At 36.8% G+C, this 57,671-nt stretch carries 52 protein-coding genes (1 of these 52 running past the window's edge); 16 read left to right on the forward strand and 36 right to left on the reverse strand.

What is annotated here, in order from left to right; genetic code table 11:
* Nucleotides 1–149: 149 nt before the first annotated feature.
* Nucleotides 150–1,985, reverse strand: a complete 1,836-nt coding sequence (locus tag Q0940_RS06975) for a DUF885 domain-containing protein (protein ID WP_299266141.1) — start codon at nt 1,983–1,985, stop codon at nt 150–152.
* 219 nt (nt 1,986–2,204) lie between these two features.
* Here Q0940_RS06975 and Q0940_RS06980 point away from each other — a divergent pair, with 219 nt between their 5' ends.
* Nucleotides 2,205–3,671 carry a DASS family sodium-coupled anion symporter gene (locus Q0940_RS06980; protein WP_299266143.1) on the forward strand — a complete coding sequence of 489 codons (1,467 nt, stop codon included), beginning with the start codon at nt 2,205–2,207 and terminating at the stop codon, nt 3,669–3,671.
* Between the two features lie 99 nt (nt 3,672–3,770).
* On the opposite strand, the gene Q0940_RS06985 is transcribed toward Q0940_RS06980, so the two are convergent.
* The 7 genes from Q0940_RS06985 to fldB all read right to left on the reverse strand — a co-directional run bounded on the left by Q0940_RS06985 (nt 3,771) and on the right by fldB (nt 13,741).
* On the reverse strand, nt 3,771–5,063 hold the full coding sequence (locus tag Q0940_RS06985) for an NAD(P)/FAD-dependent oxidoreductase (protein WP_299266146.1): 1,293 nt from the start codon (nt 5,061–5,063) through the stop codon (nt 3,771–3,773).
* A gap of 381 nt (nt 5,064–5,444) precedes the next feature.
* Entirely contained in the window at nt 5,445–7,454 is a 2,010-nt protein-coding gene (locus tag Q0940_RS06990; protein WP_299266150.1) for a TIGR03545 family protein, read from the reverse strand.
* A gap of 2 nt (nt 7,455–7,456) precedes the next feature.
* Complete coding sequence (locus Q0940_RS06995) at nt 7,457–7,963, reverse strand: TIGR03546 family protein (RefSeq protein ID WP_299266154.1); 507 nt, start codon at nt 7,961–7,963, stop codon at nt 7,457–7,459.
* A 180-nt stretch (nt 7,964–8,143) separates the two neighbouring features.
* Nucleotides 8,144–10,315 (reverse strand): tetratricopeptide repeat protein, encoded by a 2,172-nt coding sequence (locus tag Q0940_RS07000; protein ID WP_299266158.1) that lies wholly within the window; start codon nt 10,313–10,315, stop codon nt 8,144–8,146.
* A gap of 398 nt (nt 10,316–10,713) precedes the next feature.
* Nucleotides 10,714–12,438 carry a flotillin domain-containing protein gene (locus tag Q0940_RS07005; protein ID WP_299266161.1) on the reverse strand — a complete coding sequence of 575 codons (1,725 nt, stop codon included), beginning with the start codon at nt 12,436–12,438 and terminating at the stop codon, nt 10,714–10,716.
* Between the two features lie 61 nt (nt 12,439–12,499).
* Nucleotides 12,500–13,120, reverse strand: a complete 621-nt coding sequence (locus Q0940_RS07010) for an OB-fold-containig protein (RefSeq protein ID WP_299266164.1) — start codon at nt 13,118–13,120, stop codon at nt 12,500–12,502.
* A 93-nt stretch (nt 13,121–13,213) separates the two neighbouring features.
* On the reverse strand, nt 13,214–13,741 hold the full coding sequence (gene fldB / locus Q0940_RS07015; RefSeq protein WP_299266167.1) for a flavodoxin FldB: 528 nt from the start codon (nt 13,739–13,741) through the stop codon (nt 13,214–13,216).
* A 121-nt stretch (nt 13,742–13,862) separates the two neighbouring features.
* Here fldB and xerD point away from each other — a divergent pair, with 121 nt between their 5' ends.
* From xerD to recJ, 3 genes are all read left to right on the forward strand, one after another.
* Nucleotides 13,863–14,762: a site-specific tyrosine recombinase XerD gene (xerD, locus tag Q0940_RS07020; RefSeq protein WP_299266538.1), complete on the forward strand. Its 900-nt coding sequence runs from the start codon at nt 13,863–13,865 to the stop codon at nt 14,760–14,762.
* A 278-nt stretch (nt 14,763–15,040) separates the two neighbouring features.
* Nucleotides 15,041–15,757, forward strand: a complete 717-nt coding sequence (gene dsbC / locus Q0940_RS07025) for a bifunctional protein-disulfide isomerase/oxidoreductase DsbC (protein WP_299266170.1) — start codon at nt 15,041–15,043, stop codon at nt 15,755–15,757.
* Nucleotides 15,758–15,905: 148 nt separating this feature from the next.
* Nucleotides 15,906–17,642, forward strand: coding sequence for a single-stranded-DNA-specific exonuclease RecJ (gene recJ / locus Q0940_RS07030; RefSeq protein ID WP_299266173.1), 1,737 nt, complete (start codon nt 15,906–15,908; stop codon nt 17,640–17,642).
* A 25-nt stretch (nt 17,643–17,667) separates the two neighbouring features.
* Here the strand turns inward: recJ and Q0940_RS07035 are convergent, their stop codons facing one another.
* Together Q0940_RS07035 and Q0940_RS07040 are read right to left on the reverse strand one after the other, a co-directional pair.
* A complete protein-coding gene (locus Q0940_RS07035; protein ID WP_299266177.1) occupies nt 17,668–18,993 on the reverse strand; it encodes an ABC transporter permease in 1,326 nt (441 codons plus the stop codon).
* Between the two features lies 1 nt (nt 18,994).
* Nucleotides 18,995–19,738 (reverse strand): ABC transporter ATP-binding protein, encoded by a 744-nt coding sequence (locus Q0940_RS07040; protein WP_299266180.1) that lies wholly within the window; start codon nt 19,736–19,738, stop codon nt 18,995–18,997.
* Nucleotides 19,739–19,896: 158 nt separating this feature from the next.
* Between Q0940_RS07040 and Q0940_RS07045 the strand changes: the two genes are divergently transcribed.
* The 3 genes from Q0940_RS07045 (at nt 19,897) to Q0940_RS07055 (ending at nt 22,202) form a co-directional block, all read left to right on the forward strand.
* A complete protein-coding gene (locus Q0940_RS07045) occupies nt 19,897–20,946 on the forward strand; it encodes a patatin-like phospholipase family protein (protein ID WP_299266181.1) in 1,050 nt (349 codons plus the stop codon).
* 104 nt (nt 20,947–21,050) lie between these two features.
* The gene (locus Q0940_RS07050; RefSeq protein ID WP_299266183.1) at nt 21,051–21,434 is read left to right on the forward strand and encodes a YkgJ family cysteine cluster protein; all 384 of its coding nucleotides are present in this window, start codon (nt 21,051–21,053) and stop codon (nt 21,432–21,434) included.
* Between the two features lie 42 nt (nt 21,435–21,476).
* Nucleotides 21,477–22,202 carry an SDR family oxidoreductase gene (locus tag Q0940_RS07055; RefSeq protein ID WP_299266185.1) on the forward strand — a complete coding sequence of 242 codons (726 nt, stop codon included), beginning with the start codon at nt 21,477–21,479 and terminating at the stop codon, nt 22,200–22,202.
* A 91-nt stretch (nt 22,203–22,293) separates the two neighbouring features.
* Here Q0940_RS07055 and Q0940_RS07060 read toward each other — a convergent pair whose 3' ends face one another.
* Nucleotides 22,294–24,468 carry a S46 family peptidase gene (locus Q0940_RS07060; RefSeq protein WP_299266188.1) on the reverse strand — a complete coding sequence of 725 codons (2,175 nt, stop codon included), beginning with the start codon at nt 24,466–24,468 and terminating at the stop codon, nt 22,294–22,296.
* Nucleotides 24,469–24,736: 268 nt separating this feature from the next.
* Here Q0940_RS07060 and Q0940_RS07065 point away from each other — a divergent pair, with 268 nt between their 5' ends.
* Nucleotides 24,737–25,672, forward strand: coding sequence for an amidohydrolase family protein (locus tag Q0940_RS07065; RefSeq protein ID WP_299266192.1), 936 nt, complete (start codon nt 24,737–24,739; stop codon nt 25,670–25,672).
* Between the two features lie 69 nt (nt 25,673–25,741).
* Here the strand turns inward: Q0940_RS07065 and Q0940_RS07070 are convergent, their stop codons facing one another.
* The 3 genes from Q0940_RS07070 to Q0940_RS07080 all read right to left on the reverse strand — a co-directional run bounded on the left by Q0940_RS07070 (nt 25,742) and on the right by Q0940_RS07080 (nt 28,563).
* Entirely contained in the window at nt 25,742–26,917 is a 1,176-nt protein-coding gene (locus tag Q0940_RS07070) for a mandelate racemase/muconate lactonizing enzyme family protein (protein ID WP_299266195.1), read from the reverse strand.
* Nucleotides 26,918–26,991: 74 nt separating this feature from the next.
* Nucleotides 26,992–27,762, reverse strand: a complete 771-nt coding sequence (locus tag Q0940_RS07075) for a class II aldolase/adducin family protein (protein ID WP_299266197.1) — start codon at nt 27,760–27,762, stop codon at nt 26,992–26,994.
* Nucleotides 27,763–27,957: 195 nt separating this feature from the next.
* Nucleotides 27,958–28,563, reverse strand: a complete 606-nt coding sequence (locus tag Q0940_RS07080) for a malate synthase (RefSeq protein WP_299266200.1) — start codon at nt 28,561–28,563, stop codon at nt 27,958–27,960.
* A 118-nt stretch (nt 28,564–28,681) separates the two neighbouring features.
* On the opposite strand from Q0940_RS07080, the gene Q0940_RS07085 reads away from it, so the two are divergent.
* From Q0940_RS07085 to Q0940_RS07100, 4 genes are all read left to right on the forward strand, one after another.
* Nucleotides 28,682–30,196 (forward strand): DUF3612 domain-containing protein, encoded by a 1,515-nt coding sequence (locus tag Q0940_RS07085; RefSeq protein ID WP_299266203.1) that lies wholly within the window; start codon nt 28,682–28,684, stop codon nt 30,194–30,196.
* Between the two features lie 123 nt (nt 30,197–30,319).
* The gene (locus tag Q0940_RS07090) at nt 30,320–32,116 is read left to right on the forward strand and encodes a diguanylate cyclase (RefSeq protein WP_299266206.1); all 1,797 of its coding nucleotides are present in this window, start codon (nt 30,320–30,322) and stop codon (nt 32,114–32,116) included.
* A gap of 241 nt (nt 32,117–32,357) precedes the next feature.
* Complete coding sequence (locus Q0940_RS07095) at nt 32,358–32,756, forward strand: hypothetical protein (RefSeq protein ID WP_299266210.1); 399 nt, start codon at nt 32,358–32,360, stop codon at nt 32,754–32,756.
* Between the two features lie 8 nt (nt 32,757–32,764).
* A complete protein-coding gene (locus Q0940_RS07100; protein ID WP_299266213.1) occupies nt 32,765–33,034 on the forward strand; it encodes a hypothetical protein in 270 nt (89 codons plus the stop codon).
* Here Q0940_RS07100 and acpS read toward each other — a convergent pair.
* The 11 genes from acpS to rpoE form a co-directional block, all read right to left on the reverse strand.
* Entirely contained in the window at nt 33,031–33,405 is a 375-nt protein-coding gene (acpS, locus tag Q0940_RS07105; protein WP_299266215.1) for a holo-ACP synthase, read from the reverse strand. The genes Q0940_RS07100 and acpS overlap by 4 nt on opposite strands.
* Nucleotides 33,405–34,142, reverse strand: coding sequence for a pyridoxine 5'-phosphate synthase (gene pdxJ, locus Q0940_RS07110; protein WP_299266218.1), 738 nt, complete (start codon nt 34,140–34,142; stop codon nt 33,405–33,407). The genes acpS and pdxJ overlap by 1 nt, the downstream gene beginning before the upstream one ends.
* Before the next feature lie 117 nt (nt 34,143–34,259).
* A complete protein-coding gene (gene recO / locus Q0940_RS07115; RefSeq protein WP_299266221.1) occupies nt 34,260–35,015 on the reverse strand; it encodes a DNA repair protein RecO in 756 nt (251 codons plus the stop codon).
* A gap of 116 nt (nt 35,016–35,131) precedes the next feature.
* Nucleotides 35,132–36,058, reverse strand: a complete 927-nt coding sequence (gene era / locus Q0940_RS07120; RefSeq protein ID WP_299266540.1) for a GTPase Era — start codon at nt 36,056–36,058, stop codon at nt 35,132–35,134.
* Nucleotides 36,059–36,089: 31 nt separating this feature from the next.
* Nucleotides 36,090–36,773: a ribonuclease III gene (rnc, locus tag Q0940_RS07125; protein ID WP_299266543.1), complete on the reverse strand. Its 684-nt coding sequence runs from the start codon at nt 36,771–36,773 to the stop codon at nt 36,090–36,092.
* A 33-nt stretch (nt 36,774–36,806) separates the two neighbouring features.
* A complete protein-coding gene (gene lepB, locus Q0940_RS07130; RefSeq protein WP_299266226.1) occupies nt 36,807–37,721 on the reverse strand; it encodes a signal peptidase I in 915 nt (304 codons plus the stop codon).
* Nucleotides 37,722–37,736: 15 nt separating this feature from the next.
* Nucleotides 37,737–39,527: a translation elongation factor 4 gene (lepA, locus tag Q0940_RS07135; RefSeq protein WP_299266229.1), complete on the reverse strand. Its 1,791-nt coding sequence runs from the start codon at nt 39,525–39,527 to the stop codon at nt 37,737–37,739.
* 210 nt (nt 39,528–39,737) lie between these two features.
* Entirely contained in the window at nt 39,738–40,214 is a 477-nt protein-coding gene (locus Q0940_RS07140; RefSeq protein ID WP_299266231.1) for a SoxR reducing system RseC family protein, read from the reverse strand.
* Nucleotides 40,215–40,216: 2 nt separating this feature from the next.
* On the reverse strand, nt 40,217–41,302 hold the full coding sequence (locus Q0940_RS07145; RefSeq protein ID WP_299266234.1) for a MucB/RseB C-terminal domain-containing protein: 1,086 nt from the start codon (nt 41,300–41,302) through the stop codon (nt 40,217–40,219).
* A gap of 89 nt (nt 41,303–41,391) precedes the next feature.
* Nucleotides 41,392–42,036: an RseA family anti-sigma factor gene (locus tag Q0940_RS07150; RefSeq protein ID WP_299266237.1), complete on the reverse strand. Its 645-nt coding sequence runs from the start codon at nt 42,034–42,036 to the stop codon at nt 41,392–41,394.
* Nucleotides 42,037–42,126: 90 nt separating this feature from the next.
* Nucleotides 42,127–42,708: an RNA polymerase sigma factor RpoE gene (gene rpoE / locus Q0940_RS07155; protein WP_299266240.1), complete on the reverse strand. Its 582-nt coding sequence runs from the start codon at nt 42,706–42,708 to the stop codon at nt 42,127–42,129.
* Nucleotides 42,709–43,026: 318 nt separating this feature from the next.
* On the opposite strand from rpoE, the gene nadB reads away from it, so the two are divergent.
* Nucleotides 43,027–44,640 carry an L-aspartate oxidase gene (gene nadB / locus Q0940_RS07160; protein WP_299266244.1) on the forward strand — a complete coding sequence of 538 codons (1,614 nt, stop codon included), beginning with the start codon at nt 43,027–43,029 and terminating at the stop codon, nt 44,638–44,640.
* A 12-nt stretch (nt 44,641–44,652) separates the two neighbouring features.
* On the opposite strand, the gene Q0940_RS07165 is transcribed toward nadB, so the two are convergent.
* The 6 genes from Q0940_RS07165 to metA form a co-directional block, all read right to left on the reverse strand.
* The gene (locus Q0940_RS07165) at nt 44,653–45,105 is read right to left on the reverse strand and encodes a protein YgfX (RefSeq protein ID WP_299266247.1); all 453 of its coding nucleotides are present in this window, start codon (nt 45,103–45,105) and stop codon (nt 44,653–44,655) included.
* A 67-nt stretch (nt 45,106–45,172) separates the two neighbouring features.
* Nucleotides 45,173–45,760 carry a phospholipid scramblase-related protein gene (locus tag Q0940_RS07170; protein ID WP_299266249.1) on the reverse strand — a complete coding sequence of 196 codons (588 nt, stop codon included), beginning with the start codon at nt 45,758–45,760 and terminating at the stop codon, nt 45,173–45,175.
* A gap of 61 nt (nt 45,761–45,821) precedes the next feature.
* Complete coding sequence (locus tag Q0940_RS07175) at nt 45,822–46,433, reverse strand: DUF938 domain-containing protein (protein ID WP_299266252.1); 612 nt, start codon at nt 46,431–46,433, stop codon at nt 45,822–45,824.
* 123 nt (nt 46,434–46,556) lie between these two features.
* Entirely contained in the window at nt 46,557–49,178 is a 2,622-nt protein-coding gene (metH, locus tag Q0940_RS07180; RefSeq protein WP_299266255.1) for a methionine synthase, read from the reverse strand.
* A 66-nt stretch (nt 49,179–49,244) separates the two neighbouring features.
* Nucleotides 49,245–50,312 (reverse strand): homocysteine S-methyltransferase family protein, encoded by a 1,068-nt coding sequence (locus Q0940_RS07185; RefSeq protein ID WP_299266257.1) that lies wholly within the window; start codon nt 50,310–50,312, stop codon nt 49,245–49,247.
* A 24-nt stretch (nt 50,313–50,336) separates the two neighbouring features.
* On the reverse strand, nt 50,337–51,278 hold the full coding sequence (gene metA, locus Q0940_RS07190) for a homoserine O-succinyltransferase (RefSeq protein ID WP_299266259.1): 942 nt from the start codon (nt 51,276–51,278) through the stop codon (nt 50,337–50,339).
* 351 nt (nt 51,279–51,629) lie between these two features.
* Between metA and Q0940_RS07195 the strand changes: the two genes are divergently transcribed.
* Nucleotides 51,630–52,856, forward strand: a complete 1,227-nt coding sequence (locus Q0940_RS07195) for an HDOD domain-containing protein (RefSeq protein WP_299266261.1) — start codon at nt 51,630–51,632, stop codon at nt 52,854–52,856.
* Between the two features lie 65 nt (nt 52,857–52,921).
* On the opposite strand, the gene Q0940_RS07200 is transcribed toward Q0940_RS07195, so the two are convergent.
* Nucleotides 52,922–53,236: a helix-hairpin-helix domain-containing protein gene (locus Q0940_RS07200; RefSeq protein ID WP_299266263.1), complete on the reverse strand. Its 315-nt coding sequence runs from the start codon at nt 53,234–53,236 to the stop codon at nt 52,922–52,924.
* A 72-nt stretch (nt 53,237–53,308) separates the two neighbouring features.
* Entirely contained in the window at nt 53,309–54,181 is an 873-nt protein-coding gene (locus Q0940_RS07205) for a hydrogen peroxide-inducible genes activator (protein WP_299266268.1), read from the reverse strand.
* 188 nt (nt 54,182–54,369) lie between these two features.
* Between Q0940_RS07205 and Q0940_RS07210 the strand changes: the two genes are divergently transcribed.
* On the forward strand, nt 54,370–54,651 hold the full coding sequence (locus Q0940_RS07210) for a hypothetical protein (RefSeq protein ID WP_299266270.1): 282 nt from the start codon (nt 54,370–54,372) through the stop codon (nt 54,649–54,651).
* The gene (locus Q0940_RS07215) at nt 54,651–54,842 is read left to right on the forward strand and encodes a DUF2970 domain-containing protein (RefSeq protein WP_299266272.1); all 192 of its coding nucleotides are present in this window, start codon (nt 54,651–54,653) and stop codon (nt 54,840–54,842) included. Before Q0940_RS07210 ends, Q0940_RS07215 begins: the two co-directional genes overlap by 1 nt.
* Nucleotides 54,843–54,875: 33 nt before the next feature.
* On the opposite strand, the gene Q0940_RS07220 is transcribed toward Q0940_RS07215, so the two are convergent.
* The 3 genes in view from Q0940_RS07220 to aroB are tightly spaced (at most 11 nt apart) and all read right to left on the reverse strand, a layout consistent with a single transcriptional unit that may run on beyond the window.
* A complete protein-coding gene (locus tag Q0940_RS07220) occupies nt 54,876–55,712 on the reverse strand; it encodes a Dam family site-specific DNA-(adenine-N6)-methyltransferase (protein ID WP_299266275.1) in 837 nt (278 codons plus the stop codon).
* Nucleotides 55,713–55,723: 11 nt separating this feature from the next.
* Nucleotides 55,724–57,364, reverse strand: a complete 1,641-nt coding sequence (locus tag Q0940_RS07225; protein WP_299266278.1) for an AAA family ATPase — start codon at nt 57,362–57,364, stop codon at nt 55,724–55,726.
* On the reverse strand, nt 57,364–57,671 hold the 3' end of the coding sequence (gene aroB, locus Q0940_RS07230; RefSeq protein ID WP_299266281.1) for a 3-dehydroquinate synthase. The gene runs 757 nt beyond the window's last position; 308 of the gene's 1,065 nt are visible here — the last part of the coding sequence; its start codon lies beyond the right edge, outside the window; its stop codon occupies nt 57,364–57,366. The genes Q0940_RS07225 and aroB overlap by 1 nt, the downstream gene beginning before the upstream one ends.

Below are 57,671 nucleotides of genomic sequence, written 5' to 3' on the forward strand. Positions count from 1 at the left end.
GCTTAAGTTACAAACCATCCTTGAAGGCTATGAATTAGCAAAGTCTCTTGAATCTGACTTGTGATCAAGAGACAGCTATAAAGTGCCTTTTATTTAATCAATAATTTAAAAGTAAAATATCAGCTACTTCCACTATTACTTATTCGTCTTTATTTATGACTGTTAACATAATCATCAAACATAAGTTTTTTAATGATAGGCACAGGTGCACTGCCGTAACTTAAGAATTGATCATGGAATTCTTTTAAGTTAAATTTATCACCAGTCGCTTGTTTTAACTCTTCACGTAACTGATAAATTTCAGAGTAACCTGTGAAATAACTCGTTAACTGCACTTGCGATAACGTAGCTCTGCGCCATTTACCTGTCGCTTCAGACTTTTCTTGGAAAGCTTGATTTATCATCATGTCCAAGGCTTCAGCTTCTGTTAAACCATTAACTTGAATGCTGTAATCCAAAATAGCATTCATGATCACACGTAAGTTCCACTTGTAATACATTAACCAAAGCTCTGGTTCATTATCGCCGTAACCTTCCTCTAACATCATACGTTCAGTATAAACCGCCCAACCTTCAATCATAGCGCCGTTACCAAAAATAGACTTAACTAAGCTTTTTGATTTGTTGCTGTGCACTAGTTGAGTGTAATGCCCCGGTACTGCTTCGTGTATGTTAAGTACTTGTAACAACCAATGGTTGTATTCACGTAAGTAACTTTCTGCTTGCTCGTCATTAAAGTTATCCAGCGGCGTCACGTTGTAATATGTATTAGCTTCTGCATCATAAGGCCCTGGAGCATTAATAGAGGCACCAGCAAAACCACGTTGGTATTCTGGCGTTTCTCTTACCACTAATGGCTTGTCTTTATCCATAGTGATTAAGTCATGTTTTAACACAAAGGCTTCTAACTCTGGAATTTGCTCACGAATACTACTGACAAAATCATCACGTTTAACGTGCTTAACCGAAATATGATCAATCACCTTCTTGATCATCACTAACTTATCTTGTGGTTTTTCAATACCATCAAAATACTTAGGCCATAGCTTATCCGCAATTTTAATCATCTCTTGATGAACGCGTTTTTTCTCGCTCACTGCTTTGGCAAATAATTCATCCGCCGTATAACCAGAGAAAATATCGAGTTTAAATTTTTGTTTATATAAGTCTTTACCAATGCGGAAGTCTTTTGCGGTTGTGCTTTGTTCTAACTCAACGGCTTTGGCTTCTAACCACGTGATATAACCGTTAATAGCTTTGTTTGTTTCAGCCAAACGCTGGGCAAATAGTTCTTTATCTTGAGCTGATAAACTAGAGCTTTTTACTTTTTCCGCAATAGAGGTTTTAAACAATCCAGCTGTACCAGCACTTTGCTGTAATGCTAGTTGAGTATGCGTTAACGTTGGATTAATTAAGTTTTGTTGCGCCGCTTTATAATATGCAGGAATGTTTTCCATACGTTTAATAATGGTTTGAAGACGCTCATTTAATGGTTTGTAATCTGTGTTTAAAATAACACCAAACACGCCCGCTACATTATAATTAGATGGATTCCACTGGCCGCTTTTTAATTCATTACTAGACCAAATACCGGACTCAAGCTGATTCTTTAAAATATAGAAATCACTGGCATTACTCGGACTTAATAATTCTGGGTTTATTGCATTTAACATTGCTAACTGCTGCTGATAAAAAGCTAAGTCTCGTTGTTTAGTTTCAGCATTTGGAATTGGCAATACATCATCGTATTTATAAAAACCAACATAAACCCCATAACCTGGATTTAACTGCCAAAACTGCTCAATAAACGATTCAGAGAATTGACTAAATGCTTTATTAGCAGTGCTAATATCTTCGGCGTTAGCACTGACTATTTCACTAGATGTTGAGTTATTGGAAGCTGGCTGACAAGCCGATAAAGTAGCAGCAACCAAAATACTTGCAGTAATCGCTAATGTTTTGGGAAATGAGGTGTTAAGTTTCATAACAGTTCCATATTGTATTGATATTAAGTGGCGTAACTCTAATAATAAACTTTATGGATTACTAGTAAAAACGACGGTTCACCTTTTTTGTGGGTTTTTAATAAGTAATGCATTACCACTTTTCATGATATAGATCATTTTCCACAACCTGTGACAGAGGTAATATACTACCAAAGATATCTTACTATTCAGTAAGATATATCATTTTAGGATTTTATAATGAAAGTTGCTGATATCCGCCTTATTCCGGGGCTTATTTCCATAATAACAATATTACTACTTTGGTTTGTTGTACCAGTTCCAGATGGCGTAACGGCAAATGCGTGGCATTTACTCGCTTTGTTTGTTGGTACTATTGTCGCCATTATTGGCAAAGTAATGCCAATTGGCGCAATCGCTATTTTAGCCATTACTTCTGTTGCCCTAACTGGCGTTACCAACGACAATCCTTCCATAGCAATAAAAGATGCTTTAAGCGGTTTTTCAAATTCACTTATTTGGCTGATTGGTATTGCCATTATTATATCAAGAGGGTTAGTTAAAACAGGTTTAGGCAATCGCATTGGTTATTACTTTATTTCTCTGTTTGGTAAAAGAACCATAGGGATTGGTTATTCATTAGCCCTTTCCGAATTAGTTATTGCACCAGTAACACCAAGTAATACCGCACGAGGCGGTGGTATAATCCACCCAATTATGAAGTCAATTGCCACTAGTTTTGGTTCTTCACCGGAACAAGGTACTTCACGTAAAATTGGTCATTACCTAGCTTTAGTTAACTACCATATTAATCCAATTACCTCTGCCATGTTTATCACGGCAACAGCTCCTAATCCATTAATTGTAAAACTAATTGCAGACGCCACAGGAGCAGATATAAGTATCACTTGGGGAACATGGGCACTTGCAGCCCTTCTACCTGGTTTATTATGTATCGCGTTAGTACCTTTAGTGGTTTATGCCATTTATCCGCCAGAAATTAAACGAACGCCTGATGCAAAAGTGTATGCACAATCCAAGCTAACAGAGATGGGTAAAATGTCTTACGGTGAGAAGGTAATGATAGGTGTATTTACTTTATTATTAACTTTGTGGGCTGGCGTGCCTGCCATGTTGTTTGGTGCTGATTATGCGGTAAATACAACCGCAGTTGCCTTTTTAGGTCTGTCTATTCTGCTGATAACTAACGTCTTAAGTTGGGAAGACGTACTTAAAGAAAAATCAGCTTGGGACACTGTAGTTTGGTTCTCTGCTTTAGTTATGATGGCAACTTACTTAAACAAACTCGGTTTGGTCGAATGGTTCTCAAATGTTGTGGGCAGTAACATTGAGCAACTCGGTTTTGGTTGGGGAGTATCAGTGGTTATCTTGGTTGGTGTGTACTTTTACGCACATTACTTTTTTGCCAGTACAACCGCACATATTACCGCTATGTTTGCTGCCTTTTTTGCAGCTGGTTTAGCTCTTGGTGCGCCACCTTTATACCTTGGGTTACTATTGGCTGGAGCTTCATCATTGATGATGTCATTAACCCATTACGCAACAGGCACATCACCAATCATCTTTGGTTCTGGTTATGTATCCATGAAGGACTGGTGGATTATGGGCTTAATTATGAGTGTTATTAACTTAAGTGTTTGGGGCATTGTAGGCGGGCTTTGGTGGAAATTCTTAGGGTATTGGTAGGATCATTTTTTAAAAATCAAGATCAGAGTAAATTTAATAACTGTATTTCTCGTTAATTTTACTCTGAGCTTTTTATACTTGATTAAAGCAAAGTCATATTTAATGAAGCTTCAATTTAGTTCCTACCAAGTTACTAACCTTTCTACTGAGCAATACCAACATGCCTTTAAACCAGCCATGAACCGCAAACTGATGCATATTGTATAAAGAGATATAAACCAACCTAGCTAATCGGCCCTCAATAAACATTGAACCATTAGATAAACTGCCCATTAACGACCCCACGGTGCTGTATTTACTTAAATGCACCAAAGAACCGTAATCTTTGTATTTGTAGGTTTTTAACGGTTTGCCTTTGAAGGTATTAATAAGATTGGTTGCCACTAGTGACGCCATTTGGTGAGCAGACTGCGCTCTTGGTGGTACCCAGCTGCCATCCTCTTGCTTAAAGCCGCAACAATCACCGAGTACATAAATAGTGTCATCTACTGTGCTCTTCAGCTCTGGTGTCACTAACACTTGTTGTGCTTTATTAGTTTCAAATATATTTAATTGCTTTAAGAAGTCAGGTGCCTTAACACCTGCTGCCCAGACCATTAAGTCGGCTTCTATTAGCTTGTCGTCACTGGTAACAAAACCTGACTTTTCTGCTTTTGCTACTCGGGTGGACTCTAATATTTTAATGCCTAACTTACTCAAAGCGCCACGAGCTGAGTTGGCAATTCGTTCAGGCAAGGCTGGTAATATTCGTTCACCCGCTTCAATAATTGAAATACTCAAACGCTCAGATGACATGTTTGGCATACCATACGAACGCGCTAAGTTGGCGATATGATGTAACTGAGCCGCTAACTCCGTGCCTGTTGCGCCACCACCGACAATAGACACTTTTAGTGTTTTGTGAACATCGGGAACTTGATTTAATTTGAGTAATTGATTTAACAGCGCTTTGTGGAATTTTTCAGCTTGTGCCAAAGAATCTAAAAAGTAGGCGTTCTCTCTAATACCTGGTGTATTAAAGTCATTACTTACACTGCCAATCGCTAATACTAAATAATCATATTCAAGATGACGTTCAGGTATTAACAAGTCGCCTTCACTGTCGTAAACCGCGTCTAATGTTATTGATTTTTTGGCAGCGTCAATATGACTCATTGAACCAAGTTGAAACTTATATTTGAAACGCGCTGCGTGAATTTGGTAATCAACCCCATCTGAATTTTTGTCGATGACACCTGCGGCTACCTCATGTAATAAAGGTTTCCATATATGTGTAATTTGGCGGTCTACTAAGGTAATTTCCGCCATTTTACGTTTGCCTAGAGTTTTGCTTAAACGACTAACTAGCTCTAAGCCTCCCGCACCTCCACCTACAATAATAATTTTTTGCATGATATGTCCTAAAGTTTAAATAAAAACAGGGAGCGTCCACGGCATGGCAGGATAAGGCACTAAGGATAGATATTTGTGCAAGTATAGTTAATGTTTTATTAAGGAAACAACTATCGATAGAAAACATAGTGGCCGTAGCTAATTAAGCAATGAAATAAGTATGACTTATTTCGCTAAAACTGGCTACTAAACCTAGCGTTATAAAGCTCTGTTTTTACTTTAATTTTACTCTTACCTGTCCCCATATATGTACAGGTTATTCAGTCATGTATATCTAGGTTTCAATGAAAAAAATAGTAAGCATAAAAAATACCGCTTAAAGCGGCATTTTCTAATTATCTTGGTACTCTCCAAAAATAGACAAAAGGTCCTTAAGAACATTTAGCCAAATAAACCTTTCAGTTTTGCTTTGGCTTTTTCTTCTAGTTCTTTTTTCTTTCTCTCTTCTTCGGCTTTTAACTTAGCTTTAGCTCTGGCTTTTTCAGCGTCAATTTTAGCTTTCTCTTCTGCTTCTTTAGCGTCTGCGTCAGCTTTCATTCTAGCCTTTTCTGCATCTACCTTAGCTTTGGCTCTGGCTTTTTCAGCGTCCGCTTCGGCTTTTAATTGAGCTTCGTAAGTTGAAATTTCTGACTTGGCTAATTTTTCTAACTCTTTGCTTTTTTCTTTTAAACTGCCTTCAGTTAAATTCAACTGCTTAAGTTGCTCGGTATAATCACCACCGTAAGCTAACAGTTGTTCATTAATTTTTTCTTTTAGATCATCTTCAAGCTCTGCTTGCTTTTGTTTTAAGCGTTTATTAAAGGCTGAATTTAATTGTTTGTCTAAGTCACTTCTTAAAGAAACATTTGGCGATTTAAGTTCACCGTTTGCACTGGTAGATACAGTAAATTGATTTACATTTTTAAGTGCGGCATTCATTTCTTTGGCGACAAATGTGGTGTCTTTGGTATCAAACTTAGCTTGTTTAAATAAGCCGTTACCAACTACGTCCATTTCACCTTTGGTAAATACAGCTTTTGCTGTGACTGACGCTTTACTGGATACCAGTTTCAAACCAACTAAACCCAATTTAACATTGGTCAATTGCCAACCTTGTAGGTTTAAATCAAACGAATCTTTTGATGGTGGTTTTCTGTGATCCATTACACCAGTAATTTTTAAGCTGTCCATATTTTTTAGGTTTTCACCCGTTGCTAATAAGCGCATTGGAGCGTTGATCACATCTTGCTGATTGGTAATATCTTGAACTTTAACAGCAACCTCGCCAACGGAACCTGTATCTTGTTCTAACTCAGGCAATTGCATGGTGAAGCTAAGCGTTTTAATCCAAAACTCCGGTAACGGGTTATCACTTTTAAAGTGGACTAAACGCCCTTCTAAACGTTTATCTTTCAGCTCTTGCATTTCAGCTTTGGCTTCGTCGTCTGACAATAATGGGCTGACTATTTCGTAATACTCTAGTGCGGTTTTAGCATAACCACCCACATCATCACCAAATAATAATGCGGCTAAATTAGTTGCGCCTGCGCCATCTAATTTGTATTTACCTTTTAAGTTAGCAAAATCTTGTGCTGGTGCGTCTTTTAGTTTTGACCATTTTTGGTTTAAGTCAGTCTTACTCTCTTTCACCGCTTTTGTCAGTTCAGCAATAGCTAACTTGTCTTGCTTAAATTTTGCGTTTAATGCATCAAATTCTTTTTTGCGTTGTTTAAAGTCTTCTAGGTTTTTGAATTTGCCTTTTAATATATTATTTAATTCAGTCTCATAATTTTTTAATGCATCTTCATTTGGTATATTTGCTAACGCAGTATCTATTGTTTGTTTATGCTGTTTGTAAGAATCTTCTAGGTCTTTACCGTATTGAGTAGTTAGTAAGTTTTCACGCGCTAATATCTCATCTGATGATGGTAAAATATCGCCTTCTGAGGCTTCTGCCGTTTCACTATCAGAATCGGAGTTATTAGAAGAACCTTCATCTGTAGAGGCGGTTTCTTCTTTTGACTCTTCCTCTTCTTGTTCCTCAACAACTAACTCACCAGAGAAGCTTCTTTGGGTTCCTAATGCAACGCCCGACAAAGTAACATCAGGAACAATGATATGTCCTAACAATAAAGGGAAAGCTTCCAGCGTGGCAACGGCAGTGTCAAAGCTAACTACATTTTCCATTGGGGCATTTTTATCTGCCACTTGTACACCCGTTACGGTTAATGACAATGGGTTAAATCCTAAGCTAATGTCTTCAACATTTACTTGTGCGCCAACAGCTTCACTGCCATATTTTTCAACCGCCATTTTCATTAAAGGACCAAGAGCTAATAACCAAAGGGCAGCAATTAAAGCAACCACAACAACAAAACCAGCTAAACCAGACCAACGTATCCATTTAATCATGATTATTCCCCTAACCTTTCGTAATACTTATAGAACTTACTGGCTTTAAGCATTTTGCTTATTTTCAGTTTTTCGAACCACTTCATTATTCTTACTCGGTAAGTAGACACAATAAAACGACTGATAATTAGCATTGGAATAAATAACAAAATAGAAATAACAACGCTGCCTAATAATAATGTGTGATTAAATTTAAATGCACGCCAAACATCACTTTGATAAAGCTCAGTCCACATTGATAGTAAGTCAGGGTTGTTAAGTAAGTATTCCCCTACTTTTATGGATAAAGGGTCAATCCCAAATGCAAGCAATGCAAATACCGCACTACCGAGAAAGAACGCGCCCAAGTTGACACGAATGGCAAACACAAAAAAGAAGATGATTAAGTTATGCAGACTAAAAAATGGTGTTAAACCAATAAATAAAGCAAAAGAAAAACCCAGAGCGATTTGACCGGGAGATGCATCGCCATTAAGCAATTTAAAAAACTTGCCTACAAAATTAAACATAAAAGTATCCTTAAGATTTGTTTATTATTCTATTAGTTTGCTGTGCCGTTTAGCCGCGCAATTTAGTAATGTGAAGAATAGCACTGTTTATAACGAACGCATTATTAATGCTAAGCGACGATTAAATATGAATGCACTAGTAAGATCAACCATTGAACACTTTGAATTACATAAAATCAATTACAAACTCTTTGTTTGCAAATTAAGCGTGTTTTCAATTTTCTTTAGCTCAGAAGTAGCTTCAGGACTTTCTGACTGTAAATAATGTAATTTCGCTCGTTTAATGTCTTGTGGCACCTTGCCTTTACCGTAGTGATATATGTTAGCTAAACGCAAACTAGCATCTTGCTTATACCGTTTAGAATTGGTGTCAGAGGGAAAGCCTAAAACAATAGTGAAGTACTTTATTGCCTGTTCATAATCCTGTTGTTCTTCATAAACAAGACCTACGTAATAGTTTGCTTTTGCGTCTTTATTAGTAATTTTATTATAGTAAACCAACGCTTTATCTAAGTTTTTAACAGGTCCATAACCATATTGGTACGCTATACCTAAATTAGAATACACACCATCATCACCATAACCGTATAAATTAGCTAGTCGCTCTAAATATATGATTGATTTTTTAATGTCTTTTGTTTCACCTGCTGAGTCAAAGTAAATACAATCTTCGCCACTACAAGAATAAGCAAGATAAAGTGTTTTGGTGGCTTCTTCATCGCCTAAATCGGATGCTTTTTTATGAAGTTCAAACCCTTTCTCAACATCTTGCAGATTTTTATTTATTTCAGGCGGGTCAATATAGAATTTGGCAATGTTGTTTAACGCTCTTATTTCGCCTCTATCAATCAACTGCTGATATATATTCATTGCAGTTTCTACGTCTTTTTCTGCGCTGGAATAAGACAGTTTTTTTCTAGCTAATTTATACATGCTTTTTACATCACCGGCATTCGCTGCCATTTCAAGGTATTTATAACCAGCTTGGTCTGCAGTATCCGCTTCATAACTAGACAATTGTCTTAGCGTTGGGATGTGTTGGTTTTTGTCGAGCTCTTGTAACAGCTTTTGCCGAAAGCTATCCGGCAACTCTTTTAGTAATTCAGGATCGTCCGTAAGATCCTCAATGATTTTTGTTTTTAATACTATATTATTGCTATCAAAAACAAATTTACGCCATTTATTTATTAATGCTGGCTGCTCAAAATCAGTTTCATCAATGTATGCCATTACCAATCTATACATTGCGGCTGAATTACCTTCCTCTGCTAATTTATTAAGCGCATCATAAGCTCTGAATTCCTGCCTATTGTCATAATAATATTTACTAAGCTCAGTGAGGGGCTGAATTAAATCTAATTCTAATATTTGAGCTTGAAGTGATAAGAACTTTTCTCTCTCATTATTTTTTTTGTAGAGTGTTAATAATTTTTCTGTCGCACCTTGCGTATTTAAAAGCATTTCTTTCTTCGATAATGCTTCTAGCTTTTGGTTATAAAGTTCACGGTCTGAAGAAAAGTAGAATGTATAATATTCTCTAGTTTTCTCTCTATAGCTTTTAGTTTCTCTATCATTGATATCAAACGATTTAGAATTGAATTTAAATGGATAACGGGGATATCTGTACTGCTTAGCATAAGCTAACGCTTCTGATTTTATATCTTCATTGCCTAACTTAATTATCTGCGTAAGTAATTCTTTAGCTTTGAATTTTTGTTTTTTACTTGTGTATATTTTAAACATCATCAACTGTAATTCATCCGACGATACAAGTTGTTCTGTTTTGACTTTATTATAAATATCTTCCGCGGCAAGAAATTCACTATAATCAAGGTTTATTTCAAATAAGGATAAATAGTCATTTTTATCTGCATTGAGTAGAATCTTACTTTCTACTGCTTTTCGTTTTTTATATTCATAAAATTGCAGGAAATAACCATATAAATTGATCAGCGCATTTTTATTACCGTCAAATTCCGGCGCAAATGATGCTGACTTTTCCAGTAAAGCTAGATACTTTTTTCGGCCATTGATAAACATGCTTTCGTATTTAACAAACAAAACTCTAAATGCTTCAATATCTTCTGGTGAATCACTTTTTAGTACTAAGTCGTACCATTTATGGAAATACTCTAATCCTTCTTTGGTCTCAGGAAATAAGTAGTCTTTATTCAAATCAAGCATGGCAGTAATATCACCTTGCTCAGCTTGAGCTATAAGCTCGGCTTTTTTAGCATATCTTGCTTGTGACTTAATTTGTAAGATTTGAGAGCTGTTATAAGAGCGATTTTCTGAACCAGCACAGCCAGTGAGGATAAAAACAAAAACGAGTAATGTAGTAATTAATTTCATTGTGACCTTTATAAGATGGGGCATAAATAAAACCTGTACTGCCAAGCAGTACAGGTTCATTTATTAGTTGGTTTTACATTCTCTTGAATTCAAATACTAGGGGCTATTTACCTTTCATTTTACGCAACGTTGAGTGGAAAATCATTCCCAATCGCGGCATAAACATCGAGGTTTAATGGATTAAATAAGTATGTTTATAACAAAGAGTGGGGATAATTTAACCTCAACCCGAAGGGCTGGGTCTATTTGTCACCCCAACTTCGTTCTTGTTATTTTAGCCAGACACTTAAATAGAACCACTATTTGCGAGTCTTCTGCCTCGCTGGATGCAACAAATAGCCGCCAGCGTTGCAAAAATGAAAGATAAATAGCCCCTAGGTGTATAACTTTATAATTTATTAATATTTAAAGTTTTCATTAGTTTCCGTTGAGGTTGTAACATCTAAATTTTCGACCGTTTTTGTAGTATCACTTGTTGGCTGTTCTTTCTCATTTTTTACTAATGAGGCTAAGGCACTACCAGAAACTACATCTTCTAATGAACCACCTAAACCTAGCTCATTTAATAAAGCTGAAACCACAGGTGCTTGTGCTTTATAACCTAATGCAGCATTTGTAAGTTGTGACATAGGATCTGCACTAGAGTTTCCTGTACCGTCTGAATTTCCAGTAGATGCACCACCATAACCTTGTAAGATTTTAATACCTTCAATATTTTTAAGTGGCTCAACTGCTTGAGCAACAACATTAGGTAATGCTTCTAGCATTGCTAATACACGACGAAGCTCTACTTGGCCTTCACTCAAGGCATTGTCTGCTTCATTAAGAATACGGCGACCTTCAGCATCAACTGAGTATTGTTTCTCGTCAGCTTCAGCTTTCATTATGATAGCGTCGGCATCCGCTCTAGCGACAATAAGCTTAGAGTCAGCATCATCCTGAGCTGCTTTTTTAGTAGCTTCTGCACCAACAATAATACCTACCGCTTCACGCTCAGCTACTTTACGTGCATCAATGACTTCAATTTGCTTTTGACGTTCAGCTTTAGCAACCGCACCTGCAGTAACTACACCTTCCTCTTTTATTACACGGTCTTGTTCAGCAGCGGCGGCTTTTGCACGAGCTGCTGACTCAGCTTCTGATTTTTCAGCAATGATAATTTGACGTTCTTGTTCAGCAACTTCAAGATCACGCTGTTGGTTAATTTGCATTTTATCGAGCGCTAATTTTTTCTCAATTTCCGCGGCTTCAACAGCACGATTTTTAGCAATTTCAGCTTGACGCTCTTTTTGCTCTTGCTCTTCGCGGCTAGCTGCGATTAATGCTTTTTGCTCGGCTTCTTTTACTTGAATTTCTTGTTGTTGTGCAATTTCAGCTTCACGTTTTTGTTGAGCAATAGCTAATGAATCTTTTGCGGCTTCAAGATTACGTTGTTCTATTGCAATGCGATTTTCTTGCTCAACTTCATTGGTTCGTTGTTTACGACCTTCAATTGTTTCTGCAAGTTTTGCACGACCTTGGGCGTCAAACGCATTGTTTTCATCAAAGTATTCAAGTTTGGTTTGGTCAAAGCTAGTAAGAGAAACAGATTCAAGTTCAAGTCCATTTTGTGCTAACTCGTCAGCAATGGCACTTTGTACTGCAAGGATAAAGTCTGGACGGTTTTTGTGAAGTTCATCCATCGACATAGAAGCGGCTGCTGAACGGAGTGCGCCAACAAACTTAGACTCCATTAATTCTTTTACTTTATTTGGGTCATCCAAACGGTCACCGAGTGCTTGCGCTGCTTTAGCAATAGAACCTGTGTCACTTGCCACACGAACATAAAAGTCTGCGCCAACATCTACACGCATACAATCTTCAGTGATCAGAGCTTCACCTTCTCTTTTCTCAACACGAATACGCAACGTACGCATGTTAACTCTCATTAATTCTTGGAAACCTGGGATCAACATGACACCACCGGTAGTAATAACCTTTTCACCACCTAAGCCAGTTTTTACCAATGCTGAGTCTTTTGTCGAACGCTTATACATTCTCGACAAGGTGAATCCAACGATGAAGATAACCAGTAAAAAGATACCGGCAATCGCTGCGTAAGCGATAACATTACTTAATTCCATTTTAATTACTCCGAGTTAGTTAATAACTTTATTTTTTATGTTTTAAAATATTAGAGACTGTTTAGCTTTCATAAGGCATAGCTAGCCAGATGGCGCTATTGTCTATTTTTTTGACTAGGATAACTTTGTGATGCTGACTAAGAACCACACCTTCATCCATAGATTGTATTCTGACGTTATGAGAGGTTTCATGCTCATCAAGCACAACCCCCATAGCAAATTTTGTATAGGTCGCATTACCAATAGTTATATCGGCAACTCTGCCTGCAAAGGTATCTGTACTAACCGCTGTGGTTTCAATTTTAGGAAACAGTTTGGCGAATAAATTACATAAAAAGCCATTTATAGTAAAAGAGGCAATACTGACAGGGATAATGCTGACCCAAATTGGCATGTAACCAACCAAAGAATATGATATTGCGTTGGCGCCGTAACCGATAAGAGTGAACAAGCCAAAAAAGAAGGTTAACCAAATAATTAGCGGTACTTTACCTAAGCCTAAAAGCGTTAAGTGACCACCTACATCCGTGTCGACATCAAAGTCTATCGCACTATCAAAAGCATGACTTAAACTCATACCAACTAATAACCCCAACACCTCAACAGTAAAAAGAATAATCAAAAAACAAAGTGCGAAAAAATATGGACCGTTAGTCGTATGAGTCAGAAATTCAATAAACATGCAGTTTCCTTACAGGATTGATTTATAAAAAGAATAAACGATGATCCTTATCGATTCAACTATATATACTTTGTTGTGGTTCAGCGGACTTTATTAATCTGCTAACTCAGTAAGTAGCTGTTCACACCAATCGGCAATGCGTTTTTCAGTTAAGTCGTATTGACCTTCATCATCTAGAGCCAATCCAACAAAATGAGACTTATCTGCCGTTAATGCCTTTGATGCAATAAATTCATAATCATCACCATTTGGCCAGTAACCTATTGGGTTTGCACCTTGATTAATACATACGTCGTGCAACATACCAAGTGCGTCTTGGAACCACTCTGCGTAACCTTCTTGGTCGCCAAGGCCAAATAATGCAAGGGTTTTACCTTTGAGGTCTAAACTTTCAACGTCTTGCCATTGGCTTTCCCAGTCTTCTTGTAACTCGCCAAAGTCCCAAGTTGAAATACCAAAAATTAAAACGTCAAAATCGGCAACATTGCTAAGTTCAGTATCTTTAATATTGAAAATTTCCACCACAGGAACGTCAAACAATTCATTTAATTTGGTTTGAATTTTTTCCGACGCTATTTCGGTATAACAAGTAGTTGAACCATAAAACAAGCCAATTTTCATAAAAATGCTCTTTGCAAAAAATAAAGATGACAGTATTAATTAAGTTAATACTAGGAAAACGGCCGCAAGTTTAGCAAAATGCTAAATACAAAAACATATTTACGGAACATTATATTTGGTGCTGGATTTACAACAACAAAACCAAGCTAATATTACTCTTTTTTTAGATCATCTTTGGTTAGAAAAAGGCTTAAGTGATAACACCTTGGCGGCTTATAAAAATGACCTGAGTCAGTTCAGTTTATATCTTGTTGAGGAAAATTTAACACTAAGTAATTGTAATGAAAGCGCGGTGGAAGGTTTTATCGCTAAGCGCATTGATAAAGGCATAAAACATCGTTCCAATGCGCGTTGCTTAAGTGCGATTAAGCGTTTGTTTAAATATTTGTTAGTTATAAAAGTACGTGATGATAATCCAACGTCATTAACTAAAGCGCCAAAGTTAGGGAAAAGTATTCCAAAAGTATTGTCGGAGCAAGATGTGATCGCCCTGCTTAATTGCCAAAACTTAGAAATTCCCATTGAGTTTAGAGACAGAGCTATGCTTGAACTTTTATACGCGACGGGTTTGCGAGTAACTGAGTTAATTAGTTTACGTTTGGATAATATCAGCCTAACGCAAAACATTGTGCGTGTTGTAGGTAAAGGCCAAAAAGAACGATTAGTGCCAATGGGGGAAATTGCCGCTGAATGGTTACAGAAATACATTAGTTTTGAGCGGCCACAATTATTAACTGGCGACTCAGATGTATTATTTCCATCACGGCGTGGCAATATGATGACTCGACAAGCATTTTGGCATCGTGTTAAATATTATGCCTCACTGGCTGGTATTAACGTTCATTTGTCCCCACATACATTACGTCATGCATTTGCAACACATTTGCTTAATCACGGTGCTGATTTAAGAGTGGTACAAATGTTATTGGGTCATAGCGACCTTTCAACTACTCAAATTTATACGCATGTAGCTAAAGAAAGATTAAAATCTTTACATATGGAGCATCACCCAAGAGGTTAATGCTTTTATTCCTCTGCGTATTTACGTACTATTTGGCTAACTGTTTACCCGTAGTGGTAAATCATTTATTACGTTCAGTTAATAATGAGATTTTTATTAGCAACTTTTAGCTAAAGAATGAAACTTAATTGACCTAATGCTGGTCTACTACTTTACACAGATCAATTTTACTTATGCATAATGATTGTAAATAACCAACTTATAATCAAGGTTTTACTAATAAACGTGCTTATCGTGCTTATATAATTAACATGCAAATACAAAAAACAGGAATGACTATGTCTTCAAAATTAACCACCTTTTTATCCGCTGTTAGCTTATTAGTTGTTTCTAACTTTGCTTTAGCAACTACTTCCGATGAAGAAGCTGCAATCAAAACAAAATTTGTTGGACTAGGTTTACAAGCTACTAGTATTAAAGACACACCAATGAAAGGCTTAAAAGAGGTTTCTACTGACCGTGGTATTTTTTATGTTTCAGCAGATGGTCAGTTTTTTATTGCCGGGCGTTTGTTTGACTTAAACAACAATATGAAAAACCTAACAGAAGTCGCTATGCAAGAATTACGTCTTGATGGTATTGCCAGTTTTAAAGACTCTATGATTGTTTATCCTGCCAAAAACGAAAAGCATAGAATTACTGTATTCACCGACACAACTTGTGGCTATTGCCGTAAGCTTCATGGTCAAATGAGTGAATACAATGATTTAGGTATTACTGTTCAATATTTAGCTTTCCCACGTGGTGGCATTAACAGCAAATCATTTTACGATATTCAATCAGTTTGGTGTGCACAAGACCAACAGAAAGCGATGACTGAATCTAAAAGTGGTAACAATGTTAAATCAGCACAATGTAGCGCGCCAATTGAAGCTCAGTATAAATTAGGCCAAGCATCTGGTGTAAATGGTACACCGGCAATTGTTCTTGACGATGGCTCTATGATCCCAGGTTATAAACCGCCAAGTGAATTACTGAATATACTAGCTCAGTAATATTAGCTCACTGCTCCAACTCGTAGCTTACATTAAACTTAAGTCCTCTTAGTTTACATGTAGGTTACGCGTATTTTATCTCAACCTTGTTAGCCATATTCTTCTGACTACACTTAACATTCAATACAAGTGATCTATATAACGTCCTATGCTCAATATTAAACGCCGCGATATCAATAACGACCTATCAGGTCTTGCCGAATTTCATCCAATTATTCAAAAAATATACGCTGGTCGTGGGATCACTAAGACAGAGCAAATTAAACGTTCTGCTGCTGACTTGTTACCTGTATTTACCATGAAAGGCATTCAAACTGCGGCTGAAGTATTAACCGATGTGTTAAACCAACAGCAACGAATTACTATTGTTGGTGACTTTGATGCAGACGGTGCAACCAGTACGGCATTAATGATATTAGGTTTAGCTAAACTAGGTTTTAAAAACGTTAACTTTAAAGTACCTAACCGTTTTGAATATGGTTACGGGTTAAGCGTTGAGCTAAGCCAAGAGATCATTAATCAAGGTACTGATGTCATTATCACAGTGGACAATGGTATCTCTTGTTTAGATGGAGTGGCGCTTGCCAAACAAGCTGGCATAAAAGTGATTGTTACTGACCATCATTTACCGGGAAAACAATTACCCAATGCCGATGCGATTATTAATCCTAATCAACCAGAATGTGAATTCGCCAGTAAAAATTTGGCCGGTGTTGGTGTGGCGTTTTATTTATTATTAGGTTTACGATCTCACCTTAGAGACATTAATTGGTTTGAGTTAAATAACCACCAGCAGCCTAATTTAGCTGAATTTTTAGATTTAGTGGCATTAGGCACGGTAGCCGACGTAGTGCCGCTAGATAGCAATAATCGTATTTTGGTTCACCAAGGTTTAGCCCGTATTAAAAAAGGCGTTTGTCGTTCTGGTATCAAAGCCATAATGCAATTAAGCAATAAAGATGCGAGTAAAGCTAAGGCCTCTGATTTCGGTTTTGTTATTGGTCCAAGATTAAATGCAGCAGGCCGTTTAGATGATATGGCCTTTGGTATTCGTTGTTTGCTAACGGACAATATGGGCGCAGCCTTAAACATGGCCGAGGATTTAAACTCGTTAAACAATGAAAGAAAAGAAATTGAGCAAGGTATGCGTATTGAAGCAGAAGCAGCAGTTAATACCATATCTATCACTAGCGGAAATTTGCCAAACGGTATTTGCGTATTTGAAGAAAACTGGCACCAAGGTGTTATTGGTATTGTAGCGGGACGAGTCAAAGATAAGTTCTATCGCCCTACTATCGCATTTGCTCAAGGTGATTGTGACGCTAATGGTGAGTATGAATTAAAAGGCTCAGCTCGTTCTATTCAAGGTGTGCATATCCGTGATGTATTAGATCAAGTGTCTACGCAAAACCCAGGTCTTATCCTCAAATTTGGTGGTCATGCAATGGCGGCCGGATTAAGTATTAAAGCTGGAAACTTAGAACGATTTAAACTCGCCTTTGATGCTGTAGTACTTTCTCATTTAAGTGAAGAAGCGTTAACTCAAGTTACTTTAACTGACGGTGCATTACCGAGTGAATGTTTAACTAAAGAGTTTAGCCAACAACTTGATTTAGCAGGCCCTTGGGGACAAGCATTTGCCGAGCCCACTTTTGACGATCAATTTGAGATCATCAGTCAGCGATTAGTTGGAGCTAAGCATTTAAAGCTAGTACTAACTAACAGTGACGGACTTGTTTTTGATGGCATTCATTTTAATGCAGACTTAAATGTTTGGCCTAATCCTAATATTAAACATACACATATTGTGTATCAGTTGGATATTAATGAGTTTAGAGGCGAGTCAAATTTACAGTTAATGATCAGAGACTTAATGCCAGTTTAAGTCTCTTCCATCACTTAGCACTTAATTACTTAACTAATAATCCTGTTTGCAATGCGTTTTTATAAGCACTTATCGCCGGTAATAGTCCCATAAATAAGCTCACCGCCAATACACTAAACACTATATATAATGTGTCTTGGCTTAAAAAGCTTACATCTATAAATATTCCGTAATAAGCTGATAGTATTGGTGCTGTTGCCAAGCTAACGCCCCACACCATCACCATTGCTAACACTAAACTTATCAGCGTTAGCACTAAAACTTCTAATTCAATTAAACAAAAAATAAATAACGGACTTGCACCTAATACTCTTAATATTGAAATCTCTCTGCTACGTTCACGCATAGAGGCTAATAGCATAGTGCTCATGCCCAATAAGGTAGCGAATAATACTAAGATAGAAATAAGCAGTAATACTTTTTCCATACTCGCCATCATTTGCCATAACTCAGTTAATGCCACACCCGGAATAATTGCCATTAATGCTTCATCTTTATAATCATTAACGGCTTTTTGTACATACAAACTAGCAAATTTAGCTTTAACACCAACGAGAACAGCGCTTACTTTTTCAATTTTTGCCTGCTGATGCTCTGCATGTTCCTCATGCTCGTCATGTTCGTCATGCTCGTCATGTCCTTCATGTCCTTCATGTCCTTCATGCTCGTCATGTTCTTCATGTTCTTCATGTTCTTCAGCGTGCGGAGCTACATGCATTACTTCAATACCAAACAAACTAATATGCAACGTTTGATCAATCGGTGTACCTGTAGCGGCTAAAATACCAGAGACGGTAAATCTAACATGGTCGTGATGGTGGAAACTTGTCACTCCTACACCATGAGACAAAACTAGTGAGTCGCCCAACTTATAACCTAGTTTCTTTGCAACATCAGATCCAAGAACAACCTCTTGCACATTGCCTGTGGCGTTAGAAAATACTTTACCTTGGCTCAATTTTAATGATTGTTTATTTCCATATTTAAATACATCAAAATACTCTTGAGTTGTGCCTAGTACAGAATAACCTTTGTGCGAATCGCCTAATGATATTGGTACCGCCCATTTGACATTTTTTTGAGTTTTAATCGTTTGATAAGAATCCCAGCTCACCGAATTACTGACATAACCGATTCTGAAAACTGATGCTAACAACAAGTTTAACTGGCCTGTTCTAGCGCCAACAATGAGGTCGACACCTGAAACAGTCCGGCCAAAACTGGTTTTAGCTTGGTTGGATATTTGTTTAACCGCTAACAATACAAACAAGCTAGTGGCCACAGATAAAACCGTTAACCAAGCTGTGGTTTTTCTATTAATTAGACTTTTAAGGGCTATCTTAATAAACATGTTATGACTCCCCTGATATTGACATATCGCTGTGTAACTCTGAGGTTAAAACATGCGCTTGGTTTAATACCGACATTTCCACTACAGATTCAAATTGCTCAGCTAAGGATTGGTCGTGACTGACAAATAACAAGGTACAATTGGTACTTTTAACTAATTCAAATAACAATGCTAAAAATGCAGATTTACTTTGCTGATCCAGTGCCGAGGTTGGTTCGTCCGCAATAAGTATTGCTGGTTCATTAACCATAGCTCGGACAATCGCCACTCTTTGTTGTTGACCAACACTGAGTTCACTTGCTTGTTTGGATAATATAGAAAGAGGTAAATTCAACTTAGCGATTAATAGCTCAATTCGATTTTGCAATGCCGTTTTGTCATTCGTTTTTTTAGCAAGGTGAGCCGCCAGTAAAATATTATCTAATACTGACAAGTAAGGAATTAAATTAAGCTGTTGAAATATAACACCAATATTTTTCGCTCTAAATGCATCAAGCTGCTTACCGGACATTTTTGTTAACGTTTGCCCCAGCATAATTAACTCACCACTGTCTGGGCTGTTAATACCTGATAATAAATTTAACAAGGTTGACTTACCAGAGCCCGACACACCAGAAATAAAAGTGTGCTGACCACGACTAACTTGCCACTTAGGTATGTTTAATACTAGATTTGGAACTTTTTTGTTCGAGACTTTGTCATAGCTAAATAGAATATTAGAAAACTTGATAATTGGATCTGACACGGAAACTCCTAACAAGGAAACTTAACCTAAACAATAGGTTGAATATAAACATAAAAAAAACTCATGGCTAATTTACAATGTTTTAAAGCAAAGCGCATTAGCTTATGGTTAAATAGGCTATTAAATGAAGTTAACAACTTTAACAAAAGGAATTGTCAGTGTTAGATATTTACGTTGGTAAAAAAGCCAGATCCATTATTGAACAACAAGGGTTACACCAACAAGCCTTTTCTATGTTCTTAGGCGCAAGCGGTGGCCCTAAATGGTTTGCGTTATTTGGTTTAGATAAATATCTTTTTGGTGAATTTTTTAAAGGCAGAAATCAACCATTAGAAATGCTTGGCTCTTCAGCTGGCGCATTTAGAATAGCCTGCTTTACTCAAGACGATCCTGTCACGGCTATATCAAAACTGGCTTATCAGTATTCTGAAAGTGATGTTCACACTAAAATGACCGCAGAAGATCTAACCAATATGGCTGAGGATATGCTAGAGCATGTTTTCACCGACAGCGGTATTGAGCATGTAGTCAACAATCCTATTTTTAAAGCTAATTTTATTGTGACTAAAGCAAACGGCTTAGTGTCATTTGAAAATAAACTCGTCCAAGGTTTTGGTTTACTCGAGTCTTATGTTTTAAATAGGCTAAACCGAGGTTACTTAAATCTACAATACGAACGTTTTATATTTCGTCATCAAGACTCTATATTAGAAATAAAAGACCCCTACGAAATAGATACTCAATATATCAATTTATCACCAGAGAATGTTAAAGACTCTTTATTAGCCTCGGGTTCTATTCCTTTAGTTATGGCTGGCATAAAAGATATAGCAGGAGCACCTAAAGGCATGTACCGTGATGGCGGCGTAATTGACTATCACTTTGATATTAGCTTTAACAAAAGTGGTCTTATTTTATACCCACACTTTAACAAAGCTCCTAAAGCTGGTTGGTTTGATAAAAAGTTATCACGTGCAGTTAGTGCAGATAATTATGATCGCACGGTAATGTTAGTGCCATCCGATGAATTTATTGCTCAATTACCTTTTGGTAAAATTCCAGATAGAACTGACTTTGAAACCATGGATTTAAAAACCCGTGTTAAATATTGGCATACGGTATTTGAAGAAACCGAAAAACTGGCTGATGAGTTTAAACGAGTAATAGATCAACAAGATTTGTCGGTGTTAAAACCCCTACCTTTCTAATTTAACTAGCTAGATTGTCAGTTGTGACTAATACTGTTTTTATTCGGCACGTTTGTTAGTAAAAAATTGTTACTACAGGTGCTATTAATACAGGTACTAAATCTATGAAAGACTGCAATCAATGTGGAAAATGCTGTATTAAGTATGGTCACGATGGCTTATCGGTTACCGATGAAGAAATTGAAATGTGGGAGCTGTTTAACCCAGAAATTAGCGAATATATCCTAAACGGTAAAACTTGGTTCCACCCCGACACCGGAAAACCTCTTGATATCTGCCCTTGGTTAACAAAATTAAAAGGCGAAGAAAAGTACATATGCGAGATATACTTTGACCGCCCAGACGACTGCAAGTATTACCCAACCTCTATTCCTGAAATGATCAGAGATGAATGCGAGATGATTGAAGCCCAAGACATCACCGATATGAAAAAAGCACAAACAAAACTAGACCAACTAATGGCAGACAGTCGCCCTGCTTTGCAATAAACTACTCCCATATACGTTGACCAATTTAAGAGTAAAATAACAATGAAACCCGTTTGCATCGTCACTGGAGGCAGTTCAGGTATTGGACTGAGCGTAGTTCAAACCTTTTTAGCTAATGACTATCAGGTATTTAACTTAGACCTAAGTCCGTCTAATGAGGGTGAATTTTGCAAGTGCGATATCCGAGATCATCAAGCCGTTTCGGATGTGATCAATGCGATATGTGAACAACATAAAGTTGATGTTTTGGTTACCAGTGCAGGCATCCACTTTTCTGGCAATATTGAGAACACTTCTGAGCAAGAGCTTGATAACGTATTAGCGATTAATGTTAAAGGCGTTTATTCCGCAGTCAAAGCCGTATTACCAAATATGAAACAGCACCAAGCAGGCTCTATTATTGTTATCTCTTCCGACCAAGCATTAATTGCCAAAACAAATTCATTTGCTTATAACTTAAGTAAGACCGCGATTGCTTCAATCGCAAAAACCACCGCTTTAGATTATGCCAAGTTTAATATTAGAGCTAACGCAGTTTGTCCCGGCACAATAGAAACACCTTTATATCACAAAGCCATCGACAGTTATTGCGAACGCTCTGGTGCTGATAAGCAACAAATACACGCTGAAGAAGCGGCATTGCAACCGTTAGGAAGATTAGGGCAACCAGAAGAAGTGGCTGAATTAGTTTTGTTCTTAGCCAGTGACAAAGCCAAGTTTATAACTGGCAGTTTGCAGGTGATTGACGGCGGTTACACAACGCAATAACCATGATATCGATTTAAGCCTTAAAATATAAAGTAAAATCCATAAAAAAAGCAGTGTTTTCACACTGCTTTTTCCGTTCTGACATTAACGTTTACTTAACAATTGTCATTTCATCAATGATATTATTCGCACCATCAATATATTCCATAACCCATAACATGTAAGGAACACTTACGTGGATTGAGCGGTTATATGTTGGATCATAATCCCAGTCACCAATGATAGACTCATAAACCCCATCAAAGATAAGCCCTACAAATTCACCGTTCGCATTTAACGTTGCTGAACCAGAGTTACCACCGGTAATATCTAACGTAGTCATATAGTTAACTGGAACACTTCCTAACGCTTCTTTTTTATATGGTCCGTATTTTTTATCTTTTATCGCCGTGCGAATATTTTCAAATAAATCAAACTCATCATCACCTGGAACATATTTAGCTAACATACCTTCAAGCGTAGTAAACGGTGTAGCCGTTAAACCATCTTGTGGAGAATACCCTTTAACGTTACCGTAAGTGATACGTAAAGAGCTGTTTGCATCAGCATAAACCGCTTCATTTCTGCTTTTCTTGAATGCGATCATCGCTTCCATGTATGCAGGACGAGCTTGTTGTAACTTACCGCCAATTTCCTTTTCTTTTTCTTCTTCAGCCATGTCGTTATCAAACTGTGAAACGGCATATTGGATGAATGGGTCGTTACTTGCCTTAAATTCAGCAACTGATTTTTCCATCCAAGCTAAACGCACATCCGTCTTATCAAGTTCAGTTTTAGCGTACATTGACTCAATTTGAGCAGCAACTTTATCTGTATCCAATCCATTTTGTAAATTGAAAAACTTATCAAAGGTAGCATTACGTTGATCAGCTGGTAACTGGGCATATTCTTTAACAAAATGCATAAACAATGCTTTTTCTACTGTTTCATCGTAACGTTTATTCACGATTGACATATATTGACCAAAACGTTTCATATCACGTTCTTGAAAACCTTGGCGACGTTCTACATTCGGCTTTTGCTTCTCATGTGCTAAACGATATAAACCTTTAGCAACACTCATCATAGAGCTACGACCTAAATAGCCCATTACTATGTCGCCATCTTGTGTTTTATTAGACTCAACAATAAGCGCAGCTAAATTGTTAATCGCTTCACCGTATTTAGCTTTGCGTTTTTTGTCGGCATTAATCCACTTTGTTAAATCAGCTGTTAGCTGCTTTTTACGTTCTAACATGTCGCCTTTGTTAAAGCTTTCAATCATAGAGCCGTAATTTTTAGCGTAGTTAGCCAAACCAGCAATAGTACTTTCGTATTTAATACGCGCTTCACTGCCGTCTTCTGAGTTAGCTTTGATCACATCAATAAACTCTTCACGTAAACGTTTTGATGTTGGGTAAACATTGGTGAATGTTGACTCCACTTCTACGTCCGTACGGTAACGATTTGTTCTACCTGGGTAACCAAGAACCATTACGTAATCGTCTTTCTCAACACCGTTAGCATTTACTTTTAAGAATGCTTTTGGTTTAAACGGGACGTTGTCCGTTGAGTAATCAGCAGGCTGACCGTCTTTATTTACATATGCACGGTAAAAAGACCAATCGCCAGTGTGACGTGGCCACATCCAGTTGTCGGTATCACCACCGAACTTACCAATATTAGAAGGTGGAGCGTAAACTAAACGAACATCACGAATAGCTAATTGCTTAATTAGGAAGTACTCAGCACCACCGTGAAAGCTATAAACATTACAACGGTAGTCTTGTGAAGATTCACACTCTGCTACTAATTCTTTTTCACGTTTATCAATCGCATTAAAGTAATCAACGCCTTCTGCGCCTTTAGGGATGGAACCTTTAATATCTTTGGTCACGTCTGTTAATGATTCTGTAACATAAACACGAGCACTTGGAGAAGCTTGCGGTTCTTTATCCATTGATTTAGCAACAAAGCCATTTACCAATAGGTTATTTTCTTCCGTTGAATTGTGCTGAATAGAGCCATAAGCACAATGATGGTTAGTGATAACTAACCCTTGTTCTGATAAGAATGATGCTGAACAACCACCAAGACTTACAATGGCATTCATTGGGAATTGATCTAAGTCTGCCATTTTTTCAGGGTCTAGCTTGAGACCTGCCGCTTTTAATTTGTCTTTAATTTGTGCCAACTGATGTGGTTGCCACATGCCTTCGTCTGCCAATGCAGCACCAAATAATAGGGATGACGCAATAACCCCTGTGGATAAAAGTTTCTTAATCATGTTGTTCCTTTGCTTATGTAATAGGCTTGTTATAAACCAGCTCTTTTTGTCTTTGTTATTATTACCATAAGTCGCTGTAAAATAATGTCTAATGAGATAAATTACAGATTGTTCAAGATGAGAGATTTGTCACTAAATGTAGACACATTGTGCTTAGCCGTTTACAAATCTAAAGTAAACTAATGGCAGACAGCAGCAACGCTTTGCAATAAGATGAAAATATATTAACCAACTCTTAAATAGCTTTTACATAACTGATTCAATAACTATGAAAATCCTTGATCCTCATTTGCATTTATTTGATTTACAACTTGGCCAGTACTCTTGGCTAAAGCCTGAAAATGCACCTTTTGGGCTGGATAAAGCAGTAATAAACAAAAGCTTTTCACAGCAAGATTTAGTTGTGTCTGAGGAACATGAAATTGCGGGTTTTGTACATATTGAAGCTGGTTTTAATAATGACACTCCAAAAGAAGAAGTTGATTGGTTAGAGTCAGTAGTAACAAAACCATTTAAAACCGTTGCCTTTATTGATGTGACTTTGCCTGTTATTAAATTTGAGCAAGCATTAAATGATTTAATGTCATGTCAATCTGTAGTTGGAGTTCGTCATATTTTGGACGATGATGCCTTTGAAGTTTTATCTTTAGGGCAGGTTAAATCTAACTTTGCTTATTTAGCAAAGCATAACTTAAGTTTTGATCTACAAATGCCAATAACCGACGTTTTGGCATTAAACCAACTTATCTCCATTTTAAAACATTGCCCGACATTAAAAATCATTTTAAACCACGCTGGTTGGCCGCCAATAGCTGACTCACCAGAGTTATTAGCAAAAAGTGATTGGTATGACGCATTAAAGCAATTAGCTGCTCTGCCACAATGTGCGGTTAAATGTTCTGGCTGGGAAATGATAGATAGAGAATACGATGATCTTTCTGTTTTGTCTGCTGTGTCTCCTGTGTCTCCTGTGTCTACCGAAACATACACTTGGCAATCACATGTACTGAACCTTTGTCTGGAAGCTTTTGGACAAGAACGTGTGATGCTAGCCAGTAATTTCCCTCTGTGTTTGTTCCATTCTAGTTATCAAGATTATTGGGACAATGTAATAAACATACTCAATAATATGCCATTAACAGAAACAAAAAAGCAGGCGCTTGTTTTTAACAATGCCTGCTCTTGGTACAACTTAACTATTTAATTACTAACGTAAATAAAGTTAACTGCCTTATTTAACTGCTCTTACTTTACTGCTTTTATTTAACTGCTCTTACTTTACAGTGACGTGCGGTGAACGTTTAACCACTTCATCATTTAATTCAATGCCAATTCCCGGAGTATCTGGCGCTTGAAAAAAGCCGTCTACTGGCTGTGGGTCTTGGATACACAGTTCACGGTTCCAAGACTTAGTTGCATAAGTATGATGCTCATGAATTAAGAAGTTTGGTATTGCGGTTTCTAAGTGTAATGATGCAGCTGTTGCCACAGGGCCACCACAAACGTGTGCTTGAATACGAATATCGTAAACGTCTGCGTAATCACATACTTTTTTAGCTTCAGTGAAACCACCACATAAACCAACATCTGGTTGTAAAACGTCAATGCTTTGGTCTTCAAAATACGGACGTACATCCCAGCGATGATATAAACGTTCGCCACCAGCAATTGGCACATTTACACGGTCAGATACTTTTTTATGTACTGCGGCATTTAAGTAATTCACTGGTTCTTCATACATCATGCAGCCAACTTCTTCGACAATTGCGCCCATTTGAATTGCTGATGCGGCTCCCATTAATGAGTGAGATTCAAAGATAATATCCACATCTTCACCAACGGCTCCTCTGATGGCGCGTAATCTGTCACCAAACAAACGCATTTGCGGTTTAGTAAATAATTTAGTGCGGTCGAAAGAAGAATCACCATTTTGGTCATAAACAATTGGATCAACTTTCACTGCGTCGTAACCTTCTGCTACCGCTTTTAATGCAGCTTCTGCGTACTCAGCAGGTTCAATTAGTTTCTTAATATTTACATCCCAATCAAACTGTAATTGGCTGGCATAAGTGCGTAACTTGTCGTTGGTTTTACCACCTAATAGCTGGTAAACCGGAACACCAAAGGCTTTACCTTTTATATCCCACAATGCAGTGTCGATTGCGCTCATTGCTGAGTACAATACTGGTCCACCGCCTAATCCCCAAAAGCTTTCACGTAACATGCGCGACCATAACAATTCAGTATTAAACGGATTAAAACCAATTAATACCGCTTCTGCGATTTCTTTGATCATAGCCGCTGCGGCACTGTGTCCCCAGTCATAAGCTAATCCTGCTTCACCAACACCACTAATACCCTCATCTGTATGAATGCGGATAAATATTGGTGTCCAAGCAGGACGTTCTGGGCAATGTATATCGAATATTTCTACGTGAGTAATTTTCATTGGGTACTCTTATTAATTTGAGTTCTTGTTCATTAGCAAACTGTTTCTAATAACTATTGCTAATAACTATTAAATTATTGGTCAAAATCTGGATAAGTACGTTTTACTTTGCGCATCATGGCAGGCCATGCTTTTTGTCCGCCAGTTAAACCAGAATGAACTATGTTTGCCTGTGCTTTAATGCCATCGATAATTGTTTGATCAACTAAGATAGGTTCCATGTTCATGGACTTAACTTGAATTTGCACCTGACAAGCACGGATTAAGTCATACATATGCATGAAAGCATCACCAATAGTTAATCCCATTGTTAACGCACCATGATTACGTAACAACATAAAGTTGCAGCTGCCTAAGTCATCTTGCAGTCGTTTTATCTCGTCTTCGTTTACCGCTAAGCCTTCGTAGTCGTGATAACTCATTGAAGCCAAAGCAAACATTGAATACTGACTAAGTGGCAACAGCCCTTCTTTAACACTGGCTACCGCAATGGTTTCATTTGTATGAACATGCAAAGCACATTGATCTTCATGACGCGCTATATGCACAGCACTATGAATAGTAAATCCAGCGGGATTAATTTTAAACGGTGTATCTGGATCTACAATATTGCCGTTAATATCAATTTTCACCAAATTGGATGCGGTGATCTCATCAAACGACAAACCAAAGGCATTAATAAGCAAATGTTCTGTACCAGGAATTCGAGCTGAAACATGAGTGTGAATTAAATCATCCCAACCATGAATAACAAACAGTCGATAACAAGCTGCAAGCTCAACTCGAGTTTGCCACTCTTGTGCTGAAACTTTATTTTTTACATTAACCGAGGGTAAATCAAACATGCCAAACCTTAAACAAGTTAATAATGTTAGAACTTTAACTGACAGATAGCATTCTATAAAGAAAGATTTTCACTATGTTATGGGAAAAGTAGTAGTTTGTTGAAATAGCAGCTTGCTGTATTTAAATAGCGAATGGAATTCCGGCCAAACAGTTAACTATTTGACCGGAAAAACTGAGGAATGATAAATAAAGAGTTACGCTATTTGATAATCTTTACCGTCTTTGTCTGTGAAAGCTTTTTCAACATCCACACAGCGGCATAATTGATTACCAGCAGAATCCATGACTAATTCATCATCACTGCGGATCATACTAAACCAGCGTTTACTGTTATTAAGATTGTCATCGTTCGCCGCAGCTGCAGTGCCAAATATTGCTTTTGTTGTTTCAAGTTGAATGTCATCAATTCCAGCGATATCTTTAATGCCACGAGAGCCATTTTTGTTAAATATTAATTCAACATGAAAACCATCATTTTTTAATACAATAGAAGTAGGCTCATTTTTATGACCACTTAACGCAACAAACTGGTTTGGTGTAACTAAACCACTTTTTCTTCCGTCTGGGAAAAAAGCCAATAAATGTTTGTAGTAAATAACGTAGCTACTCACGTCTTGATGTGAACCTTGCTCTAATGGGAATACTTTATCTAAAAAGCTTTTTGAGTAGCTCATTAACTCAGTCATACGTTTTTCATTTAACGTGTTTAAGATTGATACTTCTTCATTGATAAAGCTATCAAAACCTAAACTCTCCAACTGATTTTTGTGTGTCGTTTTCTCGTTAGTTGCCATATTCATATTTAATTCCTCAATCTCTGTTATTTATTATTTTGGTTTACCCTATTGCTTGATTGTTAGTCTAATTCAACCTAAACTAAAATTTCACAATAAAAATTTTACAGTGTAAATTTTACAAATGAAACCAAATAAAAGCTTATTGAGAAAGTCACATTTCCTTGGCACTAAGATTAGAAATTTACGAAAACGTAATAAACTAACCATAGAAGACTTGTCAGCCCGTTGTGTCAGAATAGATCCTGAGTACGCACCATCAGTGTCGTATCTATCTATGATTGAACGTGGAAAACGTGTGCCTAGTATTGATATGCTTGAAGTCGTCGCTGGCGTATTTCAAAAAAAGGTAGAATGGTTTTTAGATGATGAAGCCGATCACCAGGATATTATTCCAGACAAAGGCAGCCGTGGTGGTATCAAAGGCATGCCTTTAGAGCCTAGCTTTTTGTTTTCTAATGACATACTACAAATTGCGATACCCGAAATGCTGTCACAAACAGGTATTTCTGGGCGTCAATTTGCTCAGCTATTAATTAGGGCTCATCAAGAAAATAATCAAAATCACTTCCCCGACTTAGAACGTGCTGCTGAAGAAGTTGGATTAAAGCGTATGCCTTTGAGCATAGATGAACTCGTTGCTATCACTAAACAACTTGGTTTAGTGATCAAGTGGTTTGATAAACTTCCTGCAGAAGCGGTAGATGAGTTAGGAATTCACTCAAAAAATGTGGTCACCTCTTATTTTGAACTGCCTAACAAGCTGTTATTAAATCGAATATTAAAAAAATTTCCACTACGGCTTAAATACGAATTAGCCGTGCATATAGGCCACGCCGTATTACATAATACTGATGGTGTAAAAAGTGTCATGTCTGTAGGTGGACATCAATTAAATAACCAAGAACAAATTAATCATGTTTCATCGTCAACCGTTGATCCACAAGATATGCTGCACGCTTGGCGTGACTTTGAATCAAGCTTTTTTGCTGGTGCTTTGTTGTGCCCAAAAGTGCCGTTTAGACAGTTATTAGACCGGCATGGTTACGAAATATCTAGCCACAAAGTTGCCGAAGTATCTGCGTCTGTTGCTATGCGCCGTATGACAGCAGTGTCTCCGTATGCCCACTGGCATTATTTTGATGCTTACTCTCCAGGGAAATTAAAAGCGGTGTATCGAGGCAATGGTATTCCACTGCCTTGGGGCAACATGCGCACCGTTGTTGATCCTTGCCAACATTGGGCGGTATTTAGAATGATAAACGCTCCCACCAAAGGTACATCCTCTGCACAGCTTTCTATTATGAATGTGGGGAATGAGCAACGAATTTATTGCTGTGAGTCTATCAATGTAAAAGATTTGGCCGGCAACAGTCATGTTGTATGCGCAGGAATTGATTTAAATCCAGCCATTGAAGCTCAAGGTAAAGATGCTTTATCAATTGCTTATGATCTAAAACAGCTTTGCGTATCTAAAGGTGGCTCTGCTACACCATCTAAAGCAATTAAGAGTGATTTAATGAGTGTGGCTAAGATACTCAATATTAATTGGGTAGAACGCGGAATAGAAAGCGATGCTAAACTAATTTGCTCAAGAGGGAATGTTTGTCCACGAGATCCTAGCTGTTATGATAAATAACAATCCCAATAAACCACCAATTATTTCATTGTGTAAATAAATGTTACAGTTAAGCAATGGAATTAATTACGCTTTATTGCTATACCTTTATATGAACTTACTTTATAGGTATTAACTCCTCCAATGCATCGATTTATCTTTACGCTAATTACTATTCTTTATTTATCTGTGCAAACAGTTAGTGCAAAAGAAATCGAGCTTTCTACATTTGAAACCAGTCCTATTGGTTCATATTTAACTTATTTTCTAGAAAAGAGTGACCAAAGACTATCTCTAAAAGATGCACAGCTAGAGTTTGATTTAGGGTCGACTTTGACTCAAAGTGGTCAAACTATTTCTAAAGGATTTAATGTTGAAACTACTTGGTTTAAAACAAGCATCAATAATAGTAATGCTTTATCCAGCCATTATCGTCTTTCAATAGAAAGTCCTTGGTTAGATTATATTGACGTTTATTTTGTTAATCCCAATGGCGAGGTAGAACATATCATTGGTGGTGATCACTTACCTATTTCAGAGCAGCCTATTTTTAGTCGATTTTTTGCTACCGATATGCAATTTGAGCAAGGCGTAACTGATTTATATATTCGTATACAAACAGAAGCCATCATGCCAGTCCCGATTAAGTTATCAACTTTAGCCGATGCAATAACCAATGATGGCAACGACAAATTTGAATATGGATTTTTATATGGCATTTTAGTCGCACTTGCTTTGTATAATCTTGTGCTATTTTTCTCCATTAGGAAAAAGATATTCGGTTTGTATGTACTGTATATTTCAGGCTTTGTGTTAAATAGTATGTCTTACACGGGCTGGCTATTTACATTTTATACTCCACATCATGGTGTACATTTCCAAGATTATGTCGATGTGTCATTGATGATCACATACAGCATAATTGGTTTGCACTTTGGTAGAAGACTTTTAGACACACACTTATATGCACCAAATCTCAATAAAGCTATAGCTAATATTTCTAACGCAATCCCTTTTATTATTTTAGGTCTTTTTGTTATGGACCAATTACATTTAGCCACTATTGTTGCTTTCTTATTTAATACCAGTTTTGCTATTTTAACTATTACATTAGGCATTTTAGCCGTTAGAGCCAAAGCATCGGCAGCCAACCTCTATCTTATTTCGTCTGTTACAGCCGCTATATGTGTCAGTGTATCTACCGCAGCTGTAGCGGGATTACTTCCGTACAATAGCTTTACATTTAAAGCTATTGAGGTGGGAATGGCATTTGAAGGAATTATATTAGCGGTTGCATTAGCTACTCGATTTAGGGATGCGCAAAGAGATAAAGAACGTGCAGAAGAACACGCGAGAAAAGATGAGTTAACAGATATATTCAATCGCCGCGGTTTTAAATATGCTACAGCTCAATTATTCCCTCGATTTAGACAAACCAATGAAAACTTTGCACTGTTTCTATTAGATATTGATAAATTTAAATTAGTAAATGACAAATTTGGTCATGCTACTGGTGATTTAGTGATAATCCAAGTTACCCGCTTAATTGATAAAACAATACGCACGGAAGATATTGTGGCTCGATGGGGCGGTGAAGAATTTATCGTCTTACTCGCAATAAAAGATGAAACTGAAGCCTTACTGCTTGCTGAAAACCTTCGCTGTGAGATTGAAAACTTAGAAACGCAATACTTTGATGAAAATGTAAAAGTAACCGCAAGTATAGGCGTTTCTATAACAAACTTTACTGGTAATAATCAGTTACGTTCAGATACGGAGATTTTTGAAAAAGCAATATCTAATGCGGATAATGCGTTATACCAAGCAAAATCTAACGGCAGAAATACTGTATGTTTTTTTAATGCTCAGAATATTGAAGGTATTACAGTGGCTGATAAAAAGAAAAAGCATACGACAAGCCATTCTCAGGTCCTCACTTAATTATACAGAGATCATTAGATCTCCTTCCTACTGCACAGTTAATTTCTAACTCAATATACGTAATACCAATATTATAGAGTGTCGATTCTTATCTGCGCTCAAATTCTAATTTCAATTTCTTATTTGCATTCATACTTGTTAAATTTTTGTACAAGATAAACCTTGCAACAAATACAAATGATAACTATTATCATTTGTATTGAATTTATCCTAATAAATAATTTGAGCAAGAGACGCTAATATGAAACATCACTTTTTATGCCCTAATCACCGTAAAGAACTAACGAATAAACCAACAATGGCTCTTAGAAGTTGGGCAAATACCAATGAAGCAGGGATCACACTTGCAGGGGGAGGACATCACTATGATGCACTTCCTCACTTAGGTTGTGCATTTGAAGTTGCCGAGATTATTTTAACTGAAAATTTTGTAGAGCAGAGCAAAGCCATAACCTTATTAACTGAGTCGGCTTTAACTCTATCTTCTAGTTTAAAAGTACTTGGGTATGAAGAACAACGTACGTCCGTTCTGCAGCTAACATTAAATAGGTTAAATAAAGTGAATAACGTTCGGAGTTTATTTGTAGAAAACCTAGTTCGTTTAGAGTACGCATTAACAATGACAAACACTTTGCATTAGGAGTTCAAATGAATTGTGATGATTGTAAACTTCAATTCAAACATAAAGGTAATTGCGAAAATTTAGAAAATGAGGATGCTAGCGATACTGACACCTATTATTCGTTAACTATAAAGTCAGAAACATTAGCACGTTTAATACAAAGACAGCAGCTGAGTATTGCAGACTTACACTGTATGGACAGTAGCACTAAACAATTTATTCAAGGTGTATTACTGCAATGTATTTTATGTAAAACGGTACAAAGCCAGATGGCTAGAACAAACGTAAAAACTTAACTTAAAATCACTGTGGCTACTGCGTAATTTTTTTCATCACTAATGGACAATAATACACTTGTTACTAACATAGTATTGGCCAGTTCTAACGCTTTGCCTGCTAGTTCAAGTTTTGGCGCGCCTAGCTCATTATTACTAGTGATAAAGTCATGAAATGATATCCCACGTCCAATTCCGGTTCCCAACGCTTTAGCGGCTGCCTCTTTAGCTGCCCAACGTTTGGCAAGATATCGTTCAGGCTGTGAATGCTGGTGATAAATAGCCAACTCAGATATAGCTAATATACGCTTAGCAAAACGTTCAGAGCTGGCATTAACACTCTCAACTCTAGCTATTTCAACTATATCTGTGCCTAGACCGATAACCGACATTAAATACCTTGCCTAGCTTCGTTCATTAAGGTTTTCATATCACGTACTGCCGTTTCTAAACCGTCAATTGCGGCTCTGGCTATAATAGCGTGACCTATATTTAACTCATATATTTCTGTAATTTCAGCAATAGGTTTTACGTTATGATAATGCAAGCCATGACCTGCGTTTACAATAATACCTTTGCTTGCGGCGTATTTAACACCGCGAACAATTCTGTTTAATTCTTTTTGTTGTGCTTCGTCCGTAGTGGCATCAGCATAGTGGCCAGTATGGATTTCAATATAAGGAGCTCCTGATGCAACAGCCGCATCAATTTGCCCTTCGTCGGCATCAATAAACAAAGATACTTTGGCGCCAATAGCTGCTAAACGACTTACCGCGTCGGTTACTTTTTCAAGTTGACCTTTAACATCTAAGCCGCCCTCAGTGGTTAACTCTTCACGTTTCTCTGGCACTAAACATACAAACTCAGGTTTTACTTCTTCCGCAATGGCGATCATTTCATTGGTAACGGCCATTTCTAAATTCATTCTGGTTTTAATAGTCTTGGCTAATACATAAACATCACGGTCTTGGATATGGCGACGGTCTTCACGTAAGTGAATCGTAATACCGCTAGCACCTGCATGTTCAGCCACAGCTGCGGCATGAATTGGATCTGGATAGTTAGTGCCACGTGCTTGTCTTAACGTTGCAATGTGGTCAATATTCACGCCTAAATGTAATTCTGCCATTTTATGCTCTTTCTTGTTTTGGGGCTTAATCTTTTAAACTTAGTGTTTTTAAATTCAGTATTTTTATTAAGCTTCTTTTAATTAAGATCCTTTAATTAGGATCATAAATTAAAGTAATTATGCTTTTCTAAACAACTCTCTAGATTTTAACGGCTTATCACCAAGATGGCGATGCAAACATGCCCTTAAAATCAACTTTGCTAATTTTAATTTGTGCGCCGATAACTTTTCTATCTCTAAATCTGTATTTAAAAACACATCTATATCTATCAAATCAGAACCAATTATTGCTCGTTGTGGTGTAGTGCTAAAAACAAAACCAGAACCTGCTAATAATTCATAATACTTATTCGCTTTAATATCAGCATCCGAATGTAAGTCATAATCAAAGCTAATGCCATAACCAAGCATAACCAAAAGACGATATTCAAACTGGCGTAATATTGCTTCTAAATACATTGGAGTATACGAGTCTACTTCACGTTCAGAGCTATGTTGTAAGTGAGATAGTGCATAATTATACAAAGGAAACAGTTCATCATATTGGGCATCTGATTTACATAAACGACATAAAATTTCGTTAAGATAAAATCCACAAAATAACGATTTACTCTTTAAGCGGATATCAGCTGACTCAGAATTAAGCTCAACAGATTTTAAACTGTGTAAACCGCGGCCTAATTTGTATTTAATGGTAAGAGGTCTAAATGGTTGTAATAAAGCGGTGCGAGCTGAGTTTTTTTTACCACCTTTACTGGCGATAATAGATAACCGCCCTTCACCTTCAACCAGAAATTCAATAATTAATTGGTTTTCTTTGAACGCGCGGGTATGCAGGATAAAAGCTTGTTTGGATTCAAGTTCAGCATACATAAATTATTAATTTTCTTATTTTAATCTGCTTTTACAATATTTTATTTGCAAAGAGTTGAATCAATAACCCAATAAAAAGAGGCTTAGTAACATTCTACTAAGCCTGCTCAATTTATTTAATCTTCGCCGTAGCCTAATGAACGTAAGGCACGTTCATCGTCAGCCCAACCACTTTTAACTTTAACCCAAAGCTCTAGGTAGACTTTTTCTTCTAATAGTTTTTCTAAATCTTGACGTGCATCGCGGCCTATAATTTTAAGCTTTTCGCCTTTAGCACCAATAACCATTTTTTTCTGGCCTTCGCGCTCAACTAAGATCAATGCATTAATACGCCAGATTTTTTCGTCCCATTTAAATTGTTCAATCTCAACGGTAACGGAATATGGTAATTCTTCACCAAGAAAACGCATCAGTTTTTCACGAACAATTTCCGCAGCCATAAAGCGCGATGATCTGTCCGTTACATCATCTTCTGGGAAGAAGAATGGATTTTCTGGTAAATAGTCAGAAACTAAATCTTTGATAGCTTGTACGTTGGTGCCTTTCTCAGCTGAGATTGGAATAATTTGCTCAAAGTTATGTTTAGCCGATACTTTTTGTAAAAACGGCATTAACTCTTCTTTGTGCTTTATTTCATCAACTTTATTGATCAATAACACAACAGGTTGTTTTGAACGAATGATCTTATTTAATACCATTTCGTCGTCGTCATGCCATTTCATAGCTTCAACAACAAACAAAACTAACTCAACATCACCTAATGCACTTGATGCTGCTTTGTTCATTAATTTGTTAATCGCACGTTTTTCTTCTTTATGAAGTCCCGGTGTATCAACATAAATAACTTGTTCATGATCTTCAGTATGGATACCTAAAATACGATGACGAGTAGTCTGTGGCTTCTTAGACGTAATACTGATCTTCTGCCCAAGAATATTATTCATTAAGGTAGATTTACCAACATTTGGTCTACCGACAATGGCAATTAAACCACAACGTTTTGGGTCCGATAAATCCGCACGATTATTTAAATTTTGTAACAATGCGTCTAATTCGGCTTGTGACTGTCCTGATTTACTCACCTTTTACTACCTCTAATGCTTTTCTTGCAGCTGCTTGTTCTGCTTTTCTACGACTCGTTCCGGTTGCCGACAATAATTTTCCATTGTCTAAGGTGCAACTGATCTTAAATGTTTGATTATGAGCCTGACCGGAAACCCCCGCCACCTCATAAGTTGGTAACGGCCTTTTTCTAGACTGTAGCCATTCTTGTAATTGTGTTTTTGGATCTTTTAATGCATTACTAGGATCGACTTGCTTCAATCTTTCATCTAACAATTTTAGTACAAATGTACGGCATTGCTCGATATCTGAATCTAAATACACAGCACCTATTATCGATTCAATAGCGTCTTCCAAAATAGAGTCACGGCGACAACCTCCGCTTTTCATTTCACCAGGACCTAATAATAACCAGCTACTAATGTCATATTCTTTAGCAATTTCAGTTAAGGTTTGCCCTTTAACCAATTGCGAACGCATTCTAGTTAATTCACCTTCGGTTGCTTTTGGGAATGCAAAGTACAACGCTTCTGCGACAAACATCCCCAATAAGGCATCTCCAACGAACTCTAAACGTTCATTATGAGCGCCTTTAAAACTACGATGAGTCAGTGCTTGTATAAGCAGTGACTCATCGTTGAATTGATAACCTAATAATTTAGCCAACTGGCTATAATTTGTTTTAATCAATCTAATCTCTTGTTTTATTAATTTAATAATTTATTACGTTTATTTAACTGAGCCTAAACGTGAAAAACGTACATCCACAGGAACCCAGTTTGGTAACCAGTCAATTGCACCGTCGTTATAAACAAAGCTCATCCAAATGAACACTGCTTTACCAACAAGTTGATCTTCACGAACAAAACCCCAAAAACGACTGTCTTGGCTATTGTCACGATTATCACCCATCATAAAGTAATGCCCTTCAGGAACTAACCATTCGTTTGCTTTGCCATTAGCTTGCACAAACGGGTATTGATACTCACGGTTAATGTTAAACAAAATGTTATGTTTTACATCACCTAAAAGCTCTGAACCTAATGCAACAGTATCGCCGTATGGATTAATCTCGTAAACAGATTCAGACTCCATAGCCACAACTTTTAATTCTTTACAGTGTTCTGGATCGCGTTCACAACTTGGCTGAATAGAGATTTGTTTATTGTTATAAACAATCCTATCACCAGGCAAACCAACCACACGTTTAATGTAGTCTAAACGTTCATCTTCTGGATATTTAAACACTGCAATATCGCCACGAGACGGTGTATCCATTTCAATCAATTCACTACGCCAAATTGGGTCATGAACACCATAGGTATATTTTTGCACTAAGATAAAATCACCCACTAACATAGTTGGCATCATAGAGCCCGATGGTATTTGAAACGGTTCAAATAAAAACGAACGGAATATTGTAATGATAAACAAAATAGGAAAAATCGATTGTGCAGTTTCAGCCAATACAGGTTGAGGTGCTATTTTTTCCAATTCGTCTAATTCTATATTTCCGGCTGTGCTAGCTTGCGCAATCGCGATACGTTCACGACGTGCAGGGGCATATAATTTGGCATCGATTAACCAAATAAAACCACAGGCGACGGTAATAACTACTAAAAATATTGCAAAGTATCCGGCCATTTATCCTAACCTTTTTTATTTTCCGATCTTCAATATGGCTAAAAACGCATCTTGTGGTAATTCAACATTACCGACTTGTTTCATACGTTTTTTACCATCTTTCTGTTTCTGTAAAAGTTTTTTCTTACGGCTAATATCACCACCGTAACATTTTGCGATTACGTTCTTTCTTAATTGTTTAACGGTTGTTCTGGCGATAACATGAACACCAATAACCGCTTGAATTGCGATATCAAACATTTGACGAGGTATTAATTCTTTTAGCTTATCAGCTAATAGACGCCCTCTTGATTGTGAAAAGTCTCTGTGACAAATCATTGCCAAGGCATCAACTCGTTCACCATTTAACAAGATATCAACTCTTACCATATCCGCTTCTTGGAAACGGGTAAAGTTATAATCTAATGACGCAAAGCCACGACTTGTTGATTTTAAGCGGTCAAAAAAGTCCATTACCACTTCAGCCATTGGTAAGTCATAACTTACTGAAACCTGTTTACCATGGTAACTCATGGCCGTTTGTACACCGCGTTTTTCGATACACAAGGTAATAACATTACCTAGGTATTCTTGCGGTACTAATATGTCAGCTTTACAAATTGGCTCACGAACTTCAGCAATATCATTTACCACTGGCATTTCTGACGGGCTATCAATACTGTGTATAGTGCCGTCTTTGGTTAATATTTCGTAGTTAACCGTTGGTGCTGTAGTAATTAGGTCAAGATCGTATTCACGCTCTAAACGCTCTTGTACAATTTCCATGTGCAACATACCAAGGAAACCACAACGGAAACCTAACCCTAGCGCACCTGAACTTTCTGGCTCATAAAACAATGACGCATCGTTAAGACTTAATTTGCCTAAAGCATCACGAAAAGATTCATAATCGTCAGAACTAACAGGGAATAGACCAGCATAAACCTGAGGCTTAATTTTTTGAAAACCAGGTAATGGATCAACAGCAGCATTAGTGGCTAAAGTAATAGTATCGCCCACTGGTGCACCTAAAATCTCTTTAATACCAGCAATAATAAAACCAACTTCACCAGTACCTAAAATACCTGTATCGGTTTGTTTTGGAGTAAATATACCTACTTTATCTACTTGATGAGATTCACCAGTAGACATAATTTTTAATTTGTCGCCTTTACGAATAGAACCATGTTTTACACGAACCAAAGAGACAACGCCTTGGTATGGGTCAAACCAAGAATCTATGATTAACGCTTGTAATGGTTTTTCTGGATCGCCTTCTGGTGGCGGAATATTAAGTACGATGTCTTCTAATACATCTTCAATACCTAAACCAGTTTTAGCTGAACATTGCACAGCACCAACTGCATCAATACCTATGATATCTTCAATTTCTTCAGATACACGGTCAGGATCAGCCTGTGGTAAATCTATTTTATTTAAAATAGCACGGACTTCTAAGTTCATTTCTATCGCGGTATAACAGTTTGCAACTGTTTGCGCTTCAACACCTTGACCGGCATCAACAACTAATAATGCACCTTCACAAGCTGCAAGGGAACGTGATACTTCATAAGTAAAATCAACGTGTCCTGGAGTGTCGATAAAGTTTAGTTGGTAAATTTCACCATCTTTGGCTTTGTAGTTCAAAGTAACACTTTGCGCTTTAATGGTAATACCACGTTCGCGTTCAATATCCATTGAATCTAAGACTTGTGCCTTCATTTCGCGATCAGCTAAACCTTCACAGAATTGAATAAGTCGGTCTGAAAGTGTGGATTTACCGTGATCGATGTGGGCAATAATAGAAAAGTTACGAATGTTCTTCATAAATAGTGTGATATACCTGTGACGTTGCTATACAAGGTGCGTTTGAAGAAGAAAACAAACAGCATAAATTATTTTCGATACAGCTCAAATTAGCTATATAACCAAAGGGCGAAATTTTACACTGATTTAACCGCTCACTCCAACTCTTTATGCTGGATCAGTTAAGTTTATCGATAAATAGTGACAAGATCGTGGGATAAAGGAAGTTGATCAGTCTAATTCAATGACAGCCTTGACCATTTTACCGTCATAAATACGAATAAGCACTGCTTGGTACTTATCTACATCTGAATTATTTAATAACTTTTTGGCTAATAAAAAACCTAAAAAGCCACCTAAAAATGTGGCTAAAATAACGTGACCTTCTGTTATTTCTAAAAACTGAGGGCCCAAAAGCTGTGTGGCAATCGCTGAAAATATAGCGATAAGTAATGGCATTAAGTACAAATAAAACGAGCCTTGTAACAAACTTGATTCTGGAATGCCAATTTCCACCGACTCATCAATTTTTGCATTTAAGGTATTTTTTACTTTATTAATAACGCTTTTGCTAGAAAATGCTTTCGCTATCGTACTTGTTCCGCAATTACTTTTTGCAGCACAAGCATTACACGTCGACTTAATGGCGGTTTCAACAAACAACCAACCATCTTGAATATCTACCACACGTCCAATTTCTTTGATCATAACTAGAGACTTTTCACTGAAGATGCGACTTTATATGCGGTTTCCGCAGGAATAGTTCCCACTACAGTCACATCAAAACCATCCGAACGAACCATCACAAATGACATGGCACCTTCTTGCAACACTAGCGGGCTGTTAAAGCTATCTAACTGTCTTTGAACATAAACAGAAAACTCTACAAGTCCGTCACTATATAAATAGTAATCTGACACTTCACGAGTTATCGATAAATGATGTCTATCACTTTTTATTAGTGAGAAGCTGCTAGGTATCCAGCTCATATTCCAATTATTGGTTTCTTGATGTGTGGCAATTAATGAACTTGGAGGTTTAGGTAATTTATGTTCACTAAGCTTAATTATCTCTTCAGTCGGCTCTAAAAATACAGATAAATGCGTCATTAAAATTTGCTCAATGACTTCACCTTTTTTATTTACAAAGGCCATTCTTAAAGGTAATGCACTTTCTACATCAACCCAAACCCAATAATTATAGGCCGTATCATCAATTGACTCTATGCGTATCAATTGCGCTGAGCGACCACCAATTTGGTTTTTACTTACCATTACAAACTGATAACTATCAGATAACTGTTCTATATCTTGATAAAAAATAGGAGGGATAAACTTACGGATACTGTCACTTTCAATACTATAAGCCTCTTTGTTTGGCTCAATAAAAGTAACAGTTTGATTATGTCTTAGATTACTAACACCAGTACCAATTAAAGGAGAAATAGCTTCAACCTCTAACACTTTTCCACTATCAGCCTCGTCGACGATAACACCGTGAAGCCAATTATAAGATTTAGTCTTATCAGCTTTCATGGTAACAATACCAGCTTGGAAATTAGATTGGGTTAATGCAGATTTTAATTTTTCTAACCAAAATTTAGCATTAACTTTTTCGCCCGATGCCATAACTTGAACATTGGCGGCTAACTCCGGATTTTCAGTGTTTAGTGTAAGAGCTGATTTTGCTGAAACATTACCACTGAAACTGATTGCGCTAGTAAAAACCACTAACATTAAAAGTTTATTCAAGTTAATGGATGTAAGCTGATTTAAATCTAAAAAATAACGGTACATAACAGAATAATTTACCTTTAATAAAAACGAACGCCCGTTGTATAACGAGCGTTTTTAGAAATAACTGAAAGGTATGATAACGAATTTAATTAAGGTTCGATAACTTTTTTATCTTCGTTTATTTCTTCTACTGCTTTCTTATCATCGATTACTTTTAATTGCTGTTGATGATCGGCAATTAATGCATTAATACGCGATTGTGTCATTTGACTCGCTGATGGTTTGTTTTGAACCCCAGTTGAGCCTAAACTCACAGGCGCAACACCGCTAACTAAAGGAGTAGTTTGTGCAACTGGCGCACTATACTCGCTATTTGATTGCGACATATTATTTACACCAATTATAGCAACAAGTGCCACTGAAGCGGCAATAGCAAATTGTGCACTACTGCGGCCAGATGAACTTTGTCCAAAGTCTTTAACTTTCTGAGTCATACGTGAGCGCCAATTAGCATGAGTACTAATATCAACAACACTAGACTTTTCAGTCTCTGTGTTTTCTTCAACAACTTCTTGCTCAACGTTTGCAATAGCGGCTTGTATACTCGCAGCAAAACTATCGTTAGTTTCTAACACTTGCTCATTTCTCATTACATCGCCAATTAGGCTGTAACGAGTAAATACATCAACATCATCAGCTTTTTCTGATGTTTGTTGCAAAGCATTTTCTAACTCAGATTGATTAACTTCATCATCCAATAGGGCTGAAATAGATTCTAAATGTTTGTTCGTCATAAAATGACTGACTCCCAGAGTATTACTACGTATTAAACAAAAACTATTACGGCTAACTTAACGTTAAACTAACCATAGCTATTAATTACTTTACTGATTTTCTATTAAAGGTTGCAACTTTAAATCAATTGCATCCCGCGCTCTAAAAATTCTAGAACGAACCGTTCCGATTGGACATCCCATTGCATTGGATATTTCTTCGTAACTCATGCCATCTATTTCTCTGAGTTGAATTGCCACCTTAAGTTCCTCAGGTAAGCTTTCAATCGTATCAAAAATGACATGTTTAATTTCTTCGGTTAACGCTAAATGCTCTGGTGAAGCGTTTTCACGCAATGCTTCACTAGTTTCATAATATTCAGTTTCTTCAGCATCAACATCTACAGTGTAAGGTTTACGACCTCTTGCCATTAAATAATTTTTGGCGCTGTTTACCGCTATTCTGTATAGCCAAGTATAAAATGCAGCTTCACCTCTAAATCCAGGCAATGCTATATATGCTTTAATAAATGCATCTTGAGCTACGTCTTGTACATCTCCGTTATTACCTAAATAACGAGAAACTAAGCTAATTATTTTGTTTTGATATTTGCGGACTAACAAATCAAATGCCGCTTTATCACCTGCTTGTGCTTTTCTTACTAAGCCTAAATCTTTTTTCTGCTCGCTCATCGAGCTACTACTCCCAGATTTAATATTGGTATAAGATACTAAACATCTTATTTACACCATTTCGTACAGGTATTCTAATCGGTATTTGTCACATATCAAATAATAATTAATTCTTGAAATCTATAACGAATTAATTAGAAGTTGTTGTACTATTATCCTTTCTGTTGACACTATGACTAGGCAATTGTAAAAAAGTTCTTATTTATTTTGTTTTTTATAAAAAGATAAGTGAAATCAATTACTTTTATAAAAAATAAGTTCGAATATGGATGAATTACTTAGTAAAGTGATCAGATTCAAAATCTAATAGGTTTTTTAATGCAAGATAATACTCAACATACAACAGATTGTTTAATTATTGGTAGTGGCGCGGCGGGTCTCACCTTAGCTCTGAGCATTGCTGATAACGTAAACGTTATTATTTTAAGTAAGTCGGCATTAAAGGAAGGCTCTACCTTATACGCACAAGGTGGCATTGCTGCGGTATTTGATGAGAACGACAGCATTGAATCTCATGTACAAGACACCTTAATCTCTGGTGCAAATTTATGTGATGAAAATGCGGTTTATTACACTGCTAGTCATGCAAAAACCTCAATGAAATGGTTAATCGACCAAGGCGTACCATTTGACCAAATTCAAGATAGTGATGGTTCAAAACGTTATCACCTTACTCGCGAAGGTGGCCACAGTCACAGACGTATACTTCATGCAGCTGATGCGACAGGTAAAGCCGTACAAACTACCTTATTAGACAAAGTAAAATCTCATCCAAACATTAAACTATTTGAACGCTATAACGCACTCGATCTAGTCACAGGATCTAAGCTGAACTTAGATGATAATAAAATTCATGGCGCTTATATTTGGAATAGAAACCTTGAACGTGTTGAGAGTATTTCTGCCAAGTTTGTCGCACTAGCAACTGGTGGCGCGAGCAAAGTTTATCAATATACCTCTAACCCAGATATCGCAAGTGGTGATGGAATTGCTATGGCTTGGCGTGCGGGCTGTAAAGTGGCCAATATGGAATTTAATCAATTCCATCCTACAAGTTTATTCCATGAAAAAGCTCAAAACTTTTTAATTAGTGAAGCGATGCGTGGCGAAGGTGCTTATTTAAGACGTCCTGATGGCACTCGTTTTATGCAAGACTTTGACGCACGTGAAGAGTTAGCACCGAGAGACATTGTTGCACGGGCTATCGATTTTGAAATGAAGCGTTTAGGCGCTGATTGTATGTATTTAGATATCACCCACAAAGAGCCACAATTTGTTATTGAGCACTTTCCAACTATATATGCCCGTTGTTTAAAGGTCGGTTTAGATATCACTAAAGAGCAAATTCCAATTGTTCCTGCCGCCCATTATACCTGCGGTGGTGTTATTACAGACTTAACCGGAAAAACTGACAAAGATAACCTATTTGCTATTGGTGAAGTTGCGTACACTGGGTTACACGGCGCAAACAGAATGGCCAGTAACAGTTTATTAGAATGTATTGTATTTGCTCATGGTGCGGCACAATCTATCTTATCGACTTTAGCTTCTAGCCCACAACCGCCTACGATCCCACTTTGGGATGACAGTGAAGTAACAACTCTAGAAGAGGATGTGATCATAAGCCACACTTGGCACGAGCTTAGATTGATCATGTGGGATTACGTTGGCATCGTTCGTTCAGATCGTCGTTTACACAAAGCCTTAAAGCGTATTGATTTAATTAAAAGTGAAGTTAATGAATTTTACGAAACTTTCAAAGTCAGTAATAATTTATTGGAACTTAGAAATTTAGTATTGGTTGCTGAATTAATTGTCAGAAGTGCTTTAGAACGTAAAGAAAGTCGTGGACTGCACTACAATTTGGATTACCCAGACACCTTACCAAGTTCAACTCCAACTGTGTTAACTCCTACCCCCCTTAAAAGCTAAAAGCAAACAAGGTTACGTCGATTTAATTCTGTTAATTATTCGTCGTAACCGTCTTGCTGAATCATCGCTGACTTGATCAACAAAGATCACTTTCCAATAACATTTTTGGCTTATTGGATTGGTTATTCGTAAGTAAAAACAAAAAGGCCAAAAGTAACTTGTTGCTAATAATTGACCTGTCCTTGAGCTTTTCGCCCAATAAACCTGACCAAACTCTGATAGTTGAAAGACTTCACCTCCATCTTTACTTTGTGCTTTTTTTTCAGCTACTTTTGCCGGATAAAAAGTAAAAAAGCAAAGCAGTAAAAACGATATTACCAAGATGAACTTTATACTGGTTGGAATAAAATAAGGCCAAAAATAAACAACTAAACAATACCAACAAACTAACAATGTATGTTGGATATATTTTATTTTAGAGTACGGACGTACGCTTACTCTGTAGCTTGCTGTTAAGTCATCCATTACCTAATAGTAGTACAGAATTTTTAGCTATGTTCGTTGCAATAAGAACTCAATACTTATATGTACCTTATTCTTTTAATACCATATCAATACACATAACTGCGGCAAGAATAAGCTTACGAACAGAGTCATCTTCTGGTATTTCTGGGTTTATTTCTAACACGTAATTATCAGCACTGGTAAACATCTCAGCACCTAAACCGCCCCACTTCTTAGTAACGTGAGCTAACGTTGTTTCGCCATCTTTAAAATAAAAATCCCAACCAATCCAATTCCCTTCTAATGTGCATACAACTTCTTCATTTATATTTAACACATCAAACTTACCACCAATTGAAAATAGCTTCTGAGCAAAACTACCAAGCAATTCATTGTTATGATCTCTCACTTCAACTTTAGATAAGAATATAGATATGCCGCGTTGAATTCGGACTATACGGTCATCATTTGATGTTTTTATTTGTACATCAAACGGCGTCATACGCTTGTAGTCAGTAAATCTTAATATTTTGGTAAGCCAACCTAGGTTAGGCTCTCGACATTCCATTAAAATCTCGCCGGATTCAGGATCGTGAATATCATAGTTATTAGCGGCTTTAAATATCCCAACATGTTCTTTAACTAGGTATAAGTTTTTCTTGGTTACGTCTGTCATGTTTCATCCTAATTGAATCTATTGATAATTTTTTCTTACTTAACAAGTGAGGAAAGTATAACTAAACCTTTTGATAAACAACAATAAAGTTATTAGCTGGCATATTTTTAACCTGCATTAAACTCAACTCTCCGTTGCTCCAGTTTTCTACATCTGTAAGATCTTGCATTCCACCATAACCTTCACTAAAAAGCCATTGGTCAAAGTCTCGGTTGGACTCAGAAGTGTACTCTCTATCTTTTTTGAAAGGTCCATACAAAACTAATTTTTGTCCTTGCCTCATTGTTTCCACTAATTGCTTAATTAAATGCTGAGCTAATTCCTCACTAATAATATGCAAAACATTAGCTGAATAGATAAGGTCAAAATCAGATACGTCTATTGGGTCTTGCCCTATATGGAATGAAAAAGGTTTTAGGTAGTTTGTTAAACCTTGTTTTTGACTAACTTCATACCATTGTAAAGTAAGTGGTAATTTACTTATTATTTCGGTTGGCTGCCAAGTTAACTCTGATACATTCTGACAAAAATGAATACCATGTTGCCCAGGACCAGAGCCTATTTCAATGATATTACCTTTTAGCAGGTTTAATTTTTGTAAGGCATCCAATATAGGTTGTTTATTATTATCTGCCGCAGAGTTTCTAGCAAGGTGAGCAAAAGGGTCTGTCATATTAGCATCCATAATTTAGTGTTCTGTATCCTAAATTTATTTCAGTAAAAAGGCCAGTTGAAGAATTAACTGGCCTTAAATAATATTAGCTAAATAGCTGTTTAATTGGAGTTATATATTGGATTAGAGATTTGGACCTAGCCATAACTCCATTGTTCTTTCATCCCAGCCTTTTAAGTCTGCATATCTTTGTGCTTGGACTTTATCTATTTTACTTACTGCAAAGTATTTAGAATCAGGATGAGAGAAATACCAACCAGAAACTGAGGCGCCCGGCCACATGGCATAACTTTCTGTTAAGTTCATACCAATGCGATTTTCTACATCTAATAGCTGCCATAACTTGGCTTTTTCCGTGTGCTCTGGGCACGCAGGATAACCAGGTGCAGGGCGAATACCTTGGTATTTTTCACGAATTAAATCATCGTTAGGTAAGGTTTCATCTGCCGCATATCCCCAATATTCTTTACGCACTTGTTGATGCAAGTATTCAGCTAACGCTTCAGCGAGTCTATCTGCAATCGCTTTAACCATAATGTTATTGTAATCATCATGCTGTGCTAAAAATTGCTCTGCTAGCTCATCTGCACCAAAACCTGCGGTTACTGCAAACGCACCAATGTAATCATCAAGTCCAGTTTCTTTAGGAGCGACAAAGTCAGTTAAGCAATAGTTAGGAGATGAATTTCTAGTTTTTAATTGTTGACGCAATTGATGTAAAACTAACGTCGTGTCGTTATTATTGCCATACACTTCTATTGATTCATCTATGCTGTTGGCTGGGAATAAACCAAATACCGCTTTAGCCTTTAGCTCACCGGTTTTTTCAAAACGATCTAACATTTCGTTAGCATCATCAAATACTTTTTGTGCCTGCTCACCAACCACTTCATGTTTCAAAATTGCTGGGTATTTACCGCTTAACTGCCAAGTTAAAAAATACGGCGTCCAGTCAATATATTCTCTAAGTGTTTTCATCGAAATATCATGCCATTCATGAATACCTAATTTTTTAGGTTTAGGTGGCTGGTAATTATCCCAATCTACTTTAAATTTGTTTGCTCGTGCCTGTTCAAAACTAATATATTGAGTGTTATCCCGTTTACGATGATGTTGTACTACTACACGTTCGTAATCTTTCTCTAACTGCTGTAAAAATGGAGCTCGTAGTTCTTTACTTAACAAGTTTGAAACAACAGAAACCGAACGACTGGCATTAGGAACATACACTACAGGATGTTGGTAATGCTCATCAATTTTAACCGCGGTATGCGCTTTAGATGTAGTTGCTCCACCAATTAATAACGGTAAGTCTAAACCTTGACGAGTTAGTTCTTTTGCTACGTATACCATCTCATCTAATGACGGCGTAATTAAGCCAGATAAACCGATAATATCGACTTTTTCAGCTATCGCTGTGTCGATAATTTTCTGACACGGTACCATGACGCCTAAGTCGATAACTTCATAGTTATTACATTGTAAAACCACACCAACAATATTTTTACCTATGTCATGAACATCACCTTTAACGGTGGCCATTAAAATTTTTCCGTTGGTGCTGCCCTCTTCTTTTTCTTCTTCAATATATGGGTTCAAATAAGCAACGGCTTGTTTCATAACTCGCGCTGATTTAACAACTTGAGGAAGGAACATTTTACCTTCACCAAACAAGTCTCCCACCACGTTCATGCCATCCATAAGTGGCCCTTCGATAACCTGTAATGGTCGGTCAAAGTGTAATCGAGCTTGTTCAGTGTCTTCTTCAATAAACTGAGTAATACCTTTAATTAAAGCATATTCCAAACGCTTGGTGACTTCCCAACCTCGCCACTCTTGAGTTTCAGCTTCAACCGCAATACCATCACCGCGATATTTAGGCGCTAAATCTAATAATCTTTCAGTTGCATCATCGCGACGATTTAAAATTACATCCTCAACAGCATCACGTAATTCAAGAGGAATATCGTCGTAAACGCCTAACTGTCCGGCATTAACAATCGCCATGTCCATGCCTGCTTGTATCGCGTAATACAAAAAGACCGAATGCATAGCTTCACGCACCGGGTTATTACCACGAAATGAAAATGAAACGTTAGACAGGCCACCAGAAATTTTAGCGTGCGGTAAGTACTTTTTAATATCTTTAATGGCATCAATAAAGGCCACGGCATAGTTATTGTGTTCTTCTATTCCTGTTGCTACGGCAAAAATATTAGGGTCGAAGATAATGTCCTGAGGAGGAAAATCAACTTCTTCAACTAACAATTCATAAGCGCGCTTACAAATTCTGAATTTTTCTTCACGGGTTTCTGCTTGACCGTCTTGGTCAAACGCCATAACCACAACAGCTGCACCATAACGCTTTATTTTTTTAGCGTATTCTAAAAACGGCTCTTCGCCCTCTTTCATGGAAATAGAGTTTACAATTGCTTTACCTTGAACACATTTAAGTCCAGCTTCAATCACTTCCCATTTTGATGAGTCAAGCATAATGGGTACACGAGAAATATCTGGCTCAGAGGCAATTAAGTTACAAAACTTTTTCATCGCCGCGACAGAATCTAACATGGCTTCATCCATGTTAATGTCGATAACTTGCGCACCATTTTCAACTTGTTGGCGTGCTACATCTAAGGCTGTTTCGTAATCCCCTTCAAGGATCAATCGTTTAAACATGGCCGAACCCGTTACGTTGGTTCTCTCGCCCACATTTACAAATCTACTGACTAATTTTGTTGTCATAATTTTGTATCCACGCCTAATTCATTACTCGATAAATTAGGCTGTCATTTTATAAATTAAATGAAGTTATAAGTTAAACGCTTCTAGGCCGGAAAGACGCATTAATGAGCTTTTTTCTTTTGGTGTTCTTGGCGTATTGCCTTCAACCGCATTAACCATAGCGGTTATATGTTCTGGAGTTGTTCCGCAACAACCACCAACAATATTGATCAGCTGACTGCTTGACCATTCTGCAATATGTTCGGCCATTTCATCGGCTTCCAAGTCATATTCACCGAATTCATTTGGCAAACCGGCATTTGGATGAACCGATACAAAACACTCACAAATTGACGATAAAGTATCTACGTATTGTCTTAATTGATCTGGCCCTAATGCGCAATTCAAACCAACCGATATTGGATTAACATGACAGATTGAATTGTAAAATGCTTCCGTTGTTTGACCAGACAATGTTCTACCTGAGGCATCTGTAATTGTGCCCGAGATCATTATTGGTAAACGCTGACCAGCTTGTTCAAATGCTTCTTCTATCGCGAACAATGCCGCTTTTGCATTTAACGTATCAAAGATAGTTTCTACTAAAATAATGTCTGAGCCGCCATGCATCAAAGCTAATGTCGCACTAACATAATCTTCAACTAGTTCATCAAAAGTTATATTTCTAAATCCAGGATCATTTACATCTGGAGAAATAGATAAGGTTTTTGATGTTGGGCCTAATACACCAGCGACAAAACGAGGTTTGTCTGGTGTTGATATTTCATCACATGCTTCGCGCGCTAATTTTGCAGCTTCAAAGTTAATCTCTTCAGCAAGCGACTGCATTTCATAATCAGACATGGACGTTTTAGTGGCGTTAAAACTGTTTGTTTCTATTATGTCTGCACCAGCTTTAAGATACTGCAAATGAATATTTTTAATAATATCAGGCTGCGTAAGTACTAACAGATCGTTATTGCCTTTAATGGATGTAGGCCAATCAGCAAAACGTGTACCGCGGTAATCTTCTTCTTCCAAACCACATTGCTGGATCATAGTACCCATGGCACCATCAAGGATCAGCGTTTTATCTTTAAGAAGCTTTGTTAATAATTCGGTTTGGTTTGGGCGTATCGTGCCTTTACTGATCATGTTTTATTTCCTGCGCTTAATTCTTTAGGCAAAATTGTCTGTACGTACATTTTCACTCACTTGGCTCAAATTATATGGTGTTTTCTGATAAACATTATAATTTAACCAATTGCTAAATAATAAATAACCATGTGCTTGCCATGACTTTAACGGTTCTTTTTTAGGATCGTTATTTGGATAATAATTTACTGGAATATCAGGTGCTAAGCCGCTTTCTAAATCCCTTACATATTCATCATGTAATGTGGCTCTGTCATACTCCGGGTGACCGGTAATAAAGACTCGAGTTCCGGACTGATTCTGCATTAAATATGCACCAACTTCATCAGAGCCTGAAATAGTAATTAAATCAGATTCTTTATTTAATAACTCTAGTGGAACTTCGCCATAACGAGAATGAGGGGCAAAAAACACATCATCAAAACCGCGCATAATAGGCGCTTTCGATTCCCATTTTTGATGTTGGTATATTCCACTTAGTTTTGTATCACGAATTTGATGTCTAATACCATAGTGATAATAAATAGCCGCATGTGCAGCCCAGCATAAATATAGCGTTGAAGTGACATGTTGGTCAGCCCAATCCAGCACTTCTTTTAACTGTGGCCAATAAGTTATGTCTTCATAATCTTTTAAACCTAAAGGTGCACCAGTAATGATGAGGCCATCATAATTTTTATCTTTTATATCATTAAAGTAACGATAAAAAGTATTTAGGTGAGCTTCTGAAGTGGTTTTAACCTGATGATCCAAGCGCACTAATTCAATATCTACCTGCAACGGAGAATTAGATAATAAGCGAACCAGCTGTACTTCAGTGGTTATTTTATCTGGCATTAAATTCAGCACAGCCACCTGCATAGGGCGAATGTCCTGAGTGTCTGCTCGATGTGCAGGCATAACATAAATATTTTCCTGCTTTAAAGCATCAATTGCAGGTAATTTATCCGGAACACGAATAGGCATGAGGAAAACTCTATGGATTAAAATAACTTAATCTAGAGACTACTTAATTTATTGCCAAAGTCAACATCTAGATGTTTAGACGTCTAAAATAAATTACACTCTAGATAACATAAATAAATTTTTTTTTTGAAAACTACTGCCTAAATTCAATCCAAAGTTTAGGTGCTAGTGTACAAACTTAAACTGTATGTTCTCACTGTCTATTAAAGTTATTTATATTTCACAAAATGTAATTTTAAAGTAGCTGTTAACAAAAATCACGACTATATTAGTTGCTACTAACTAACTCTAATGCTTGTTATTTTTATAGTTAAATTCAAATAATCAATGCACTATAATTCAGGATTTTTAATGTATTTTTATGCTGCCCGACAACCTATCTTAGATGCAGAGAAAAAACTTTTTGCTTACGAGTTACTCTTTAGAGATAGTGTAGACAACGTATTCCCTGACATTGATGAAGATGAAGCAACGACGCGGATGATAGAAGGCTCTCAATTCAACTTAGGTTTAGCCCACTTAACTAATAATAAACCTGCATTTATCAACTTTACTCTCGACACTATTCTTAAAAAATATCCTTCAATGCTACCGCCTGAAACTTTAGTAGTAGAGATATTGGAAACCGTTACGCCAAGTAAAAAACTGCTAGAGGCAGTTAAAGAATTAAAACAGCAAGGTTATGTATTAGCATTAGATGATTACGAACATAAACCAGTATGGCGACACTTCTTTCCATTTATTAATATTATTAAGATTGATCTCAGAGCTATGTCTTTTGCAGAAATTGAGCAAGTAATAGTAGAACTTGCGGATTTTACACATATAGATTTTTTAGCAGAAAAAGTTGAGACATTGGATGAATTTGAGCGATGTAAAGAGATGGGGTTTAAATACTTTCAAGGTTACTTCTTTTCTAAACCTGAAATAATGAAAACGAAGACCTTATCTCCAAGTCAATTAAAACTTTCTGAGTTATTAGCGGAAACCTCATCAGAACAAGTTGATGTAGCCAAAATAACTACAATGTTTGAGAGTGATATAAACCTTTCATACAAACTACTAAGGTACTGTAACTCAGCTGCGTTTAAACTAAGAGCCGACATCTCAACCATAAAACAAGGGATAGTCACGTTAGGAAATTATGAACTTAAAAAGTTTTTATCTTTATTATTTATAGCCTCAATAAGTGACAATAAACCGCAAGAGTTATTACGACTGGCTATGGTGCGTGCGCATTTTTGTGAAAATTTAGCAAAATTAGATAATGGTTGCGACTCAAGCATGGCGTTTTTAACCGGGATGCTTTCATTAATTGATGCCATATTAGATCAAGATATCAAAACGATAATGGAGCAATTGCCTTTATCTGCAGAAATAAAAGAGGCATTAATTAATAAAAAAGGTAAATTAGCGACATTTTTAAAATTAGCTATCGCATATGAGCGTGGCGAGTGGGAACAAGAATCGGTATTAAAATCTTCACTGCAATTATCTGAAAATCAAGTACCAACTATCTACGCGAAGGCAATTAATTGGGCTCATGATCAAATATCGTTTATTGGTGATAATGATTAATATTTAAATATTAAAAAAGGAGCAAACGCTCCTTTTCATTACAAATTTAGTGATACAAAATACATTCACTCAGCGGTTAGAAAAGGCGTAAGTTTTTTAACTAACTTAGTACCAATTCCTTTTATATTAACTAGCTCGTCTAACGATGTTAACTTTCCGTTTTCACTAATATAACTAACAATCGCTTGCGCTTTTTTGGGACCAAGTCCTTTAATTTTTGTTAGTTGGCTAACATCAGCTTCATTAACATTTAACTTAGCCTGAACTTCCATGCTTTCATCAATTTCCACGAATGGCTTATTGAGTTCCGCCGAAAAGCTAGGCACTGAACAAGTTATTAATAAAGTAAAAATAATTAATGTAAATGTCGTTTTATTCATGTTTCTTTCCTTTTATTATGAATTACCCAATAAAGGTATAAGACAACATCTGTATTTTGGCAAACTTAATTATTACTTATTTAATATTTCTTCTAACACCTGTTTAATTGAGTCACCTATTTGGGCAAAGAATACACGTCTATGGCTGGTTTTACGCCATACTAAACTTAACGTCCGACTTGCTGTCGTCTCAGGCATCGATTCACTGGACAATGAACTATTGGTTAGAATTCCAGACTTAATAGCTAATTGAGGTAGGTAAGTTTCGCCCAAGTGTCCTTCCACCATAGCTAGCAATGTATTTAAACTACTAGCTTGAAAAGGATGGATATTGGCGTCATCCGTTAACCTGCAACCTTTAATCGTATGATCTGAAAGACAGTGTTCTTTTTCTAATAAATAAATGTTGTCACTTAATTTATTAGGGTGAAACACTCTAACAAACGGGTCTTTACATAAACTAAGTTCAACAAACTCATTGGTTTCATAAGGCGTAGCCATTAGCACTAGATCTAAGCGACCTTCACGTAATAATGCCAAGCAATTCTCTGTAGTGTCTTCCCGCAAAAATAATTCTAAATTAGGGTGTTCCTTAGCACACTTTTTGATCAGAGGTGACATTACAAAAGGTGCAATGGTAGGAATAATACCTATTTGTAGCTCACCTGAGAACTCGTTACCTTGAGCACTTGAAGTCGCCACTAAATCTGCACTTTGCTCAAGGATTATGCGAGCTTTATTTACAACATCAACACCTAAGGGGGTAAATACAAATGTCTTATGATCTCTTTCAATTAGCTGGGAATCTAACTGTTCTTCTAACGCCTGAATTGCACTACTTAATGTAGATTGAGAAACAAAGCACTTTTTAGCCGCATGACCAAAGTGACCAGTATCAAATAAGGCAACCAAATATTTTAATTGTTGTAACTTAGGTAACTTCATTACGCTCCCTGACATATCCAATAGAATTGTATTAATTATGGTTAACTTGTGTTTTTTTTAACCATTTCAGTGTAGTATTTAACAAATTGTCGACTTATCGCTTTTAATCATCAACCTAGCGCATAAGTTAACATAATTACTATTTATTAATTAAACTCTCATTTACTTTAATTACTAGGACAAGGACGATGATGACTTCTAAATATACAAAGCTTATTGCTTTATCTGCTGTTTTGTTTTCAGTTACCCTATTTACGGTCCCTGTAGTTAAAGAATATGTATGTCAAACGACCAGTACTTTCACTGGTGGCGATTGCTCGCCAGACCAACTAAATACACCAAGTTGGTGGGATTGGATCATAAGCAGTGAGTCATCAAAGTTTCATTTTTTTCAATTATTAGAATTAATCCATAACTACGATGCATCAGCTTCCATCTCTGACAATCAAGAATTACGTCAACACAGCTAATGTCAAAAAAAACACCATTTAAAACGGCCTTTAAAAGTGCATTTTCTGCATTATTTGGGGTTCAAAACTCTAATAATCACAAAGAAGACTTTGAATCTGAAACACCATTTCCATATATTTTGGCCGGTGTTATTTTGGTTATTGGCTTCGTATTAATGTTACTTGTTATCGTTAGTGCAGTTTTACCTTAACGATATAACATTCACTTTCCACAATTTATTCTATTACTTATTCTCTGATGCTTTATTCTTATATAAGGCAAAAATTTCGGAAACCTTGTCTCTTTTCTTCCCATTTTGACTAATACTACGAGCAACTTTTACAAAACTTTGCTCAGCTTCATCGTATAACTTTCTAGTTAACACTGTATCGTGATTACTCACCAATACAGGGATATTGCGTTTAAATGCGGTTCTTTCGGCTAACTTTGCCAATTTAGCCTGCGCATTCGCATCAAAACCACCAGTTGCATAAGAGGTAAAATTGGCGGTTTCCGTTAAAGGCGCATATGGAGGATCACAATAAATAACGTTATCTTTACGCGCTCTGGCAAATACCTTGGAATAATCTTCACATACAAATTTAGCTTTTTTTGATTTTTCTGAAAACTTAAAAATTTCTTCTTCTGGAAAATATGGTTTGATATAAGAACCAAAAGGTACGTTAAATCCGCCAGATAAGTTATAACGACATAAGCCATTAAACCCGTGACGGTTCAAATACAAAAATAATAGTGAGCGATAGTATGGATCGGTTGATTGATTAAATTCACTACGCAAGCCATAGAATGCATCTTTGCAGTTATTAGATGGTACAAATAAGGTTTTAGCGTCCTTAACAAAGGTTTTAGGACGTGATTTAACTATTTTATATAAATCTATTAGATCTGGATTTACATCATTTAATAAATATTTATCAAAGTCTGTATTTAAAAACACCGAACCTGCGCCAACAAAAGGCTCAACCAGTTTATTTCCTTCGGGTAACCTTTCCTGTATTTGTTCAATAAGCCCATACTTACCGCCAGCCCATTTTAAAAAGGCTCTGGTTTTCTTTTTCATTTAGCGTTCTACTACTTTGGTTTAGCGTGATCGAACGCTAATATTTGTTGTTGGATCACACTTATTGATTTAGCCCAAGCATTAGGTGCTATAGATGCAGCTGTTTTTCTTGCTTCGTCGATAGTGTCGAATAAGCCATAAGTAACTACTAGCCAATCATTGTTATTTCGTCTTATTTTATAAATACGTATTTTCTTTCTATCATAGGAAATCGATTCTAAATATTGACCTAATACAGGTTCGCTACTAACCGCAGTAAGTTGTAAGACAAATAACTCTGCTGGCAGAGAAAAGAACTCTTCATTGTTGATATTATAAGGATTTTCTTTCGCTTTCTGCTGTTCAACTAATGCAGAGTCTTCTTTCATTAATTGATCTAATGTTGGTTCAGCGTCAATCTTAGCCAACTCCTTATTCTTAACAGCTTGTTCTTTTGTTGCTTGTTCGCCCTCTGGGTATAAGAAAAAATCCATATCGATTGGCTCATCTTGAGGCGTGGGATTTTTTACTTTGGAATTAACTGTGCTGTTTTGTTCAGTCGATGCTTTTGAAGTGCTATCTTTTAAAGCAACATCCTCTGCATTTAACTGAGTTTCTTTTTCTTTGGTGCCTTTCTGCTTCGTTAATTCGGCTAAAATCAAATCTGTTGTTGGATTTTTCTCTACTTTTTGATTACCGACAGCTGGTTTTTCATTCATTAATTCAGAAAAGATTTGCTCTGAACTGGCTGTACGACTGATCACTATTTGTGCCATTTCCTTTTCAGGTACGACAACTTCAGTACTAGTTTTATTATTTCCGCTGCCATTTTGAGTTAATGCAGCATTAGATTCAGTTACATTATGCCAAGGCTTGACCACATTAGAGGTATTTGTCGGTGAGACTTGTTGGTTGGCGATGATCCCCATACGATAAAGATATATACCCAAGGCTAATAACAAGCTACTAGTGACTAATATAGACACCCATAACTTAATATTAAAAGGTTCACCTTCACTAGAGCTATCTCCAGCATCTTTATATGCCAGTAATTGTATTGGCAGACCAGCTGAATTCTCTATCCAACGTTTAATACGGTTATTGGTTTGGGCTGGAATATCAATTACGTATTGAGCTAATAGTTGATAACTTTCTTGTTTTGTTAATAAAGGAACTGGAAGAATAACAAGGAAATTAGATTTAACATTCATTAAAGTAGAAGCTATGGTTTTATCAAATGTCATCACTAATTTAAGTTGAATGCCTAAATTATTGGCTTCACTAAATAACTGTAATAACTCACCAATAATTTTGCCACTTAAGTAATGCGCATTATCAATGGCTATTAACATTTCACTGTTGTTATTAAATTCAATAAACGACGTTAATAACGGCACCTCAGGATCAAATAATATATTGCCAAAAAGTTGCTCTATTATGCGACTGCGTATTTGTATGTCGTTTATTGAACGAGCTGCAGTTAAATAACATTTATTACCATTAGGTGATGTAAGTGTTAAGACTTCTTCAATTAATATGGTTTTACCAATACCTTGGCAACCTTCAATTGCAACAATTTTAGAGTGCGTTAAGCCCGCTTGTACTTTTTTTATAAAAGCATGGCGTGAGGCTGGAATGTAAAATTGTTCTGTCTCTGTATTCACTAAGGTCATTATAAAATATTTTTTAATTCACTTTCAGTTACATCATTCACTAGTATCGCTTTACCTATCTGTTTCGGCAATACAAATCTTATGGTATCTGCCTGAACTTTCTTATCTTTTTTCATATGCACAAGATAATTATCTAATGTCATACTCTCAGGTCCCTTACTAGGCAAACCAAAGTTTTGATTCAGGCTTTTTACTCTTTCTACATCATCAGTTGTTAACCAACCACGTAGCTGTGCTAATTCACTTGCTTGAACCATGCCAACAGCAACGGCTTCACCGTGCAGCCAAACGCCATAGCCCATTTCAG

It is taken from the genome of uncultured Psychrosphaera sp. (genome assembly GCF_947500655.1).
In the GTDB taxonomy this organism is placed as follows: Bacteria; Pseudomonadota; Gammaproteobacteria; order Enterobacterales; family Alteromonadaceae; genus Psychrosphaera.

Coding starts and splice junctions, on each gene's coding strand:
- Q0940_RS06975 (WP_299266141.1), bottom strand. CDS start 1,985: ATGAAACTTAACACCTCATTTCCCAAAACATTAGCGATTACTGCAAGT.
- Q0940_RS06980 (WP_299266143.1), top strand. CDS start 2,205: ATGAAAGTTGCTGATATCCGCCTTATTCCGGGGCTTATTTCCATAATA.
- Q0940_RS06985 (WP_299266146.1), bottom strand. CDS start 5,063: ATGCAAAAAATTATTATTGTAGGTGGAGGTGCGGGAGGCTTAGAGCTA.
- Q0940_RS06990 (WP_299266150.1), bottom strand. CDS start 7,454: ATGATTAAATGGATACGTTGGTCTGGTTTAGCTGGTTTTGTTGTTGTG.
- Q0940_RS06995 (WP_299266154.1), bottom strand. CDS start 7,963: ATGTTTAATTTTGTAGGCAAGTTTTTTAAATTGCTTAATGGCGATGCA.
- Q0940_RS07000 (WP_299266158.1), bottom strand. CDS start 10,315: ATGAAATTAATTACTACATTACTCGTTTTTGTTTTTATCCTCACTGGC.
- Q0940_RS07005 (WP_299266161.1), bottom strand. CDS start 12,438: ATGGAATTAAGTAATGTTATCGCTTACGCAGCGATTGCCGGTATCTTT.
- Q0940_RS07010 (WP_299266164.1), bottom strand. CDS start 13,120: ATGTTTATTGAATTTCTGACTCATACGACTAACGGTCCATATTTTTTC.
- fldB (WP_299266167.1), bottom strand. CDS start 13,741: ATGAAAATTGGCTTGTTTTATGGTTCAACTACTTGTTATACCGAAATA.
- dsbC (WP_299266170.1), top strand. CDS start 15,041: ATGTCTTCAAAATTAACCACCTTTTTATCCGCTGTTAGCTTATTAGTT.
- recJ (WP_299266173.1), top strand. CDS start 15,906: ATGCTCAATATTAAACGCCGCGATATCAATAACGACCTATCAGGTCTT.
- Q0940_RS07035 (WP_299266177.1), bottom strand. CDS start 18,993: ATGTTTATTAAGATAGCCCTTAAAAGTCTAATTAATAGAAAAACCACA.
- Q0940_RS07050 (WP_299266183.1), top strand. CDS start 21,051: ATGAAAGACTGCAATCAATGTGGAAAATGCTGTATTAAGTATGGTCAC.
- Q0940_RS07055 (WP_299266185.1), top strand. CDS start 21,477: ATGAAACCCGTTTGCATCGTCACTGGAGGCAGTTCAGGTATTGGACTG.
- Q0940_RS07060 (WP_299266188.1), bottom strand. CDS start 24,468: ATGATTAAGAAACTTTTATCCACAGGGGTTATTGCGTCATCCCTATTA.
- Q0940_RS07065 (WP_299266192.1), top strand. CDS start 24,737: ATGAAAATCCTTGATCCTCATTTGCATTTATTTGATTTACAACTTGGC.
- Q0940_RS07070 (WP_299266195.1), bottom strand. CDS start 26,917: ATGAAAATTACTCACGTAGAAATATTCGATATACATTGCCCAGAACGT.
- Q0940_RS07075 (WP_299266197.1), bottom strand. CDS start 27,762: ATGTTTGATTTACCCTCGGTTAATGTAAAAAATAAAGTTTCAGCACAA.
- Q0940_RS07080 (WP_299266200.1), bottom strand. CDS start 28,563: ATGAATATGGCAACTAACGAGAAAACGACACACAAAAATCAGTTGGAG.
- Q0940_RS07085 (WP_299266203.1), top strand. CDS start 28,682: ATGAAACCAAATAAAAGCTTATTGAGAAAGTCACATTTCCTTGGCACT.
- Q0940_RS07090 (WP_299266206.1), top strand. CDS start 30,320: ATGCATCGATTTATCTTTACGCTAATTACTATTCTTTATTTATCTGTG.
- Q0940_RS07095 (WP_299266210.1), top strand. CDS start 32,358: ATGAAACATCACTTTTTATGCCCTAATCACCGTAAAGAACTAACGAAT.
- Q0940_RS07100 (WP_299266213.1), top strand. CDS start 32,765: ATGAATTGTGATGATTGTAAACTTCAATTCAAACATAAAGGTAATTGC.
- acpS (WP_299266215.1), bottom strand. CDS start 33,405: ATGTCGGTTATCGGTCTAGGCACAGATATAGTTGAAATAGCTAGAGTT.
- pdxJ (WP_299266218.1), bottom strand. CDS start 34,142: ATGGCAGAATTACATTTAGGCGTGAATATTGACCACATTGCAACGTTA.
- recO (WP_299266221.1), bottom strand. CDS start 35,015: ATGTATGCTGAACTTGAATCCAAACAAGCTTTTATCCTGCATACCCGC.
- lepB (WP_299266226.1), bottom strand. CDS start 37,721: ATGGCCGGATACTTTGCAATATTTTTAGTAGTTATTACCGTCGCCTGT.
- lepA (WP_299266229.1), bottom strand. CDS start 39,527: ATGAAGAACATTCGTAACTTTTCTATTATTGCCCACATCGATCACGGT.
- Q0940_RS07140 (WP_299266231.1), bottom strand. CDS start 40,214: ATGATCAAAGAAATTGGACGTGTGGTAGATATTCAAGATGGTTGGTTG.
- Q0940_RS07145 (WP_299266234.1), bottom strand. CDS start 41,302: ATGTACCGTTATTTTTTAGATTTAAATCAGCTTACATCCATTAACTTG.
- Q0940_RS07150 (WP_299266237.1), bottom strand. CDS start 42,036: ATGACGAACAAACATTTAGAATCTATTTCAGCCCTATTGGATGATGAA.
- rpoE (WP_299266240.1), bottom strand. CDS start 42,708: ATGAGCGAGCAGAAAAAAGATTTAGGCTTAGTAAGAAAAGCACAAGCA.
- nadB (WP_299266244.1), top strand. CDS start 43,027: ATGCAAGATAATACTCAACATACAACAGATTGTTTAATTATTGGTAGT.
- Q0940_RS07165 (WP_299266247.1), bottom strand. CDS start 45,105: ATGGATGACTTAACAGCAAGCTACAGAGTAAGCGTACGTCCGTACTCT.
- Q0940_RS07170 (WP_299266249.1), bottom strand. CDS start 45,760: ATGACAGACGTAACCAAGAAAAACTTATACCTAGTTAAAGAACATGTT.
- Q0940_RS07175 (WP_299266252.1), bottom strand. CDS start 46,433: ATGACAGACCCTTTTGCTCACCTTGCTAGAAACTCTGCGGCAGATAAT.
- metH (WP_299266255.1), bottom strand. CDS start 49,178: ATGACAACAAAATTAGTCAGTAGATTTGTAAATGTGGGCGAGAGAACC.
- Q0940_RS07185 (WP_299266257.1), bottom strand. CDS start 50,312: ATGATCAGTAAAGGCACGATACGCCCAAACCAAACCGAATTATTAACA.
- metA (WP_299266259.1), bottom strand. CDS start 51,278: ATGCCTATTCGTGTTCCGGATAAATTACCTGCAATTGATGCTTTAAAG.
- Q0940_RS07195 (WP_299266261.1), top strand. CDS start 51,630: ATGTATTTTTATGCTGCCCGACAACCTATCTTAGATGCAGAGAAAAAA.
- Q0940_RS07200 (WP_299266263.1), bottom strand. CDS start 53,236: ATGAATAAAACGACATTTACATTAATTATTTTTACTTTATTAATAACT.
- Q0940_RS07205 (WP_299266268.1), bottom strand. CDS start 54,181: ATGAAGTTACCTAAGTTACAACAATTAAAATATTTGGTTGCCTTATTT.
- Q0940_RS07210 (WP_299266270.1), top strand. CDS start 54,370: ATGATGACTTCTAAATATACAAAGCTTATTGCTTTATCTGCTGTTTTG.
- Q0940_RS07215 (WP_299266272.1), top strand. CDS start 54,651: ATGTCAAAAAAAACACCATTTAAAACGGCCTTTAAAAGTGCATTTTCT.
- Q0940_RS07220 (WP_299266275.1), bottom strand. CDS start 55,712: ATGAAAAAGAAAACCAGAGCCTTTTTAAAATGGGCTGGCGGTAAGTAT.
- Q0940_RS07225 (WP_299266278.1), bottom strand. CDS start 57,364: ATGACCTTAGTGAATACAGAGACAGAACAATTTTACATTCCAGCCTCA.